Here is a 57,671-nt window from a genome sequence, read left to right on the forward strand (position 1 = left end):
TGCACCGCTCGTCGCCGACTTCCGAGTAGAAGACATGCGCCTGACCGAAGCTCAACGCGAACGTCTGACAACGGTCCGGATGCTTGTGCAGCAGGTAGCCGAGGTCGGTCGCCGGGCGGTGGGTCGTGGCGATCGTGAGCAGCATATGACAAAAGTCTATCAGATGCGCCTTGATCGAGCGACGCATGGTCGACTTTTCGCGCAATGCAGTGCTTCACTGCTTGCCGCCTTGCCAATCCGAGTTCGCGCCCAAGAGAGTCTGCGTAAGCTTACCCCCCGAGACGACAAGCTCCGACAGCGCCTCGCCGACGTGCCGATTCTCGATGACGAGGGGGTCGGCATCGCTTTCCTCTGCCGCCAACAGCGCGCTCTTTCGAAGCAGCTCGCGAATGAACGCGGCAGTAGCGATCCCCCTGCTCCGACGGATTTAGATCGTCCCCGACGACGTCCGACCGCTTGTGCGCTCGATTAGCTCGCCGCTTTGGAACCGCGCCTCCGCGTCGACCCGACGCCAGTTTGTCACGCAGTCGCTGCAAGTCATCGCGAAGTGACAAAATCCGCCGCCTGCGGGCGATGGCTCGTTGACTGCTCCTTGGCAGTCCCGTATCGCTGCCGTGAAAACAAGCGGCGGGGGCCGGACAGCCTCCCGACGCGAGCGGCCGCACGACGTTTCGGCGGCCGCGTCACTCGCCATTCATGAACCTGCCCGGGGCGTCGACGCACCAATGTCGCCGCAGGCTTGCGCGAGTGCGACAGAGACAATCTGCCTTATCGCCGGCGCTTTCGCTTCGATTTCTTGGCGTTCTGCTTGCGTCTGCGGTCTCGAAGTCTCTCGGCCCGCTCTCGCTCCCACGCGAAGTACTCCTGGAACATCCACTCCAGAAAGCGATCGGTTTCCTCCCACGCCGGTCGGAGGTGCTGCAGGCAGATCGCCGCCTCCTCGGGACTGCCGAGGGCGTAGGCCTCGGGCATCATCGGCGGTTCGTCGGACAGCAACAGCTTCATTACGTGGTCGTTGCCCTTGAAGGCCGCGCGAATCGCCTTTTTGGCCTTGGGGGAGCTCCCGCCGCCGCGGAACTCGACGAGCGCCTTCATGTACAACCACAAGGCCGACCCTTCTGGGTACTGGTCGAGCACCTCGACGGCTTCGGCGTCGCGGTCCTGTTCGATCAGCAACGGAACAAGCTCGTACCGCACGCCCTGGTTGTCGTTGGGGTTGAGCGTGAGCATCTCTCGGTACTGTTCGATCGCGTCGCTGAGCTGACCGGCATCGGCCAATGCGACCGCCAGGCCCTCGCAAGCGCGCATGAAGGGCCGCGTCTCGTGGAATCCCCAGAATTGGCCCGCCAATTCCTCCATGTCTTTGCCCAGCGCCGTGGCCGCCGATTGCTTGGCGTTCCGGAACATTTCGATCCGGGCGTCGACCGCCCGCGTTGACTCGGCAACCAGAATGGCGGCTTCAATGTGGTTCGGGTCCTTGGTCAGCGCCTCCCGAGCCAACAGCACCCGTCGTCGGCCGAAGCATCCCAGTGCATCCTGGTAGAGAGCTTCCGCACGCTCGGCAGGCGTATTGCGGGGCAGTTCGAAGTCATCCAGCCTGCGGCCCGTGAACTGAGCGTTAATTGCCTCGTTCAACTCGTCGATATCCAGGTCGCCGCCGACGGAGTCGATGAATTCCTGCACGCGGCGGAAATGGATCTCATGGCTTCGGCGGTCGGGCATCTTGCCCCGCCGAATCCACTCGGCGCGATCAGGCGGATCGACCAGATTGGGGATGGAGAATGCGCACTTGCGACGTTTGCCTGACAACTGAATCCACTTGGTCCAGCATCTGGAGTCCAACTCCTCTTCGGACGTCTGGGCGAGGCCTCTGAGCACGATCGTCAGGAAGTCGATTTCGATGGGCGTCGGTCGGCGAGGTCCAGCCGGCAAAAAAAGATTGGCATCGGGAAACGCCTCTCCGGTTTCCAGCGGCAGGTCGAGTTCCTTCCATAGCTCGACGTCTTCCGACGCCGCATCGGCGGGGCTCTCGTAGACGAAGCTGAACAAGCTCATCTGCCGAGGATCGATCTCTTGGGCCATCAGGCCGTAGTGGTCCTCGTCGTCTTGGTAGAAGCCAAGTCCGTAGCTCTGCGCTCCTGCGCCGAGAACGACGGCGTGCTTCATAAGGCGGGGCGGCCTAGGCGTTTCAATTTTGATCAGGTCAGCGTCGTCCAGCACTTCCCACAGCTTGGCCCGGTAGAACTCGGCGGCCGCTGCGGCATATTCTCGCAACTGGTCGTCGCTGCATCCCGCTTCCCGGAGCGACGGCAACGACGGCAGCGATGGCGACGCGACCGATTGGACGTGCTCGGCCAGTTCCCTGACGACCGTAGTCCAGTCGCCCATCTTGGCTCGGTAGTGCACGACGGTTCCTGATTCAGCCAAGCGCCGATTCAAGGCGTCGGCAAACTGGCGATCGTTGCAGTCGATCTGCGCGGGCCGGTAGGGAAACTCGTGTCTTTCCGACAGCTCGAGCATGGCGTCGACGAACTGGTCGAAGGCGTCATCGGCGTCCGCCATGACGGGCTGGGCGTGGATCAACTCGCTCGGCACGCCCCGCCACAAGATGAGGCCGATCCGGCTGGGCGCCTCAGCGGCCGGAATCCCCGTCAAATCAGCCAACGTGGCGACGCCGCCCTGCCATATCTCGTCCGGATTGACCGGCAGCGACAGAAACTCCTTGAACGTTCGGCCGTCCATTCTCAGCCCTTTCTGCCTTTCGCGAGGATGCGGCGCCGAGCGATTGACCGCGATTCCGTCGGCCTTCGCGTGACAAGAAGCTTAACGTAGTACTGTTCGCCGGTTTGGTGAAGTCTTGCCTGCTGCGCAGCGGCGCATGGCTTGGCTCGTCCTTCATCCTGTCAGCAAGCTGATCGGCCCTGGCCTTTACCGGGGCACGACCGCCGCTCCGTCGGCCACGTTGTCGCCTGGGTGAACGACGACCATGTCGCCGGGTGCGAGGCCCGCGACGACCTCGGCTTCCAGTCCGTTGTGCAGGCCGATCTTCACGAGCTTCTCGCGGGCGATCCCTTCGACGACCTGGAACACGGCCCACTGGTCGCCGACGCGGAACAGGGCGCTGGTGGGCGCTTTGATCACGTCCTTCGCCTCGGCGGCGACGATCCGGGCCTCGACGCGGAAGCCGTCCCCCAACGCGGCCCGCTCCTCGGGCGGGTCGACTAGGTCGACAATCACGTTGACGCGCTGCTCCTCGACGCCCAGGGTCGAGATCTTCGTGAAGGCCGAGGGCTCGACGAGACGGACTTGACCATGCAGCGGCTTGGGGCCGCCCCAGTGTTCCAAGAGGACCTCGGCGCCCGGCTTGATCCGCACCGCGTCGCGCGACAGGACGTCGATCTCGACTTCCAGGTCGGTCGGGTCGCCGAGCTCGAGCAAGTTCGCCCCCGGAGCGACCACGGCGCTGCTCTCCTGCAGGATGCGCAGCACCCGCCCGTCGATCGGGGCGAGGATCCGCAGGTTCGTGTCGCCATTGGCCTCGGCGGCGAGCAACTCCTTGGCAGTCGCTCCGCCGGGACGCGATCGCAGCAGCGCGGCGCGGGCCTGATCGAGTTCAAACTGGGCGATGTCCTCCGCATATTGGGCGCTGCGCACCAGCGCCGAGCGGGCTTGATACGTCATCAGCTTGGCGTCGACTTCGCTCTCGCTGACGGCTTGCGGGGTTTGCCGACGGGCGTCGCGCGCCCGACGCAACTCGGTCTCGGCGAGCGTCTGATTGGCGATCGCCTCCTCCAGCAGGGGCGCCATCCGCTTGAGCTTCGACTCGGCGGCGCGGACCGCCGCCTCGGCCTGCAGCACGGTGCGGGCGTCGAGCAAGTCGGGGTCGCGGGGCTCGATGATCGCCAGCAGCGTCTCGCCCGATTCGATCTCGTCCCCCGGGTCGAGATCGATCCGCAGCAGCCGTCCCCCCAGCGGGGCCGAGACGACATATCGCTCGCGGATGCGCGTCTTGCCGTCTTGGTCGACCGTATCGCGGATGTCGCCGCGGGTGACGGCGGCCATGTCGACCTCGACCGGCGCCGGCATCAGACCGTAGACCAGCGCCGCCGCGACCGCCGCGACGAGCAGACCAAGCAGCAGTTTACGACCGAGACTTCGCATGGAGATCGGAGTTTGGAGAAACGGTCGCACGCGATCACTCGCGCGACTTCAGCACCGCCACGAGGTCGAGGTGGTCGAGGCTGCGGCGGACGATCAGGCCGCTTGCGGCGGCGGCCAGGATGACGACCGTCGCGGCCCAGGCGTAGGTTTTGTTGCTGACCACCAGCGGGAAGCGAAACAGCTCCTGATCGAACGCCGTGCACATGTACCACGCGAACCCGCGACCGACGACCAGTCCCAGCGGGATCGCCAGCGCGGTGACGATCGCCAGCTCTCCCAGCAGGATCGCCGAGATCTCGCCGCGGGTGAAGCCCATGACGCGCAGCGTCGCCAACTCACGGCCCCGCTCGGCCAGCGAAATGCGGGCGCTGTTGTACACGACCCCGACGGCGATCACCACGGCGAAAAACAGGTTGATCGACTTCATCACCCGCAGGTTCTCGGCGATCGTCGCGTTGAAGCTGCGGACGGCGTGCTCTTTGACGTTCACCGAGGCGACGCCGGGGGTCTCTTTCAGTTCACGGTAGAGCGATTCCTGGTACGACGAATCGACGAGCATTTGCACGCCGGTCACGACGGGGCCCTCGCGCATCAGCCGCCGCAGGGCGTCGATCTCCATGTAGGCCGACAGGCCCGCAAAGTCCTGCAGCGTCGCGGCGACCAGCACGCGGACGCGGGGGCGCTTCTCCTGGAGCACCTCGACCTCGACCCAGTCGCCGACGTTGATCCCCAGCACCTCGGCGAGCTTCTTGGAGAGCAGCAGCCCGTCGGGGGGGAGCGGCGTCTCGCGGCCGTCCATGTTCACGAGCCCCAAGAGGTCCGAGTCGCGACGAATCCCCTGGATGCCCACGCGGCGCGAGCGCGGCCCGGCTCGCAGTCGCGCCGAGACGGATCGAGTCGGTTCGGCGCGCAGCACCCCCGGCATGCGGCTCACCTCGAACAAGGCCCGCTCGGCGACAGGCTCGTTCGTGCCGATCGCCATGTCGTACTTCTGCACCCAGTGAAACTGAGCGGCCATCATGTAATCGACCGAGTCCTGAAAAAAGTTCCCCAGCACCAAGACCGCCGCCGCCAGCGAGATGGCGAACGTGGACAGCGCGGTCTTGAACGGATGTCGTTCGAGTTGGCGGACGATCATCAGCAGCACCGGCGGAATGAGATGCCCCAGGCCGAGCCGCTCCATGAGCGTGGCGCCGAACGACGCGGGGGGCTCGGGGCGCATCGCCTCGGCGGGGGGAAGTCGGATGGCGCGGATCACGGCGCCGAGGGTCCCCAGCACCCCGGCCAAGGCGCTCACCCCGGCCGCCGCCGCGAGAACCGAGAAGTAGATGCGGTACTGAAATTCGGGGAAGTGAAACAGCTTGGCGTACATCGACGTGGTGACGCGCCCGAACCACAATCCGCCGGGGATCCCCAGCGCCAAGGCGCCCCCGACGATCAGCAGCACCATCGTGACGTAGTGCCAGCCGACCTCGAGGTTCGAGTAGCCGAACGCCTTGAGGGCCGCGATCTGTTCCCGCTGGCTGTTGATGGTGCGCGACATGACGACGTTCAGCAGGAACGCCGCCACTCCCAGGAAGATCGACGGGGCGAACATCCCCATGTTGCGGTTTTGTTCGATCTCGTTGTCGACGAACTGGTGCGAAAGTTGATCGCGGCGTCCGTACGCGCCGAGCCCGCCGTAGCGCTCGGTCAGCTCGTCGAGCCGCTGGATGACGTCCGCCTCGTTCGCGCCCCGCAACAGCGACAGCGAGACGTCGTTGAACGCCTCGTCGAGATCGTACGCGATGGAGAGCGCCTCCTCGTTCATGAAGAAGACGCCGAAGTGGGCGTTGTCGGGCACGATGTCGCCCGGCTTAATCTCGTAGATGTACTCGGGCGACAACACGATCCCCACGATCCGCAACCGCTTCATCCGGCCGTTGATGATCGCGGCGATCGTGTCGTCGAGCTGGAGATTGTTGGCGATCGTGAACGCCTCGCTGGCGAGCGTTTCGTCGTCGGCCAGCGGAGTCAGCCATCGCCCGCGGCGGAGGTACAGGCGGTTGAGCGCCGGCTCGCGGCCGTCGGGGACGGAGATCAGCCGCCCGCTGGCGGGCTCCGCGAGGCCGGGAACGCTGAGGTTCACCGGAACGACGATCCGCGTCTGCACGCGGGCGACGCCGGGGATCTCGGCGATCCGGGCCGCGAGCGTGTTCGGGGCCCGTTTGACGCTGGCGAAGACCTGGGCGAAATCGAACCGCTCGTAGTAGGTCCGCTGCGTCAGGTCGAGCGAGTGGAGCATGCTCCGCGACAGAATGAACAGCGCCACCCCGCACGACATGACGATCGCCACCGCCGAGGCGAGCCCCTTGATCTGCCAGAGATCGCGAAGCGTCTTGCGGTGGAGGGCGGAGAGGAGCATGGGGCTCGGCCTGCGAGTGATGCGACTGGCCGCGAAGACTGTGCTCGACGTAGACCGCGACGGCGCGACTTTTGACTACCAATCGAGTTCGCACGCCGGGCGGCGAGTCTTGTTGACGTCGACGCTGGTGATCCGTCCCGCGGAGACGTGGATGACGCGGTCGGCCATCTCGGCGATGACGGCGTTGTGCGTGATCACCGCGGTGGTCGTCCCCAGGTCGGCGTTGATTCGCTCGATCGCCTCGAGCACGAGGATGCCGGTCTGCACGTCGAGCGCGCCGGTCGGTTCGTCGCACAACAGGACGTCGGGCTGCTTCGCCACGGCGCGGGCGATCGCCACGCGCTGCTGCTCGCCCCCCGAGAGCTGGGCCGGAAAGTGATTCATCCGCTCGCCCAGGTCGACCATCCGCAGCGCCTCGGCGGGATCCATCGGGTCGCGGGCGATCTCGGTGATGAGGCTGACGTTCTCCAGAGCCGTGAGGCTGGGGATGAGATTGTAAAACTGAAAGACGAACCCGACGTGATCGCGACGATAGCGGGTCAAGGCGCCGTCGTCGAACTCGGTCAGCTCGCGGTCGCGATAGTGGACCGAGCCTGCGGTGGGCGAGTCGAGCCCGCCGAGGATGTTGAGCAGCGTGCTCTTGCCGCTGCCCGAGGCGCCCAGCAGCACGACGAACTCCCCGGCGTAGAGATCGAGGTCGATGCCGCGCAGGGCCTGCACGTCGACCTCGCCCATATGATAGGTCTTCGTGACCCCGCGCGCGGCGAAGACGCTGGGACGCGCAGCAACAGTGGGGAGATTCGCGGCAGTCACGCGGCTCAAGCGACGGAATCGAAGCACGGGGGGACAAGCAAGTATCGCGCCGGGACCGCCGGGCGTCAAATCGCGAACGTGTCCCAGTCCTCGATTTGTCTCGCAGCGGCGTCAGGGGTACAACGACGATAGTCCGCTAGCGGGCTAGCCGCACTTCTTTGTGAGAACTGGACTCGTCTATGAACCGCCTGACGCCGTTGTTGTTCACGGCGACGCTCCTCGTGCTGCTGTTTGCGCAGCGGGCTGACGCGGGGGGCGGGCCGCAGAACGTGTTTCTGGTGGCCAATCCCGAAAGTCCCGAGTCGCTGCGGATCGCCAACGAATACGTCGCAATGCGCGGCATTCCCGGCGGCAACGTGTTCTACCTGCCGTGGAATCCGGCGCAATTCCGCACCCGGGGCGCCACGTTTCGGGACAAAATCCTGCTGCCGATCCTCAAGGAGTTGGACGCCCGGAATCTGGGCGGGCAGATCGATCAGGTCGTCTACAGCTCTCACTATCCTTGGTTCGTCGATTTTCGCGATCTTCACCCCGTCGCCGAGCAGCGGTCGATCGACATGCCGGTGGCGTCGTTGACGGGCGCCACTTATCTGTACCAGTTCATCGTCGCCGATCGGCGGGAGTTCACGGCGCTCAACACGAATTTCTACTTTCAAGAGCCGACTGCGGGAGTCACCAAATCGCAGGCCTTCCACAGCCATGCCTCCTGGCAGCCAGATGCCAAAGCGGGCGCCGAGGGGCTGCGATACTTGATGGCGACCGCGCTGGCGGCGAACGTTCAGAGCATGCGCGACGCGGACGACGCGGTGCGGTACTTGCGACGAGCGGTCGACGCCGACGGCAAGAAGCCGCACGGGGTGTTCGTGTACATGGACAACAGCCCCAACCCCCGCACGCTGGCGCGACGCGCCGGATTTGAGGCGGCGATCGCGGAATTGGAGTCGCTGGGCCAGCAGGCGAGCATCGTCAAAGGAATCGTGCCCAGCGGGCAACGAGCCGTGTCGGGAATCACGACCGGGGCCCCGCAGGTGCGGCTGGCGGGTTCCAACAGCACGCTCGTTCCCGGGGCGATCGTCGACAATCTGACCAGTCATGGCGGTTACTTCGCCCCGCCCCGGACCGAAAAGTCGCAGACCTTGCTCACCGACTATCTGCATTACGGCGCCGCCGGGGCCTCGGGGACGGTGATCGAGCCGTTCGCCGTCCCGCAGAAGTTTCCGGCCCCGACGCTTCACGTTCACTATGCCCGCGGCTGTTCGCTGGCCGAAGCGTTTTATCAGTCGGTGCAAGGACCGTTTCAACTGCTGATCGTCGGCGATCCGCTGTGCCAACCCTGGGCGACGATCGGCAGGGTCGACCCCGCATTGCCGGGACTCCTGCCGTCGCTCGCAGGGACCGTCGAGTTGAAGCCGACCGTGACGTATTCCGACGACGCTCGCGCCGAACGGCTCGAGTTGTTCGTCGACGGTCGCCGGGCCGCGATCGCGGCTCAGGGCCAGCCGCTGTCGATCGACACCGCGAAGCTGGGCGACGGCTACCATCGGTTCGACGTCGTGGCGATCGGCGCGACGCCGATCGAGACGCAAAGCCGCTGGAGCGATTGGATCATGGTCAGAAACGGTCGTGATGCGTTGCAGTTGTCGGCCGTTCCCGGCGGGTCGTCGGGGCAGGAGATCGTCGTCCAGGCGACGTGCACCCGCGAGGCCGAGATCGTCCTGCTGCACAACGGGCGCGAGGCAGGAAAGATTTCCGGCCGCAGCGGGCAGGCTTCGATCCCCAAAAGCTTGCTCGGCCCCGGCCCCGTGCTGATCGAAGCGCGCACGACCGACACGCCCCCGCTGTCGTCACGACCGCTGAAACTGCAGGTCGACTGACCCCGCGCGGGGGTCGCAGGCGCAATCGGCACGATCGGCGCCAGACGGCGAAGAGTCCTGTCGCGGCCGAGCGGTCGTGCGGGCGGCGCCGGCTGTGCGGCCAGGGGGAGTCGCGGCATCGTTGACACTCCCCAAGCCGGGGATACGATGGACTTTACGTCACGGGAGCCAGGACCGTCCCCCGGCGGCGGGAGGCGACCGCAGCGTCGTCTCAGGCGGCCGCGACCCTCTCTTGTTCGACGGGGATGACGGCGACGTGAGATCGCACGAGGCGTTCTGCCTGCATCCCGCCGACGCGGGCGTTCGCCCGCCGGTCGGATGCTTTGATTCTTGAGACTCGACGAATTTGCCGCGTCGCCTCCGGGCGACTCGTCCTTACGCACCGCACTTCACGCACACTCTCGTTGCTCTGAGCATTCATGAAACGGTATCGCGTCAACTATCCGCTCTTGTTCGGCTTGGTCGCATTGGTCGTGGTTGCGGCGCCGAGCCTCTATTTTCTGTGGCGCTATCAGATCAGCCGTAACGCCGATCGGCTCCAGACCCGCGCCGAAGAGGCGATGAAGGAGGACGATCTGTTGGCCGCCCTGGAGAACATGGCGCGCTACGTGGCCTTACGCCCCGACGACATCGACGCCCAGCGAGCCGCCAGCAAGATCGCGCTCGATGCGATGAACACGCGCAACGCCACGAACGAGGCGCTGATCACGGCGTACAGCGTGCTGCAGGAGGGGGTGGCGAAGACCGGCGACAACGAAATCCGCCGGCGGCTGATCGACGTGCTGCCGAAGTTCGGTTACTTCTCTCGCGCGATCGTCGAGATCGACGAGCTGATTCGCTCCGGGTCCAAGGAGCAGAAGCTGTATACGCTCAAGGCGCAGTGCTTGGCGGCCGTGAGAGACTTGCCGGCCATGGAAGCCTTGATCGCCTCGGCGATCGGCTACGACGCGAAGACGGACGAGTTTGATCTCAAGAAGGCCGCGGCTCCCAACGAGCCGATGCTCTATTTCCTCATGGCCCAAGACATGAAGTTTCGCGGCGAGAAGCCCGAGCTGGCCGATCGGGTCATGGAGCAGTTGATCATCGCGAACCCCGACTCCGCCGAAGCCTACATTTACCGCCAGCAGTATCTGATGGCCCTGAGCGCCGAAGCGAATCTCGAGGCGCAGCGGATCACCGACAGCGCAAAATCGACGGGCAAGAGCGACGAAGAGGCCGCGGAAGCGGCGAAAGAGAAGACCGAACTGGCCGTCGAGCTTAAGCGAGAGGCTTACGCGGCCCTCGACCGAGCGAACGTGCTGGATCCGAAGTTGGACAACGTGCTGTTCGCCATGGGGGAACGAGCCACGGTGATGTACGCCGAGGCCCTGCAGGAGGGAACGTCGCGCGAGGAGGCGGCCCCGCTGCTTGACGAAGCCGCGCGCTACTTCGCGGCCGGCGCCAAGGAGTACCCTGATCAGTCGAGATTTATTCTCCGACAGGCGGCCGTCGAAGCGCAACGAGAGGAATATGACAAAGCGATCCAGGTCCTGGAGCGGGGCTTGACGATCTTCAAGCTGCCGGGCGCGAATGCGTTGCCGCTGTACAACCTCCGGATCGAACTGTTGCTGCAGAAGAACGACTTCAAGGGGGTCGAGGACGCGATCGCCGAGCTGCGCAAGTACAACGACGGCGACGTGAAGGCGCTCGCCAACTTCAACGAGGGGCGTTTGCAACTCGTGAACAAGCAGTGGGCGAAGGCCGCCAAGACGTTGCGACTGGCCAAGGCCCGTCTGCTGCGATTCGGCGAGATTCAGGCGAACGCCAGCTTCTTTCAAGGGGTCGCCCACGAGCAACTGGGGCAGTACGACCTGGCCCTGGAAGCCTACGAGTGGGCCCTCTCGAAGAACCCGAACATGGATCGGGCGTTGTCTGCCTGGACGAGCCTGAAGACTCGCTACCGTGGCGCCGGCGCCCCAGACGACTCCGTCGCCAACAGCCTCGAGCAACGGATCGAGCAGGAATTGGCCAAGCCGACTGACGAACAGGAATGGACGACCATCGGCAAGCAGATCGCGGCGATGGTCGAGGAACGCGGTCTCAGCGAGGCCGCCGGCGAGGCGATCAAGGCTCAGGTCTTGCTGCGGCGAGCCGAGGCCGCGACGTCGCTCGAGGCCAAGGAAGCGCTCTTCCAGCAGAGCCGAGACGTCATCAAGAAAGCCTTCACGCTCGACAAGACGAACATCCGCGTGCGGATCCTGGCGATCCGACTGCTGCAGATGGAGCCCGGCAAGGGGCCGACCGCGGCGCTGAAACTGCTCGACCAGATGCTGACCGATCCGAGCGTGAAGGATTCGCCGGAACTGCGCGCCTTGCGGGCCGAGTTGCTGGTCGCCCAGGGCGATCCGGACGTGCGCAGCCAACTGGCCGCCGTGCTCGAGGGAATCGAGGACTGGCCGAGCAACGAGCAAGGGGCGGTCTATTTCGCGGTCGGGGGACGGTTCGCCCAGATCGGCGCCTACGAGGAAGCGCAAGCGGCCCTCGCACAAGCCGCCGAGCGAACACCCACCAGTCTGCCGATCAGTAAGCTGATGTTCGACGTGGCGTTGCAGCGCCGCGACGCGGTCGGCATCAAGCAGGCCCAGGAGCAGATCAAGGAAATCCTCGGCAGCGAGGACGACCCGGACTATATCCTGTCGGAAGTTCGTCGCCGGATGACGCTCAGTTCCGGCGCCGAGGGGGGGGAGAAGGAATTGCAGGCCGCTGAGCAGATGCTCGACGAAGCTTTGAAGCGTCGGCCCCGGTGGTCGGAGTTGTGGGTCGTCAAGGGGCAGTTGGAATTGGGACTCCACCAGAACGTCGATGCCGCGCTCAAGGCGTTCGACATGGCCCTGGAAACGGGGCCGGCGAACACCAACGCCTTGCGCATTCAAATCGGGCTCCTGGCCGACCGCGGAGAGTTCGCCAAGGCCGCTGAGAAAGTCAAACTGATCCCCGCGGCGGCGATTCCCGAAGTCCTCGGCCGAGTCGGCGCGACCGTGCTGCGCGGAGTCGGAGACTTGAAAGGGGCGTACGATGCGGCTGCCAAGGTCGCTGAGAGTCAGCCTTCGAGCGCCGACACGCAGATCTGGTTCGCCGACCACGCCGTCGCGGCCGAGAAGTTCCCCGAGGCCGAGAAGGCGCTCCGCGCCGCCGCCGAAATCAACCCCGGCGAGCCGATGCTGTGGTCCAAACTCATCGGCCTGTTCGCCCAGACGAAGCAGTACGACAAGCTGGAAAGCGTACTGCGCGAGGCCCACTTGGCGCTCGACGAGGAGTACCTGCCGTTGCTCAACGCTCGGTACTACGAAATGCAGGGTCGGTGGAGCGCCGCAGAGGACATCTACCTGTCGGCCTATAAGATGCGGATGGATGAGACCGAAGTGTTGCAGCGCCTGGCCGAATTCTATCTCAACTGGCCTGTCGCCCAGCAGGGAGACCCGCGCCGCGCTGCCCCCTATCTCAATCGCCTGATGAGGATGGGAGACGAAGGAAAGCTTCAGCCCGGCGACCCCTACGTGGCCTGGGCGCGTCGTCGCGCCGCGGCGCTCTTGGCGGCCGACGGGTCGTTCGCCAGCGCCGTCAAGGCCGAGAAGCTGATTGATCCGCTCGTGAACGTCGACAATCCTGATCCCGAGGATCTCCGCAGCCTGGCGCTGGTGCTGACCAACCGCATGGACCCCGACTCGCGATTGCGGGCGATCGACGTTTGGGAGCGGCTCCGCAAGTCGGGGCAAATCCGGACCGGCGAGATCCTGCTGTTGGGCCAACTCCTCACGGGTTCGGGGCGATTGGAGAACGCCCAGCAACTGCTTGAAGACGCCATCTCGCGGAATCCGGACAATATCGAGATCATTCGCGGGTACGCCCGACTGCTGATCGATCAACGCGACTTCGTTCGCGCGCGTCGGCAGATCGCCGCGTTGGAGCGCAAGGGAGGCATGCCGGGGGTGGTCGCCGAATTGCAACTGCGTCTCGCCGCCCGCAGCGGCGACAAGGCCCGAACGCGCGAGCTTCTGACGTCGATGACGCCCCCGTTGAATCTGATGACGGAGCGAGATCTGGAGAGCGTGCGTAGCATCGGCCAGTTGGCGAACGAAATCGGGGACCACGAGTACGCCCTGTCGATGGCGACCGAGTACGCCAAACGCAAGCCGGAAGGGCAGCTTGAACTCGCTCGCATGATGGGCCGCTTCGGCGACGCCGAGGAGAGCATGACGCTGCTCAAGCGGCTGTTCGACGACAATCTCGACGACGTCTTGCGGGCGGCGCTGGAGATTTACCGCGCACGGCGCGCCGAATCGGGGGACAAGCTTGATGATGCCGTGAGCAGCTTCGTCCGCCGGGCGATCAACGACGATCCGGAAAACGCCCAGCGACTGGTGTTGCAGGCCGAAGCGTACGAAATTCGCGAGGAGTACGACGCGGCGATCGACGCCTACGGCGCGTTGGTTCAGCGAGACGACTTGCCCGGCATGGTGCGGGCCACCGCGCTCAACAACTTTGCATACCTGCTGGCGCTCAAAGGGGAGAAGACTCGGCTCGACGACGCGTTGAAGGCGGTCGACGAGTCGGCCGAACTGCTGGGCCCCATTTCCGACATTCTCGACACGCGCGCGGTCGTCCATATGGCCCGCGACGACTTCAAATCGGCGGCGGCCGATATGAAGAAGTCGATCCAGATCGGCCCCACGCCGAGCAAGTATTACCATCTGGCTCGCGCGCTGTACTACGCCGGCGACAAGGACGGAGCAATCGACGCCTGGCGCCGCGGGCTTGAGGAAGGTCTCGATCTCAAGGCGATTTCCGATTTGGAGCACCAGCAGTACGAGGAATTCGCTCGCACAATCGAATCCGAGTAAGCTCCCGCAACTCGACCGTGGATTCGGCGAGCGACGAGGTCGGCGTTCGCCGGGCCGTCGTTGTTGGCCCCGAATCGGCTGATTAAGATGCTAGTTGTCAACCCGCGCCGCATCGTCGGCGCCACCCCTGTTTGCCTCGTGTTCTGAGGACGGGAACGACGTCATGTTCAGTTCGCTCTATCGCCCCTGCCGCCGATCGGCCGGCTTGATTCCTTGCTTGTTCGCCCTCGCCTTCGGCGCGGTCGGGACGACCTCGCGACCCGCGGCGGCTCAGCTCGACGACGCCAACTCGGCGGTGTTCGGGCGCGGGCTGCATGCCTACTACGCAGGTCGGCTCGGTGAAGCCGATCAGTACTTCTCGCAGGCGATTGACGCCGGCGTCGTCGACCCGCGGGTCTACTACTTCCGCGGGGTGTCGCGTCTGCAGCAGGGACGACGGTACGAAGCCGAGCAGGACCTGCAAGTCGGGGCGAGCTTCGAGGCCCAACGGCCGGGCGTCGCTCACGTCGTCAATCAATCGCTGATGCGGGTGCAAGGCGCCCACCGACAGGTGCTCGAGCGCTATCGCCGCTCCGCGAAGATCGCTCAGGCGGGGACGGCGCAGGTCGCGAGCCAGGCTCGCTACCAACAGCGCGCGACCCGCGAGAGTTGGGTCCTGCGGAAGCCGGCGCTCGTGCCGCTCGAGCAGCTTGCCCAGCCGGGAGCAGTCGGGTTTGCGACCCCTGAGGCCGTGACCGAGCGCGTCGTCGCGGGGCCCGTCGAGGCGACCCCGGCGCCGATGCTGGAACCGGTTCCGCAGCCGCCGGTCGCTGAAAGTCAGCCCGCCCCCCTGGCCGATGCCCCGGCGCCCGATCTCGCAGATCCTGCGGAGGGGGACGTCCTCGGCATCGCTCCGCCTGCGGAGGAGCCCGTCGAAACCATGCCGGCCGACGACGCGGCCGACGACGTGTTTGCCGACGCGACCCCTGCGGAGTCAATGGAACCTGCTGTTCCCGACGCCGCGGCTGAGCCGGCCGAGGACGATCCCTTCGGCGAGAGCGTCGTCGAGGCGCCTGCTTCAGACGCTGCGGCGATGGAGGAGCCTGTCGCGTCCGCCCCGCCTGAGGACGCTTTCGGCGTCGACGCGGACGAGGCGCCGATGACGGACGACCCCTTTGCCGACGAAAGCCCCTTTGGGGATGAAACGGCTGAGGAGATGGTGGAACAGCCCGCCGAACCCGACGTTGCCGAAGCGCCGGCGGCAGAGCCGAGCGAGGACGCCGAAGCCGCGCCTGGCGAGGCGGGGGACGATCCCTTCGGCGAGGACCCCTTCGGCAGTGCGCGTGAGGATGCGGGCGATTTCTCGCAGCCGGCGATGGAGGACGAGGCGAGCTCGGCGGAAGAGGATGCCGCCGCGATGCCTGCCGAGTCCGACGCGGTCACGGAGGAGGACCCGTTCACGGTCGACGCGGCCGAGGGACCGATGATCGACGACGCGGATCCGTTCGGAAGCGACGACGCGGAGCCGATGGCCGACGAGCCGACCGAAGACGAACCCGCCGCGGTTGATCCGTTCGCTGACGAGCCCGAAGTTCCCGCGGAGGAGTCCGACGCCGAGGCGGCGATGGCCGACCCGTTCGGCGAGTTTTCTGGCGCCGATTCCGACGCCGAAGCGACTGCTGCGGCTGACGATGCCGAGGCTCCGGCTGCCGCCGAGGAAATGGCCGACGAAACCGAATCTGCCGCCGAAGAAGCGGTTGACGAAGCCGCCGACCGGCCTGCCGCCCCGGCAGAGACCGAAGCGGACCCGATGGACGATCCGTTCGGGGACTTTGGGGACGACGACGCGGCAGCCGCTGACAGGGATGTCGCCGACGTGGACGTCGCCGACGAGGATGCCGCCGCGGAGGATGCTGCGACCGGCGCTGAGAACGACGCGGCGGCTGAGGATGATGACGCGGCGATGGACGACCCCTTCGGGGATGCCGACTCCGACCCGACGGAGGCCGAAGAGGATGCGTCCGCTGATGCGGACGAGTCCGAGGAGGCCGTCGAAGATCAGAGCGAGGCCGCGATGACGGAGGACGACGACCCGTTCGGCGAGTCCGCGGAGGCGACCGATTCCGAAGACTCCGAAGGAGCAAGCGACGAAGAGGCGACCGAGGAAGCCGACGAGGAGGCCCCGGCCGCGGACGAATCTGCTGCTGACGAGGCTGCAGACGCCGAAGCGTCTGCAGAGGACGACTTCGATCCCTTCTTCGGAGAGTGATCGCGCATGAAATCGATCAACTCCTGGAACCGAAGACGGCATGCGGGCCGTCGGCGATTGGCGACGCTGTGCGCTATGTTGCTCGCAACGCTGGCGTCGTGCAGTCGCCCGCCGGCGCCGATCGTTGCGCCGGACGCCGAGCGCGACGACCTCGAAGTGGTCGTCGACCGCTTGCGCAACGTGCTGGGCGAGTCGACGCCCGCCACGTCCATTCCCAACGTCACGGTCGTTCCGACCACCCGGATCGTGAAGGAGTACGACATGCAACCGGCGGCGGACGGGCGTCCGGCTGCCGCGACGATCACGATTCGCACGATCCCCGGCCGGGCCGCGCTGGCCGAAAAGCGGGGCGACGTCGACAACCCGGCCGAGTCAGTCGAGGACTCTTCGACCGACGAGACGTATCAGCTTGCCTACGGCGAGAAAGGCTGGGAACTCGTCGAGCAACCGCAGACCGAAGTCGAGAAGTTGTGGTTCGTGTACGCCCTGCCGGATTGATCCGCAGAGCGACTCCTCGCGCGGTTGTCTGCAACGCGCAGCGCACCGGGCTCGACAACTGATTTCGGCGTGGCCGCCGACTCGCATCGCGCCAGGCGCATCGGCGCTATGGCCCGACCGCTCCTGCAGGGTTGGCGGCAACGTGATCAGCTGCGCGACTCGCCTGATATTCGTAGGCGGCTGACGGCACGTAGCGGGACGCAGCGGCGGACGAATTGGCTGCGAACGGATTGGCCGGTCGCGCCGGGCCCGCCGCTTGCGGCGGGACGGTCGCGTCGGCGTCCCCAGCGGGCGCGTCGCGGCGGAACGGGTTGAGTTGCGCCGCGGCCGCTTGTCCTCCTGGGGCGACGGGGACGGTCGCGGACTGTTGCCCGGGGGCGGGCATTGGCGTCGTGACCGGCGTCGGCTGGTAAGCCGCAGCCGGCGCCACGTTCCCCGACGACCCGTCCTCGATCACCGCCGGCAGCGGTTGGACCGTCGACAGGCCCGTTGCCGCGGGCGACGACAGGTTCATCGCCGAGGGATTGTTCATGGTTTGCGGCGCCGGGATCTCCTCGATCGGCGTCGCGTCGTCGGTTCGCTGTTCCAGCGCTCCCGGCGGGACGCTCTCGACCCCTGCCCCGCTCCGCTGGCCGTACGGCCAGCGGCTGATCACGCCGGGACGGGTGAAGCCGTAGTCGATGAAGGCGGCGGCGTCGCGGCTCCGTGCGCGGCGCAGCGCGTCGAAGTGCGCCTTGCCGGGCCAGGGACCCTCGGCCAGGTAGACGCCGTTGTACTCCAAGAGCGAGTCCTTGTTGAAATGGACTCGGGCGATCGCCCGGTTGTAATCCACCAGCGAGCGGTACGTGGCGCTTTCCGACTCGGCCCGGCGACGCTGGGCGTCGAGCAGGAAGTCGAGCGTCTGGCGACCGACGTCGTACAGGGCTTGCCGGGCCTGCACTTCGTCCTCCGAGGCGAGCCGGCGATTGAAATTCGTCTGGGCGACCTCGTAATTGAAATCGAGATCGCGAATCGCGTCCGACAGGTCGTGGGTGATTTCCAACTCCAGGTCCTGGAGGATCGCCCGTTCGCGCGACAACAGCATTTGGTGGTGACGCACGCCGGCCATGGCGGTGCGGAAGCCGATCGGCATGGTCATCTGCAGGCCGAGCTGCCACTCCTGAAATCGGCCGTCGGTCAGCACTTCCCAGGCGTTCGAGCCGTCGGCGAACGGCCCCAAACCGTTGCCGCTGGAGTTGATGAGCTTGTCGCCGGCGCCGAGCCAGCGGTACCGCCCGGCGAAGTCCAACCGCGGCATGACTTGGTTCTTGGCGGCGATGAGTTCGAGTTCGCGCCGCTTGACCAACCACTTCTGCTTGCGGATCTCTGCCTTGCGGACGAGCGCCTCGGCGTGGATGGCGGACCAGTCGAAGTGGACTCGCGCGGTCGTCAGTTCGTCGCTGGGACGAATGAGTCGGCTGTCGGTCGCCGCGAGCCCCATGGCGTACCGCAAGCGGTTCTCGACGCGCAACAACGACGTGAGCGCGGTCTGCACCTGCGATTGGAACAGGAAGTACTGCGAGCGAGCCTGCGATTCCTGGTCGGCCTCGCCGCCGGTCTGCCCGGCGCGTTGCAGGGCCTTGACCCGCTGCCAGGTGACCAGCGCGCTTTGCAGGCCGACCTTGCGGGCTTCCAGATCGCGGTAGGAGAAATAGAGTTCCCAGTAGGCGTCCTCGACCCCCAGCACGAAGTTCCGCACGCCGATCTCGAAATCGGTCAGCGCGACGTCGTGCCGGATGCGGGCGATCACCACGCCGTCGATCGGATTGAGCTGCCCAGCGGCGGCCTGTTGAAAGGACGACGGCCCGGCGATGCGGTTCACTTGCGTGCCGCCCCCCTGCAGCAACGGCCGGTTGAACGACGCCTCGATGTTCACGTTCCAGTCGCTCGGCTGGATCCGGCTGCCGTTGTTGTTTTGGTCGTACGCGTAATTGTTGGCGATGCCGAAGGTCGAACCGTCGGCGGTCGTCTTGGTGATGCCGAAGTTCCCCTGCCCGACGTCTTGCCGGAAGTTGGGGGCGAAGAAGTCGGGAATCGCCGCCAACCCGAAGTTCTGCGGCCGGTCGTTGTACTGCCACAGCAAGCTGCTGTTGAACTGGGCGTCGAACGCGGCAAGCGCGGCCTCGACGCCGGTGCCGGCGAACTGGCTCGAATTCGAAAAGCCCGTGCCGCTCTCGATGAGCGCGGGATCGAACACGGTCGTCACGTTCGATCCCTGCAAAGTGATCGTCGAGGGGGCGGTCGTCGAGATGTTCTGCCCGTTGTCGGTAATCCGGCCGCCGAGCTGCCGCAGGACCTGGCTGTTTTCAAGCGCAATGCGAGTTGCTTCCTCGAGCGTGAGATCCCAGAACTGATAGTCGCTGAAATTGGCGAGCGTCAGCGGCGGCTGGCTCGCGGCGGTCTCGACGAGCGGTTCGGTCGCGACGTCGGGGTACTCGATCGCCGTGGCGACGTCGAGATAATGCGAGAGATCGCCGTCCTCGCGAAAGAAGAACGGCTGCGTCGGCTGGCAGCCGCTGACGAACGTCAGCAGGCAGAGCCAGAGGCTGATGGTGGAGCGGAGTTCGCGGTTCATGACGCTCGACGTCTCGCTGGGAGGACCTGCCCGGCGCGAGCCTCGGCTCGGCCGGTCGATCTGGCTGCCGACGATCGCCGGACGCCGTTCGCCCGTCGACCGTTTGAGGGTCGCGCCCTCGTCCCCCCGGACGAGATCTCCGCCGCCGTCGCGCAACGTCTCGCGACGAGCGCACCGCAGGCGGAGCAATCCGCAATGGTGTTATCGTCCGCCCAATCGGCAAACTTTCGCACAAGAGACGTGTGCGAGAGAGAAATTCGCAGCAACGCTTGCTAGCTGCGGCGTAAGAACGCGCCAAAGAGCCGCAAGGCGCCTGCCCGCCCAAGCCGCAAGACGTCACCTTGTCCGAGCCGCGAGGCGTCAGCCCGCGGAGCAGCGAAGTGTGCCGCCGGCCGCTCCGCGGGCTGACGCCTCGCGGCTCGGGGGGAGGCAAACGTTGCGACCGGGGCGGTTTGCGCTTCGCGGGCCGACGGAAGGCTCTCTTACTGATCCGCGTACACGCGGGTGCTTTCTTCTTCGGTGAGCGGCTGTTGCAGGTCGTCCGAGCCGACCTGGACGCGCAAGCGTTGGTCGCCGGGGCTCACCGCTTGCACCGTGATGCGGAAAATCGATTCGCCCCGCGGCGGCAGTTGCGGCAAGGGCGAGAAGGCGATGCGGTCGTTCTCGACCGTGTGGCGCGTCTCCCCCTCGGCGGTCAACACCCGCATGCCGGGGGTGAGCTGAGCCGCAACTTGCACGTTGGTCGCCGCCTTGGAACCTTGGTTGCGGACCCGGATTTCGTAGGTCGTCTTTCCGCCGACTTCGATCAGGTCCTCGAGGTCCGACACGTTGATCGTCAGCGCCGCGAGCCCCTCGACCCGCACCCGCGCCTCGGCCTCCGCCTCCAGCCCGCGGGCCGCTTTGGACTCGGTCTTGATCATGTGATCGCCCGGTTCGATCGGCAGCGCGACCAGCTCGACCGCGCCGCGCTCGTTCGCCGGCAACTCGGCCAAGCTCCAGTAGATGCTGTGGGTCGCCGCGTCGTACTCGCCCAGGTTGTTCGCGCTGACGAACTTGAGTCCCTTCGACAGGTGCGAGACGAGCTGCACGTCGTGAGCCGCGGCCGTGCCGGGGTTCTCGACGCTGACGGTGTACTTGGCGGGTCGTTCGAGATAGCGCATTTGCGGACCTTCGATCGACAGCTTCAAGTCGGGGGCGAGGATCTCGAATTCGCAGCCGGCTTGGACTTCCAGGTTCGCGTCGGCTCGGGCGACCATCACGTTCTGCACGATGCCCGCTTGGGCCGCGGTGAGAACCAGCTCGATGGTGCGCGACTCGCCGGCCCGCAGCGTGCCGATTTCGTACTCCAGCGAGGGCCCCGCGTCGTGAATCACCGCCTCGGGGACGTTCTCCAACAGCATGACGCCGGTTGCGTCCCCTGTGCCGGGGTTCGAGACTTCGACCTGCACAAGGTGCCGCTCGCCGATCATCACCCGCGGCTGCGAGGCGAGCCGCAACGCAAGTTGCGGCCGCGTGCAACGGGCCCGCGCCGAGGCGTGGGCGGCAAACGTCACCGTGGCGACGCTCCCCAGTTCCCCTTCCTCGGCGGGGATGAGTTCCATTTCGACGAGCCGCTCCTCGCCCGCCGACAACGTCCCCAGGTCCCAGGCGACGTCGGCGCCCGCGACGCTCGCCCGCGGGGCGGTCCCGACGAGCTTCGTCCCCTGCGGAATTTGGTCATGGATCGTCACGCCATGGGCGGCCCGCTGGCCGACGTTCTTCACGCGCACCGCAAACGTGCACTTCTTGCCGACTTGGATCTCGTCGGGGCCGAGTTTCTGAATCGCCAAGGTCGGGGTCTGGGCCCCTTCGAGTCCGCGCTCGCCGGGGCGGCCGGTCCCCTCGGCCGTTTGGATGCCGGGGGTCGGGGTGAGCCCCGGATTGCCGGAGACCGCTCCGTACGGAGAATCCTGGCGACCGTCCCCTGGCGGCGACACGGGTGCGGCGCTCGCCAGATACGGGTTGGTCACTTCGCGCGGCGTGGGAGACAGCGACCGGGCGTCGTCGGAGCCATAGGCGCCGGCCGTCGGCGTCGGCGTTGCAAGCGGCGCCGCAGCAAAGGCGTTCATCGGCTCGGCGGTCGATTCAACGCCGTACGCCGCTGCGGGATCGTGCGGCGGCTCAGCGACCAGCGGCGCTTCGGTTGCAGGTTCCTCGACCGGCGTTGGCGTCGCGAAGGCGTTGGCGAATTGCTGATCGATGGGGGTGCTCGCGTACCGACCCGCGGCGACCGGGGCGGCGGCAGGAGGGGCCGTCGCTGCGGGGGCCGGCTCGCGGAAAGCGTTTCGGGCGTCGGGTTCGTCGCTCGGTTCGGCGAACGCCGAGTCGGGGATCGCGACGCGATTTCGCAGCGGATTGTCCTCCCCGGCGTTTTGGCCGCGGGCGACTTCGGGGGCCGTGTCCTCGGCCGTGCGAGATTGCGTCGAACCGACCGATGCGGACGCCGCGGCGTAGCGATCGCCGTAGCTGGCGGCGGCAAACGGATTGACGGGAGCAGCCGCAGCCGAGGTCGCTTCGACCGGCGCCCCGACGTAGCGGTTCTCGGCGGGCGCGAACCCGGCGTCGTAGCGCGGCGCGCTGCGGATCTCGTCGTCGCCGAACAGTTGGCGAACCCGCTCGCTGCTGACGCCGGATTGTTTCTCGGCGATCTGGGCGTCGGGCTGGCGTTGAGCGACGTAGCGGAACAGCCCCGCCCCGCCGCCGGTGAACAGCCCCAGCGACAAGGCCCACGGGGCGACGCGCCGCACCAACGAACGACGAACCGGCGTGATCGTGACTTCCATGACGACTGATCCCGATCAAGAACAAGCAGAACGACGCAATCGCCGCGGCTTCGTGCCGACGGCGCGTGGGCGCGGACGATCCGCGCGCACGGACTCACCAGGGGCGGTAAGTAGCAAACCCCTGCCGAGGCGAGAAGAGCAATCGCACGCGGCGAACAACCCGGCGGCAGGTAGTGATCCCATTTGCCAAACGGATGGGTGGCTGGGGTCGAACGAAGTGAGCCCCCAGCGGATTTCCTGGGGGCTCCGCTGAGCTGCGACCCCAGGCGCCCTTCCAAGGCCGCAAATGGTATCACGACCCGGCGGCAGGTCTCGCGGTGGACGTATTTCACCGCGGCGTGTGCAGAAATCGCAGTGGAGGACGTCGAGCGTCGTGAGGGTACGCTAGCGGGCAAGACTCCCAGGCCAAGCGACGTGAAAATGTCCGGGAGCCGCGTTTCGGCGTCTCCCGCTGAACCGCGTTGCTCGGCGCCCCCTGCGGTGCAATCCGAAACGCAAACTCAGCAGGCCGCCGAGGATCGTCGCGGCGCCGGCGCCCGGTTCCGGCACGGCCGTCGCCGCGACGCTGGCGCCGACCGTCGCGCCGTAATGACGCTGCCAGGCGAGAAAGTCGGCCCCGTCGGTGGCGCCGCTCGCGTCGGCGTCTCCCGCGGCGGACAGGCCGAAGGCGTTGCGCCATATGGTCAGGTCGGCGGCGTTGACGGCGTAGTTGCCGTCGAAATCGCCGACCGGGGGGGCGAGCTTCGCCAGCGGCAGTTCTTGGAAGAACTGGCCGATGTACCGCAGGTGCTCAAGGTGGGAATCGCCGTCGGCGCCCGTGGCGCCCCAGAGTCTGAAGTTGCCCGAGACCGCCTGCCGGTAGAAGTTGAGCGTCCCCAGCCCGTTGTAGTTGACCGACTGGGGCGAGATTCCCAGCGACTGCAACAGCTCGTCGCCGCACTCGGCGGTGCTCTCGTAGGTGTAGGTGGGGACTTGCGAGTGGCTGAACAGAAAGGTCTTCTGCCCGTTCTTGGCTTGGGCGGCGAAAGCCTTGTAGTCGACCATCTGCGAGTCGAGCGGCGTGCCGTCGCCCGCGGTCGTGGCGTACAACGAATCGGCCGCCAGCAGGGCGTCGATCGTGCTGCGGTAGCTGGCCGACTTGAGGATCTCGCGAACCGCCCCGTAACCGGCGCTGAACGACGAGACCCCCAACTGATCCCAGGTCAGCGTGCCGGCAAAGTCGGTTTGGGCGCGGACTTTGGTCAGCGCCTCGTCCAGCAGCGTCTGAAACAGCGACGCGTTGGAGAACGGCGTCGAGTACGCGCTCGACAGCCCGCTGTAGTTGACCGTGACGATGATCGAGTTGAGCCGGGCGTAACGCGCGTTGTTCCAGACGACCTGCTTGTCGCCGTGAAAGTGGACCAGCAGGTCGGCGACGTCTCCGGGCCGGTGCTGATAAGTGCTGGGGATGAACAACCGCCACGCCGAGTTCGACATGGCGATCTCGCGTCCCGAGGCGACGGGAACCTGCGCCGCGACAGGCCGGGTCGCAGCGGGCAGGACGAGAGTCGACAGTACGACGATGTCGCGAACGATCCGCATGACGGTCTCGCGGCCCGGAACAGGAACAAGGGGAGGCCCAAAACCGCCATTGTACTCGCTCCGGCGGCCAAAATCGCGGATTCGGCACGCCGTTTCAGCAGGACCGCAAAGTCGCTGGGCGGTTTGCCTTCATCCTTGCCAGGCGTTCCGCTATTGGCGGTCGACGTCGGCGTCGTCCACGATCAGCGGCTCGCCTTTGCCGGGCGAGACGCTGACGTTTCGCAGCGTGACGCCGCGGGCGTGACGGATCTCCAGCCCCGCGCGGGCCGACTCGATCCGCACGTTCTCGAGCAGGACGTTCTCAAGCGGACTCTCCGGCAGGCCGACCAGGAACCCTGCATCCTTGGTGCTCGTGGCCGTGAGATTGCGAATCGTGATGTTGCGATACTTGGGGGTCGTTCCGGTCACCGGCTGCGGCTTGTCGGTCGCGGGGATTTTGGGGTAGTAGCTGGTGATCGTGATCGCCCCGGCGACGTTCTTCATCGTGATGTTCTCGCAGAGGAGGTTCTCGACGGTCCCTCCACGTTTGCGATCGCTCTTGATGCGGATGCCGTTGTCGGTGTTCTCGAACGTGCAGTCGCGCACCACCACGTCCTTGACCCCGCCGACCGTCTCGCTGCCGATCGACATGCCGTGGCCATGCTTGAAGGTGCAGTCGGTCACGGTCAGCCCGTGGGCGGCGAATTCGCGTCCGTCGGCTCGTTTGCCTGACTTCACGGCGATGTTGTCGTCGCCGACGTCGATGAGGCACCGCCGGACGACGACGTCGACGCACATGCTGGGATCGATGGCGTCGGTGTTGGGCGCCCGTTCGGGGGCCAGGAACGTGGCGTCCTCGACGAGCACGCCGTCGCACTCGGTGGGGACGAAGTGGAACTTCGGCGCGTTCTGGATCGTCACCCCGCGCACGGTGAGGTTCTTCACCCGGGTGAGCACGATGAGATTGGGTCGCGGCAGGGTGTAGCCCGACTGCTTCTGCCGAGCTTCCTCGGCCGCTTGCCACCACGCCTGACCGCCGCCGTCGATCGTGCCTTCGCCCTCGATGACGACGTCCTCGAGGTCTTTGCCGCCGAGAAAGGGATGGAACGCGTCGGGTTTGTCGGTCCGCTCGAACGCCGCTCGCTCGCTGGTCGCCAGCAGCGTGGCGCCCTGTTCCAACCGCAGCGTCGTCTTGGTGCGAATCGTCAGCGGCTCGCTGAGGTAAGTCCCCGGGGGGAGCAGCACCACGCCTCCCCCCGCCTTGCCGCAAGCGTTCAGCGACTCTTGCAGCGCTTGCGTGTCGAGCGTCTTTCCGTCGCCCGTGGCGCCGGCGTCGCGGACGTTGAAGACGTGCTGCGCCGCACACGGCGCAGCGAGGACGAGACACGCCAGCAAGCCAAACCCAAGCGGGGCCAGCAACTTGTTCATCGTGGTCACCGGATCGCGAACAGCGAATTAAGGAGAGAGGACGACAAGCCGACGGCAGCGGCGTCAACGTCAGCCGCCGTCAGTCACGCCTTTCAGCAAAGCTGCCGGCACAGCGGACCGCAAGGGGGGCGCGAGCGAATCAGACGACTTGCGCGACGGTCGTGCGAAGAATCGTCTGAAGCGAGCCCCAGTTGCTGCGTTTTATGGGTCGTCCCCGTTCGCTCACCGCGGCAGCACGATGCGAAACCGCGCTCCCGGACGGCCGTCGTCAAGGACCGACAGCCGACCGCCGTGGGCTTCGACGACGCGCATGGCGATGGCCATTCCCAGGCCCGTGCCGCGCGCTTTGGTCGTGAAGAACGGCTCGAAGACGCGCCGCCGTTGCTCGATGGTCAGCCCCGGACCGTTGTCGGCAATCTCGATCTCGATCGCCTCTTTCTCCCCCAGCGTGGTCGGGCGCACCGCGATCGTCGCCTCGACCGGGTCGCGGCAGGCCGCCAGCGAGTTCTCGAAGAAGTTGCGAAACGCCTGCACCAAGCGGAATCGATCGATCCGGACGGCTGGGTAGGAATCGCCGATCTCCTCGACGAGTCGGCACTGCCGCCCGGCACGCTGCGGGGCGAGCATCCCCCACGCCTCGCGCCACACGCCGGCCAGCTCCGCCTCGCGCAGCTCGACATGGATCGGCGCCGCGTAGCTGCGCACCTCGTCCAAGAGCGAGTTGAGTCCGTCGGTCGCCCGGGCGACGTCCCCCAAGAGCTCAGCCAAAGCGCCGTCCTCGCCGACGCGAAGTTGCGCCGAATCGAGCGCGATGTGAATCCGCTGCAGATAGTTGCGGCTCTCGTGGGCGAGCGTTGAGACCGTCTGCCCGATCATCGCCAGTCGCTCGGCCTGTTTGACCTGGCGTTCGGCTTCCTTGCGCTCCGTGAGATCGCGGACGATTCCGGTGAAGAGGCGTTCCTCGCCGAGGTCGATTTCACTGATCGCCAAATCGATGGGGAACCGCTGGCCGCTCTTGCGCAGCCCCTCCGACTCGCGGCCGATGCCGATGATCCTCTTCTCGCCGGTCGACAGATAGCGCTGCAGGTAAGCGTCGTGCTCCGAGGCGTACGGCTCGGGCATGAGCAGCTTGACGTTATGGCCCACGACCTCGGCGGCCGCGTAGCCGAACATTTGCTCGCCGGCCGGGTTGATCGAGTGGACGATCCCGCGCTCGTCGATCGTGACGATCGCGTCGACCGCCGAGTCGAGGATCGCCCGGGTGTGGGCGGCGAGCGCAGGGCTGCTCGCCGCGGCGTCGACGTGGACGCAGACCCAACTCGACGGGGGCCCGGAGCCGTCCCCCAGCGGGGCGGCCCGCAGGTTGTAGGCGCGCCACGCCCCGTCGTGGCGACGATAGCGGAGCTCGGCGGTGAAGGGTTCGCCCGCGGCGATTCGCCGCTGCCACTCGTCGCACACCGACCCGCCGTCGGCGGCGGCGAAGGTCGCGTCGAGCCAGCCCCAACCGAGGGCGGCCTGGTCGCTGGCGCCGGTGAAACGTCGCCACTGCGGATTGAACCACTGGGCCGCGCCGTCGGGGCCGTGGGTCGACAGGAACAGGGGCAAGGGCCCGACGCCGGCAAGGGCCTCGACGACCTCGCCGACGGTGGCGGCAGATGAGGGGTGCGGCGGTTCAGGAGTCATGGCCCGTATTGTAGCAGCCCGCCGCGCCCGATCGATCGGGGGGCTGCGAGACGGGAGGACGCGCAAGAGGAAGACGGAGGTTCGATCAGCTTGCCCCAGAGTCCAATCGTCCCATGGTCCCCCTGGCCCGGCCCCGCCCCCTCAATCCGACTCCAGGACGAGGTCCGGCAACTGGGCGCCGCACAGGTCGAGCATTTGCAGCCGGGTCGCCATGAGACGCTCCTCGAGCACCTTGGCGGTCCGGCGCATGATTTCGAACCCGAACTGCGAATCCTGGGCGCAGAGTTCCAACAGGGCGTGTCCGTCGAATGCCAGCACGGTCGTCGGCTGCAGCGTGTGGGCGGTCGCCGAGAAGCGGTCGCTCTCCACGAGCGGCGACCAGCCCATCAGTTCGCCGTCGTCGACGGTCATCATCATGCGGTGACCGGTGGCCGGGGTGCAGTTGGCGAGGGCCACTTTGCCGTGGACGATCAGGTAGACGTCCTTGGCGTCGTCGTACTCCTCGAAGATGGTCGTCTGGGCCGGGAACTTGGCGACCCGGGCGATGGCAGCCAGGCGGTCGAGCTGCGCTTCGCTCAGCCCGTGCAGGAAGTCGGCCTTGATAAGGGCCGCTTTGACGTCAATCGTGCTCATGAGAGAAGGCCTCCAATCTCGGCCGGCCCGCGCCGGCTCCCACGCAGAGCCAAGCGGGCAAACCTACTGTTCTTTCGTCCGCAAATCTAGTTCCGCTTCGGCGTCCGACTTGGGATCCGTCTCGACCGCCTGGAGTTTGACGTCCCACTCGGCGCCGTCAGCTTACGTTCTCGTTATGCTCGTCGGCCCAATTCGACTTATACTGGCAACTGACAAGAGCGGGGCCCCGACTTGTCTTTGGTCGCCGCTTGTTCGTTCCGAGCCGTCGATGAGTTCCGCCGTCATTCATATCAACCGCTATCCGAACCGGCGATTCTACTGCCGCTCCACGAGCGAGTACGTTTCGCTCGAGCGGATCGAGCAGTTTGTTCGCGACGGCGCGACGGTCGAGATTCGCGACAGCCACACTCAGCAGGATATCACGCGGATCGTGCTGGCCCAGTTGCTTATCGAGCGGCAGCCGGAAAAGATCGCGCTGTTTCCGACGCCGATGCTCCACTTGCTGCTGCGGGCGAACGACCTGATGACGGACTTTCTGCGGAGCTACTTCCGCGATTCGCTGACTTATCTCGAGTATTTGCAGAAGCACGGGGCGACGGCCCGACTGTCGCAGCCGATTCACTGGCTGCAGTCGTGGTTGGAAGGAGCGGCCCGCCGAGCCGGGGTCGGCCCGGCCCCCGCCGGCGACGACGAACCTCCGCCCTCCGGCTCGCCCGCGGAACTGGCTGAGCGAATCGCCGAGTTGGAATCGCGCTTGCGGCGATTGGAGCATGGCGAACAAGAGGAGGACGGGGGAGACCATGGGACGAGGGGATTATAGAACCGGCGGGCGAGGCGAATTCTTGTCGGGGCGCGTCCTGCGTCGGGTCAGCCCTTCGCGCCGGCCCTCCCCCCTCACACCACGTGCCGCGAGGTGAACTCCGCGAGGGTTTGGACGTAATTGGCGCGCTCCAGGCCGCTGGGGTCAGGGGCGTTTTCACGACTCATGCTGCCGCGAAGCTGACCGACGGACTTGTATTCTTGCTCCTCCATCCAGGTTCTCAAGGCCTCGAGGGTCGTCGCCGCGAAACCTGGGCCGTTGGCCAGCAGGGCGCAGGTCATCATCACCGCGTCGGCGCCAACCAGCAGCAGCTTGGCGACGCAGGCCGCGCTGTGCACCCCGCTGGTCGCGGCCAGCGACACCGTCGGCAGTTGATCGCGCAGAATGGCGATCCACCGCAGCGGCACGCGGGCCTCATGCGGTTGGCTGAACACCAGCTCCGGCTTGATCCGCAGCCGGTCGAGATCGAGGTCGGGCTCCAAGTACCGATTGAACAGCACCAACCCGTCGGCCCCGGCGAGCGCGAGCTGCGCCGCGAAATTCGGCAACGCCGAAAATTGGGCCCCGATCTTCACGGCCAGCGGGATCTCAATCGCGTCGCGGACCTTGGCCACGAGGTTGACGTACCGCGCCTCGACGTCGGCAGCCGTCATCTCGGGGTCGGTCGGGACGAAGTAGATGTTGAGTTCCAACGCGTCGGCGCCTGCCGACTCGATCCGCCGGGCGTAGTCGACCCAACCCCCGGGGGACGAAGCGTTGAGACTGCCGATGATCGGGATCGACAGCCGCCGCTTGGCGTCCTCGATCCGCTCCAGGTAGGCGCTGGGGGTCGAAAAGGCGTCCTTCAACTCGGGAAAGTAATCGAGCGACTCGGCGTTGGCGTCGGTCTGGTAGTCGTAGAGCCGCTGCACTTCCATCTGATCGTGCAGGATTTGCTCCTCGAACAGCGAAGGCATGACCGCCGCGCCGATGCCCGCGTCCTCGAGCCGGCACAGCGACGACAGGTTTCCCGTGAGCGGCCCCGCGGAGGCCACCAGCGGGCTCCGCAACGACAGCGACAAGTACTTGGTGGTGAGATCGACGCTCATATCGTCGGTTCCTGTTGTTGCTCGACGTCGCGACTGACGCCGGCCATCTGTTGGTAGTAATTCCACTGGTCGTTGATGTCGTCCTGGGCGAGCTTGAACAGCCGCTCGGCCTCGGCCGGGTTCGAGCGGGCCAGCATCGCGAACCGCGCCTCCTGCATGGCGACCTGCTTGAACGGCACGGTCGGCGGACGGCTGTCGAGTTGGAACGGAGTCCCCCCGTCGTGAGCCAACCGCGGGTCATGCCGATACAACGGCCAGAAGCCCGACTGGACGAGGTCCTTCTGGTGCGTCATCGCCGTGGTCATGTTGATGCCGTGGGCGATGCAGTGGCTGTACGCCAAGATGAGCGACGGTCCCGGCCAGGACTCGGCTTCGTGGAACACGCGCACCGTTTGGGCCGGGTTGGCGCCGACGGCGATTTGGGCGACGTAGGCGTTGCCGTACTGCACGGCGAGCATTCCCAGGTCCTTCTTGCGGGCCTGCTTGCCGCCGGCGGCGAACTTGGCGATCGCCGACCGCGGGGTCGCCTTCGACGCCTGCCCCCCCGTATTGCTGTAGACCCCCGTGTCGAGCACCAGGATGTTCACGTCCCGCCCGGTCGTCAGGACGTGGTCGAGCCCTCCGAAGCCGATGTCGTACGCCCAACCGTCGCCGCCGATGATCCAGACGCTCCGCTTGATCAGAGCGTCGGCGATCGGCAACAGCCGTCGGGCCGCGTCGGCGTCGAGCTTGGCGAGCCGGTCTTTGAGCAGCGCCACCCGCTCTCGCTGTTTGGCGAAGTCCTCTTGCGTGGCCTGCGGGGCGTCGAGCAGCGCCTGCACGAAGGCGTCCCCTAATTGCCCGGCCAGCCCCTTGAGCAGTTCCTCGGCGTAGTGCCGCTGGTGGTCGGCCGCCAGTCGCAGCCCGAGGCCGAACTCGGCGTTGTCCTCGAACAGCGAGTTGTTCCACGAGGGGCCGCGACCCTGAGCGTTCTGGCTCCAGGGGGTCGTCGGCAGGTTGCCGCCGTAGATCGACGAGCAGCCGGTCGCGTTGCCGATGATCGTCCGGTCGCCGAACAGTTGGCTCAGCAGCTTCAGATACGGCGTCTCGCCGCACCCCGCGCAGGCGCCGGAGAACTCGAACAGCGGCTCGAGCATCTGCGAGCCTTTGACCGTGTCGATTTTGACCGCCGTGCGATCGAACTCGGGGAGGTCGAGGAAGTAGTCGAAGTTGGTCCGCTCGCGATCGAGATGGGGGAGCTTGGGCTCCATGTTGATCGCCTTGCGTTTGGCGATCTCCTTGTTCTTGGCCGGGCACACGTCGACGCACACTCCGCAGCCGGTGCAGTCGTCGGGCGCCACCTGGATCGTCAGCGCCAACTCGGCCCCGTCGGCGGGCGCGGGAAGGTCTTTGCCCTTGTACTTGCGCGACTCGAACCCCGCGGGCGCCCCGGCGAGCGCCGCGGCCGAGAACGGCTTCATGCGAATCGCCGCGTGCGGGCAGACGAGCGCACAGAGTCCGCACTGGATGCAGATGTCGCCGTCCCAGATCGGAATCTCCTGGGCGATGCTCCGCTTCTCGACCTTGGCGGTCGAGGTGGGAAACGCCCCGTCGACCGGCATCGCGCTGACCGGCAGCAGGTCCCCCAACCCGGCGAGCAACTGCGACGTGACCCGCTCGACGAAATCGTCGCCGTTGGAGACGGCCAGCGCCGCCATCCGCAGCGAGCTGGTCGCCTCGACGGGGATCTCGACCTCGTGCAGCCCGTCGAGCGCCGCGTCGACCGCGGCGAAGTTCTGCTCAAGGATCGCCTCGCCCCGTTTGCCGTAGGTCTTCTTGATCGCGTCCTTGATCCGGAGAATCGCTTCGTCGCGGGGCAGGACCCCGGCCAGGGCAAAGAAGCAGACCTGCATCACCGTGTTGATTCGCCCCCCCATCCCCGCGGCGTGGGCCACCTGAAGGGCGTCGATCACGTAGAACTTGAGCCGCTTGGCGATGATCTGCTGCTGCACCTCGCGGGGGAGCCGATCCCAGGTCTCCGTCGGTCCGTAGGGACTGTTCAGCAGGAACGTCGCCCCCGGCTCGGCGACGTTGAGCATGTCGATCCGGTCGAGAAACTGAAACTGATGGCACGCCACAAACCCGGCCCGGTCGATGACGTACGACGAGTTGATCGGCCGGGGGCTGAACCGGACGTGGCTCACGGTGACCGAGCCGGCCTTCTTGCTGTCGTAGACGAAGTATCCCTGGGCGTACAGCGGGGTGTTCTCGCCGATGATCTTCACCGAGTTCTTGTTGGCCCCCACCGTGCCGTCGCTCCCCAGGCCGTAGAACACGGCCCGGGTCACGTCGTCGGCCTCGGTCGAGAGTTCGGGATCCCACTTCAACGACAGATGCGTCACATCGTCGGTGATGCCGATGGTGAAGTGTCGCTTGGGCGACTCGGCCGCGAGTTCGGCGAACACGCTGGTCGCCATCGCGGGGGTGAACTCCTTGCTCGACAACCCGTAGCGGCCCCCGATGACATGCGGCAGCGGGGCCCCGGCGGGCCACGTCTCGGCAAGCGCCGCCAACACGTCGAGATAGAGCGGTTCGCCCAGCGCCCCGGGCTCCTTGCATCGATCGAGCACGGCGATCCGCTCGACCGACGGCGGCAAGGCGGCGACGAACTCCGCGGCGTCATAGGGCCGGTAGAGCCGCACCTTGAGCAAGCCGACGCGCTCCCCTCGTTCGACGAGCAGTTCGAGCGCCTCCTCGGCGGCGCCGACCCCCGAGCCCATCATCACGACCACGCGCTCCGCCTCCGGGTGGCCGACGTAGTCGAACAGGCGGTACGTTCGCCCGGTGGCCGCGGCCAGCCGGTCGAACTCCTGTTGCACGAGTCCCGGCGTCGCCAGATAGAACGGGTTGGCCGCTTCGCGGGCTTGGAAGAACACGTCGGGGTTCTGGGCCGTGCCGCGCAGCGTCGGTCGCTCGGGATTCATCCCCCGCAGGCGGTGTGCGCGGACGAGGTCCTCGTCGATGAACTCGCGGATCGTCGCCGGGTCGAGCAGCGCGATCTTGTTCACCTCGTGCGAGGTGCGGAAGCCGTCGAAGAAATGGACGAACGGCACGCGGGCCCGCAGCGTCGCCGCGTGGGCCACGAGGGCGAAATCGTGGGCCTCTTGCACGGTTCCCGAGCAGAGCAAAGCCCAGCCGGTGCTGCGGGCCGACATCACGTCGCTCTGGTCGCCGAAAATCGACAGGGCGTGCGTAGCCAGCGATCGGGCCGCCACGTGAAACACCGTCGGGGTCAGCTCGCCGGCGATCTTGTACATATTGGGCAGCATCAGCAGCAGCCCCTGCGACGCCGTGAAGGTCGTCGTCAGCGACCCCGCCTGCAAGGCCCCGTGGACGGTCCCCGCAGCGCCCGCCTCGCTCTGCATTTCGATCACCTCGGGGACGACGCCGAAGATATTCGGCTTGTCTTGGGCCGACCACGCGTCGGCGAGTTCCCCCATGGGCGAGGCGGGGGTGATCGGATAGATGGCGATGACTTCGCTCGCTTGGTGAGCGACGAGCGCCGCGGCTTCATTGCCGTCGAGCGTGACGAATTGCGGCTCTTGCACGTGAAGAAACTCCTGGCGGCGAGAACGAGACGGCGAGACCGGCGCGGCATTGCGGCGATGCGCACTTTCGCTCGCCGCACTCTCTCACTGCCCTGGGCAACAACCGTACCGAAGGTCCCGCCGGCGCCGGGCGCTGCGAAATGCGTCTTCAGGCGCCCTGTCGCCGCGTGTTCGCGCGTCGATTTGCTGGAAACTGCTCACGTGGGCGATCGGAAGTGTGCGACTTGGCACAACGGCCGCGGCCAGTGTGCGGCGCGGGCCTGGGGTCTCGACCTGAGAACCCGGAATCGAAGATCAACCGGCGCCCCCCGCCGAGTCAGCGGGCCAATTGCGACCAGAGCACGCCCGCGGCGACGGCCGAGCCGATGACTCCCGCCACGTTGGGGGCCATCGCGTGCATGAGCAGGAAGTTTTGCGGGTCTTCTTTCTGCCCAATGACGTGCACCACCCGGGCCGAGTCGGGGACGGCCGACACCCCCGCGGCGCCCAACAGCGGGTTGATCTTCTCGCGAAGGAACAAGTTCATGAACTTCGCGAACAGAATTCCTCCCGCGGTCGCGGTGGCGAACGACGCGGCGCCGAGGGCGAAGATGCCGATCGACTGGGGCGTGAGGAAGTGGTCGGCGCTGGTGCTGGCGCCCACGCAGAATCCCAGCACGATCGTCACGACGTCGATCATCGCCGTGCGGGCCGTGTTGGCGAGTCGCTCGGTCACCGTGCACTCCTTCAGCAGATTGCCGAAGAACAGCATGCCGATCAGCACGATGGCGCCAGGGGCTAACAGCCCGCAGATCAGAAACGCGGCGATCGGGAAGATGATTCGCTCGCGGCGCGACACGTGCCGCGGGGCCTTCATGCGGATCAGCCGCTCGTTCTTGGTCGTCAGCAGGTACATGATCGGCGGCTGAATGACCGGCACCAGGGCCATGTACGAGTAAGCGGCGATGGCGATGGCGCCCAGCAGCTTGGGGGCCAGCTTCGACGACAGAAAGATCGCCGTGGGGCCGTCCGCTCCGCCGATGATGCCGATGGCGCCCGACTCCTGGGGCGAGAACCCCAGCACGAGCGCTCCCAGGAACGTGCCGAACACCCCCACCTGAGCCGCGGCGCCCAACAGCACCAGCTTGGGGTTCGACAGCATGGTCGAAAAATCGGTCATCGCGCCGATTCCCAGGAAGATCAGGGGCGGAAAAATCCCCTGCGAGACCCCCTGGTACAGGTACCACAGGACGCTCCCTTCCTGGTACACGCCGACGTTCATGCCCGCGGCCGGGGGGATGTTGCCCACGACCACGCCGAACCCGATCGGCACCAACAGCAGCGGCTCGTAGTGCTTGGCGATTGCCAGGTAGACGAAGCACAACCCGATGACGATCATCATCGCGTTGCCCCACGTCATCTCGACGAAGGCCGTCGTTTGGACGAGCTGCGAGGCTTTCGCGCCGAGGTATTCCAATGCGCCCATGGATGTTTAGCGGGGCTTGTGAGACGTTTGGTGTTGCCAACGGCCTTGCTGCGCCCACGCCAATTCACGGGGGGTGAGCTCGTGCGTCCGGATGACGCGGTGCCCGGGGCCAAGCACGGTTTCCACGGCGGCCGTGAGGACCGCCACGAGCTCCTCCGACAACTCGTCGACCGGTTTCGTCACGGCGGGCTCGGGCTTCGCCCGGGGCGACAGCCGCTCGATCCACGACATCAGCCGCGGCAAGTTGGAGATGAACGACGTGATTGCCACCAGTGCGAGAAACACGACGGTGATTCCCATGAGCGCCAGCGGAAGACCCAGGTCGTCCCACAGGGGCTCCCACGTCAGCTCGAACGACTTCGCGGCGACGTCGGCGGCGGCAATAAGGGGTGTGAGCGTCATCGAGTCAGGCAACGGGCAAAGGGCGATCAAGCGGGTTCAATCTCGCGGCGGGCGTCGTTACTCCAGCGTCACCAGTTCCTGGCCGTCTTGCACCGACTCGCCCTCGGCGACCTTGACCGCGGCGACGGTTCCGGCGTGCGGCGCCGTGATGTTGTTCTCCATCTTCATCGCCTCGAGCACGGCCAGGACCATCCCCGCCGCGACTTCGTCGCCCGGTTTCACCAGGACGCTCTTCACGACCCCGGCCATCGGGCTGACCACGGCGCCGGGACCGGCTGCGGCGCGCGGGGCCGAGGCCGCAGGACCGGTCGCCGGGGCCGCCGCAGCAGGCGGGGCGCCGAGCGGGGTCGCCGCCGCCGGAGCCGAGGCCGCGGGGGGATCCTCGCCGAGCACTTCGACCGTGACGTCGTAGGTCTTTTTCCCGACGGTGATGCGCAACTTTTTCATAGGAGATTCGCCTTCGCCCAAATGTGCGGTGGAGGGAACTACAGCGGGATCAACCCGTGCTTTTTCGGGGGCCGAGTCGCCCGCTTCGTCAGGGTGTTTCGCAACGCCAGTGAGACGATCGCTCGTGTCTCGGCCGGCTCGATGACGTCGGTGATCATTCCTCGCGACGCGGCCATGTACGGCGACGCAAATCGATCGCGGTACTCCTCGACCAACTGCTGGCGTATCGCCTGCTTGTCGGCCGCCTCGGCGAGTTCCTTGCGATACAGCACGTTGACCGCGCCGTCGGCCCCCATCACGGCGATCTCGGCCGTCGGCCAAGCCAATACGACGTCGGCCCCCAGGTCGCGGCTGCACATCGCCAAGTAGGATCCGCCGTACGCCTTGCGCGTGATGACCGTGATCTTGGGGACGGTCGCCGAGGCGTAGGCGAACAGCATCTTGGCCCCGTGGCGTATGATCCCTCCGCGCTCTTGGCTCACCCCGGGCAGGAACCCGGGGACGTCCACCAGGGTCAAGATCGGAATGTTGAATGCGTTGCAGAACCGGATGAATCGGGCGCCTTTGTCCGAAGCGTCGATGTCAAGAGTCCCCGCCTTCACCTGCGGCTGATTCGCGATCAGCCCGACGACGATCCCGTCGACCCGGGCGAAGCCGACGATGATGTTCGCGGCGAACGAGCGGTGGACCTCCAGGAACCGTCCCTGGTCGACCAACCGGCCGATCACTGCGTGCATGTCGAGCGCCTGCTTGAAGTCTTCGGGCACCAGCGCGTTCATCGCCTCGTCCTTGTCCATCACCAGATCCGGACTAGGACGGTGCGGCGGATCCTCGACGTTGTTCGAGGGAAGATACGAGAGCAGGTCGCGGGTGATGGCGAGCGCGTGCTTGTCGTCGTCGGCGATGAAGTGGACGTTGCCGCTCACCGCGGCGTTGGCCTCGGCGCCGCCGATCTCGGCCATCGTCACGTCGACCCCCGTCGCCGCTTTGATCACCTGCGGGCCGCAGATGAACATGTTGGCGTTGTCGCGGGTCATGATCAGAAAGTCCATCAGGGCGGGCGAGTACGCCGCCCCGCCGGCGCAGTTGCCGGCGATGACCGCGATCTGCGGGACGCAGCCCGAGAGCATCACGTTGCGGTAGAAGACCTGCCCGTAGCCGGAAAGCGAGTCGACCCCCTCCTGAATTCGGGCGCCTCCCGAGTCGTTGATCGCGACGAAGGGCATGCCGCACTCGCCGGCGTAGTCCATCACGTCGCAGATCTTCTTGGCGTGCCGGGCGCCGAGGGCCCCGCCGCCGACGGTGGCGTCCTGGCTGAACGCGGCGACGGCCCGACCCTCGACCAGCCCGACGCCGGTGATCACGCCGTCGCACGGCATCGGCTTGCCGTCGAGCCCGAAGTCGCGGCACGAATGCTCGACGTGCTGTCCCCATTCCTGGAGGGTCTCCGCGTCGAACAGGACGTCGAGCCGCTCGCGCGCCCCCAGCATGCCCTTCTCGCGGACCTTGTCCAAGCGGTCCTGGCCCCCGCCCAGGCTGATCGTTTCGCGCCGGCGGCGCAGGTCGTCGAGCAATTCTTGCGGAATGGCCATAAGGGTTCACAGTCTGCGATGAAACGATCGGGCGAGGAAGCGGATGCGGTGCAGGCGCGGTGCGGCCTACAGTCCCCCCTCGACGTACTTGAACGACACGTTGAGCCGGGTGCGGTAAATGATCTTGCCTTGGTCGATCTTGATGTCGCAGCGAGTCACCTCGGCGACGCGCAAATCGGCCAGTCGCTGGCCGGCGACCTCCAGGGCGTTCTTCGCCGCGTCGTCCCAGGACACTTCGCTGGTGCCGATCACTTCGATCAGCTTGTAGTAACTGCTCATGATCTCGACCTCGTGCGAACAGGGCGGCTGACGGAGGGGCGCCGGCGGACTCTGGTCCCGTGCACGCAAATCCGTTGCCAATCATTCGACCGGGTTTCGCGGCCAAAGTGCGCGGGCCGGCACGCTTTGACCCCTGTTCGGCTCATCAAGTGTGCCGGAAACGACACACTCGCACAATGTGCGGCGGCAGTGCCGATCGGGGAAGATGCGCCAGCTAGCGGCCGTTTCCCGCGAGGGGCGTCCGCAATTCGGCCGAACTTGGTACGCAGGGGCAGGGATTCCCCTCGCACTCTCGCTGCGCGCGACTTGCCGTCCTCGCAGATCGATCCCGGTTGATCGACTGGAGCTTACGGCGGCGCCCGGCCGGGCCGACTCGCATAGGCTTCGTTCATGTCCGGCCGCCAGGGATGGTTTGCTGCGTCGCTGTTGTCAGGCTGGCTGGCCGCCGCGGCGGCCCGACCGGCGTCCCCGGGGATCGATCCCCCGAACCCCGCTGACGCCCCGCTGCGACTGCTCGCGACCGAGACGCAACCGCCGGTCGGGGACGAGTTGGCGTTCAGTCGCTTGGCGGAACTTGAACAGCGGATCGCCGCGCTCGAGTCGTCGACGACGGTCCCCCCGCCCCCTGCGGCGTCCGTCTCCTCGGCGAAGCTCGACCCGCTGTCGATGAGGACAGGCTGGGGCAAGAACGGTTTCCAAGCGGTCTCGGCCAACGGCGAATTTTCAATTCACGTCGGCGGCCGAGTGCAACTGGACGCGGTGGCGCTGCAAGACTCAGCGCTCGTCCTGGGCGGGGTCGGCACGAACGACGCGCTCGACTTCCGCCGCGCTCGGCTCCGGGTCGACGGCACGATGTACCAGACCATGGACTGGTGCGTCGAGGTTGACTTCGTCAACGGCGCCGACTTCGATCCGACGAACGCCGCCTTGCCCGTGACGGCCCAAGGAGGCGACGTCGATCACGTTGTCGCTCCGACCGATTTGTGGTGGGCCTTCAACGACTTGCCGGTGATCGGCCACATGCGTCTCGGCAATCAGAAGGAGCCGATCGGCCTGGAGCATCTCTGCAGCAGTCGGTATCTCGATTTCATGGAGCGGTCGTTTCTGCAAGACGCTTACTTCGGACCGTTCAACAACGGCTTTTCTCCGGGCGTGTCGATTTACGACTGGAACGAAGACGAAACGATCACCTACACGCTTGGCGCGTTCAAGAACGTGCAGAACGTGTTCGCCTACGACACGGGCGACAACGAGTACGCTCTCACCGGCCGCGTGGCGGGAGTCCCGTGGGCGGCCGACGACGACGCCAAGTTGCTTCACTTGGGGCTCGCCGCCAGTTATCGCGGACTCGATCAGGACGCCGCAGTCGCGGCCGGCAACGTGCGGATGAGAAGCCGCGCTTCGCTGCGCAACGGCCCAGGGCCGCTCAATCCGAATCTTGCCGACACGAACTTCAGCGGCCGCATCTTCGCCGACGACGCGATGCTGCTCGCTCCCGAGATCGCGCTGGCGTACGGGCCCTGGTTATGGCAGGCCGAGTACGTGGCCGGGTTCTTGAACGGCGTGATCGTCACCCCGTCGGGGGGCGTCGCGACCCCGACCGACCAGGTTTTCACCCAGGGGCAGTACGTGCAGGTCCTCTACTTCCTCACGGGCGAGCACCGCGCGTACGAACGTCACGAGGGCCGATTCGGTCGGGTGGTCCCGCACGACGACTTGCGATGGAATTCGTGCGGGTTCCGCAGTTGGGGCGCCTGGCAGATCGGCGCCCGCTACGGTTTCTTGGATCTCAACGACGGGCTCGTGCAAGGCGGATCCATCCAAGACCTCACGATCGGGCTCAACTGGTTTCTGAATCCCTTCGCCAAGTTGCAGTTCAACTACGTCCACCAGCGGGTCGACAACACGATCCTCGACAACGCTGGCGCCGTCGTGGCGAACAACGACGGCACGCTCGACGGCTTCGGCGTGCGGTTTGCGCAGGACTTTTAATTCGACGGCGCTGCGCTGACCCCTCGGAAACCGCCGCTGTCACGGCTTGCTGCAATGGCCGCCGCAAGGAACCGGCATGCAACGGCGCTCCGGTCTCTTGTGCTCCTTGGCAAGTGGACCGCGATTTGCACGTCTCTTCGACGCCCCCGTCCCGCGCCCTGCCCCGAGGCGGAGATCGAACCGCTCGGGGCGTGTGCGGGATTCTGCTCGGAACGCCGTGGCGCCATTCATGGAACGATCCTCCCCCCGGCCGGCCGTCTCGCTGGCCACGCTCGTTATCGCTGCGTTCTTGGCCCCGCTCGTCGGCCTGTTCGCCCTGCGCGCCGTCAAAAGCAACCGCAACGACATGTCCGAGTGGCTCCCCGCGAGTTACGAGGAGACGGCCCAACTCGAATGGTTCCGCAGCAAGTTCGCGACTGACCAATTCGTGGTCATCAGTTGGGACGGCTGTACGCTTGGCGAACCGACGAACGGGTTGGCCGACGACCCGCGAATCGAACGACTCGCCCGAGCGCTGCGCGAGGCGCGACTTCCCGAGCGGGACGGAACCCCCGGCGCCCGCTGCTTTCAACAAGTGACCACGGGGCGCGAGGCGCTCGACGATCTGACGGCTCCTCCCGCGAATCTCCCGCGCAAGCTGGCGATCGAGCGACTGCAAGGCACGCTCTTGGGTCCCGACGGTCGGCAGACCTGCATTCTCGCGACGCTCGCCCGGTCGACCGAGCACAAACTTCGCGATGTCGTCGGCCGGCCGCTCGCCGGGCCTTGGGGATTGCGCAAGGCGAAGCAGACGCCGCTGTTCAAGGCGATTGTCCAGGCGGGGCTCAGGCCAGACGAGGTGCGACTCGGAGGCCCGCCGATCGACAACGTGTCCATCGACGAAGAGGGCGAACGGACGCTCGCCCGGCTGGCCGTCTTGTCGGGGGCCTTCGGCGCTGCGCTCGCGTGGTGGTCGTTGCGCAGTTTCCGCATGATGATGGTCGTCTTCGGTTGCGGGGCGGCCTGCGCCGCGATTTCGCTGGCGCTGGTGTCGCTGACCGGCGGGGCGGTCGACGCGATCCTCATGTCGATGCCGGCCTTGGTCTACGTGTTGGCCGTGTCGGGGGCGATCCACTTCATCAACTACTATCGGCTCGCTGCGAACGAGCACGGCGTCGATGCGGCGGTGAACCACGCCGTCGAGCACGCCTGGAAGCCCGCCTTGTTGTGCTCGGTGACGACCGCCATCGGATTGGCGTCCCTCTCGACGAGCGACATCTTGCCGATTTGTCGGTTCGGGCTCTATTCGGCCGCCGGGGTCCTGGCCACGCTGGGGGTCTTGTTCACGATGTTGCCGGCGGTGCTCAGGTACTGGCCTTGGCGCCCTGCGGGCGTCGTCGTGTTAGGCGAGGAAGAAGCCGAGGCGACGCCCGACAATGTCTGGTCGCGTTATACGCACGGCATTTTCAAACGCCGCCGGCTCGTGCTTGCCGGCAGCGCGGCGACGATCTTCGGTTTGTGCCTGGGGTTGCCGCGGGTCGAGACGACCATCGACCTGTTGAAGCTCTTCAGCCCCGACGCCCGGCTCGTGCAGGATTACCAATGGTACGAGGAGCATCTCGGCCGCTTGGTGCCGATGGAACTTGTGATTCGTTTCCCCGCCGAGACTCTGCAGGAGGATCTGCCCGTCGACGCTCCGCTGGCGCAACTCATTCACAGCCACTCCTTCTTGGAACGGCTCGATCTGGTCGAGCTGGTCGAACGAAACATCCGCACCCGACTAGGCGCCGAGGGAGACGACCTCGTGGGCGCTACGATGTCGGCCGCCACGTTCACTCGCCCGGTGAGCGACCCCGGGCTGGGCTACGGCCGCACGGGCGAGCGGTACGTCGCCGCCGAGGAACTGCTCGACCATCGTCGGCAGATTGCCGACACCGGCTACTTGACCGTCGATCCCGATACGGGCGAAGAGTTGTGGCGCGTGAGCGTGCGGGTTGCGGCGTTTCACACGGTCGACCACGGCGAACTGGTCGCCCGACTGCGCGCGGCGATCGAGCCGATTTTCGCCGCCGAGCGCAGCAACGCCCGCGCCCTCCGCGCGCTGGCCGCTGAACGGGGCGAGCCGCCGCGCGGCAGCCGGCTCGTGCTCTTCTCGCCCGAGGGAATCCAAACCTGGGCTCGCACCAGCGCATCGCTGCTGGCCGGCAAGCGAGTGCTCGCCGCAGGGGTCGCCAAGAAGTTCGCCGGTCTGCAGCCGGCCGAAATCGACGCCCTCAAGAATTACGACGGCGTGATCCTCAGTCCCGGCGCCTCGAAAGAAGATCGGGCCGAACTTGTCGCGGCCGGGGCGCGGGTCGTCGCCGCGGCCGACCTCGATCTCGCCCCGAGCGACGGCAGCGACGTGGGCGTCGTCTACACCGGAGCCGTGCCGATCGTCTACAAGGCCCAGCGCGAACTGCTCAGCAGCCTCATTCAAAGCACCTGGTGGTCGTTCGCCACGATCACGCCGCTCATGATGTTCGTCTGCCGCAGCGTGGCCGCCGGCGCGATCGTGATGATTCCCAACACGCTCCCCGTGTTGGTCGTATTCGGCGGCATGGGGTGGCTGGGCGTGCCGGTCGATATCGGCTCGATGATGGCCGCCAGCATTGCGCTGGGGGTGGCGGTCGACGACACGATCCACTTCCTCGCGTGGTTCCGGCAAGACTTGGCCCGGTTGCGCGACCGCATGCTGGCGGTCGAGGCGGCGTACGGCCGGTCGGCCGCGCCGACCCTGCAGGCGGCGCTCATCAACGGGCTGGGACTGTCGGTGTTCGCCACCAGCTCGTTCACGCCGACGCAACGCTTCGGCTGGCTCATGCTGGCGATCCTCGTCGCCGGGGTCGTCGCCGAACTGGTCATGCTCCCCGCGCTGCTGTTCAGCCCCCTGGGCAACGCCTTCCGACCGCAAGGCTTAGGCGTCGTGCGAACCGACGGCAGCCGCGCTGCAGGTTGCGGGGACGACGCTCCCGCGGCGTAACGAGCCTCTTCAGTGCGCCAGCAGCTTGAGCGCCGCGAACCCCGCGATCACCGCGGCCCCCAGGGCGAGCGTGATCCATTCCAGGTGCTTTTCCAGGATCCGCCGCACTCCGGGACCGAACCACCACATGCACGTTCCGACCAAGAAGAACCGTCCGCCGCGCCCGATCGCCGCGGCGACCACGAGCGTCGCGAGCGGGACGTAACCGTGAAACACTCCCGCGGCAATCGTGATCACCTTGAACGGAATCGGCGTGAAGGCCGCGGTGAAGATCGTCCAGAAGGCGTTGTCGCGATACAGCTCGCCCACATGGGCGACGATCTCGGGAGTCACCCCCGGCACGTAGCGATAAAAAAAGTCGTCGAGCGCCTCCCACGCGCCGTACCCGATCAGCCACCCCAGCACGGCCCCGGCGACCGAGGCGACGGCGCTGACCGCCGCATAGAAGAACGAGCGCCGCGGTCGCGACGCCGACAGTGCGATCTGCAGCACGTCGGGCGGGATCGGAAAGAACGAGCTCTCGGCGAACGAAATGGCCGCCAGCGCCGGCGTCCCGTACGGGGTTTCGGCCCAGTGGAGGACCCAATTGTACAGCCGGCGGATCACGCCCGGCCGCGGCGCGACCGGTTCTCCGGGAGACGGATCGAGTTCGGTCTCGGCGGCGGGGGCGTTCATCGGCATGCGGGGCGGCGGGGGCGACGGGCGGGGGAGCGATTGCGCGGTTCGACCCCGAAGTCTAGCACGCCCGAGCCATGCGCTCACCCCGCACTGACCCGAGGTCGTGATCCCATTTGCCCAATTGATGGGTGGCTGGGGTCGAACGAAGTGAGCCCCCAGCGGATTCCCTGGGGGCTCCGCTGCGCTGCGACCCCAGCCACCCTTCCAAGGGCGCAAACGGTCTCACGATCCGGCCCTGGCCCCGAGGATCGGCGATTTGCGCCGATTGGAGGGGCGCTTGGGATCGCAGCGCAGGGAAGGCGCCGGGCTACGGCGTGCCGAACTCGCCCGGCTCGAAGTCGATCGCGACTCGCCGTTCGTGCGGGGCGACGCGGTTGACCTTCCAGTCGAGCCACGCCAGCCACGGCAGCGACTTCTCCCAGCGACGCACCGCGGCCCGCAGCAACGGAACGTGTGGCGTCGTTTCGCCTTCGAGATCGCCCAGCATCTCGAGGGCCCCGCTCGTGTGGCCCTCGAGCATCAGCGCCGTCGCGAAGTTCACTTTGAGGTGAACCGGCCGGTCTTTGCGCATCCAGGTCGAGCCGGGTTGCATGACCAACCCGCGGAGGATGCGGACCGCCTCCTCGACATGGCCGGTCCGCATCAGGCAGACCGCCAAGGCGTTTTGCACTTCCAGTTCTTGGCCCCCTTTGCCGTGGGCCAGCTTGACGGCGTTGTCGTAGCGGCTCGCGTGCGCCTCGACCAGCACCCGGGCCAGCAGCGCGGCGTTGCCGGGGGGCGTGTCGCCGCTCGGCGGCGCGGGGCGGCGCTCGCGCGAGTCGGAGTCGGATGGAATTGTCGTGGACACGGGCGCTCTTCTCTGCTTCTCTGTCGGAAACGCTGCGCAGCGGACAGTCGAGGAACCGTCGCCCGGGCGTCGAACGACCAAGAAGCAATTGACATGCCGGGACGTGCGCCAGGCCTCGTCACGTCGCAGCGGGCGACGACGCAATCTGTCAGCGACCTTCGGGGGCCGCGAGCGTGTCCAGATTGTGCTCAGGCTGTTCAGTCTCCAACCCCGGCATCCCGGCGATCAGGCGGCGCAGAATCGGGGTGGTGATCACGGTCGTCACCAGGGCCATGAGCACGAGCATCGTGAACACCGCGTCGGGGACGACTCCCAACTCCCGCCCCACGTTGATCGCCACCAACCCCATCAGCGCGCGGGTGTTCATCATCACGGCGACGCAGGAACTCTCGCGGATCGTGCAGCCGCCGGTCCAGGCGGCCAGTCCGCAGCCCAACATCTTCCCCGCCGTGGCGGCGGCGATCACCAGCAGGCAAACCCCCCACAGCCACGGGGAGTCGAGCCGCCCGACGTCGGTGCGCAGCCCGGTCGAGGTGAAGAACACCGGCAACAGCAAGGCGTAGACCAGCGTGCGCCATTGCCGCGTCACGGCCTCGGCAAGCGGGCGCTCGCGCGAGAGCGCGGCGCCCAGCACGAACGGCCCGAAGATGGCGAACACGCCGATCGCGCTGGTGGCCGCGGCGCTCAGCAGGACGAACACCAGCAGGATCGCGGTGGCGGCCAGATCAAGCTGCCGCGCGCGGGGCGCCCCGGCGCCCGACGTCTCCGGGGCGCCGGCGGCGAAATGCACCAGCCGCAGGCACAGCGGCCTCGCCGCGAAGAACGTCGCCGCGCAGAACACGATCAACAGCCCCAGCGATTCCACGAGCGGCCACGCCTGGAATCCGTCGCGCACCAGTGCGCTGACTCCGGCCAGCAGGATCCACCCCAGCACGTCGTCGACCGCCGCGGCTGTGATCGTCAGGGCTCCCAGACGCGAGCGGTGGATCTTCAGTTCGATCATGATCCGTCCCAGGATCGGGATCGCCGTGATCGACAGCGCCGTCGCCACGAACATCGTGAACCCCAGCCGCGGAGTTTCTGCGGCGACCGAACCGTGTATCGCCAGGGCGGTTGCGGCGCCCAGGGCGAACGGCGTGACGATCCCGGCCACGGCGACGCGCGAAGCCGTTCGCCCCACGTGCCGCAGGTGGGTGAAGTCGAACTCCAGCCCGATCAGGAACATGAACAGCACGAGCCCCAGTTCGCTGAGGGCCCGGAAGCAGAACTCCGTCTCGGGAGCGGGGACGAGCTGCATCCACGAGGGGGCGATCTTGCCCAACAGCGACGGGCCCAAGAGCACCCCCACGAGGATTTCGCCGACGACCTCGGGCTGCCCTGCGCGGCGAAACGCCCACGCCCCCAGCCGCGCCGCGGCGACGATCGCCGCCAACTGCAAGAGCACGGTCAGGAACAGTTCGTGAAATCCGGGCATCGTTGGCGGCTGGGGGGACGGGAAGAACGTGCGCCAGGTCGGTCGGCGTGCGGCCGACAAGTCGGGCCCATGATAGGCCAATCACGACCGGTCGACACCTCCGGCAACGGGTAGTGATGCCATTTGCGCCCTTGCAAGGGTCCCCTGGGGGCTCACTTCGTTCGACCCCAGCCACTCTTCAATTTCGCAAATGGAATCACTACCCGGCAATGCGGACGCCGCTGTATCCAAATCCCAATCGCGGAGAGATAATAGCTGGACGGCTTCACGGCCTGTTCAACTTCTGGACGCCAAGGCGATCTCCACGTGCGTCTCTCCCTGCTCTGGCGAATGATCCTGCCGACCGTCGCGGTCAGCATGCTGCTGATGGCCCTTGGGTTGGGCTCGGCGATCTACGTCTATCGGACCAACGCCCAGGTCTCCGAACGACTCGACCACCGGGTTGCCGAGGTGCTCAAAGCCGAGGAGTTGGTCATCGCGATCCGCGACGTCCGTCAAGCGCTCGATCGTTACCATGCGTTGAAGCTGCCGGCGTACATGGACGAGGCGACGCGCTCGGCCGTCGCCGCCGGGAAACTCCTGCAACAGCTTCGGGCGTCGGGCACGCTCTCCGCCGACGCCCCGTTGGCGAGCCAGGTGGCCGAGCTGCCGAGGCTGATCGAAGCGGCGCACGACGCAGCCCCTGACGAGTACGCCGCGATTCGGCAGGCGATCACCCGCGAGACGTTGGCTGCGGCGATGGAACTGCTCAACGCGAACCGGCTCGAGCTCACCGAGCAAAGCCGGCAGAATCGCCTGCTCGCCGGCCGTGTTGGCACGAGCCTTGCTTTGCTTGGCGTCAGCGGGGCGGCCGCCGGGCTGCTCGCGGGATTCGGCGTCGCGCGCGGGGTGGCCAGTTCGATCGCCGAACTCGGGGGTTCGCTCCAGTCGCTCACCGCGTCGCTCGCCGCCGGCGAGCCCGCTTTGAGCCCCGCGGCCGGCTTGCCGGAACTGGTCGCCGCGATGAGCCAGGTGCGCGCCAAGACCGAAGGGATCGTCACCGAACTGGAACGCACCCGCGAGACGGCCGCCCGCGCCGACCAGTTGGCCGCCGTCGGACAGTTGGCCGCGGGCATCGCTCACGAACTTCGCAACCCGCTGACCGCCGTCAAACTGCTGACCGACGCCGCGATCGAACAGCACGAACCGCTCGCCCTCAACGAATTGATCGTCGTCCGCGACGAGGCCGATCGAATGCAACAGATGCTGCAAACGTTCCTCGACTTCGCCCGACCGCCGCGGCTTGTTCGCAGGTCGGTCGATCTGAGCGACGTGGCCCGCCAGACGATCGAGCTCGCCAAGAGCCGAGCCGACAGGCTGGGCGTGATGCTCGTGCTCGACGCGACCGACGTCGTCGAGCTCGAGGCCGATCCGCAGCAGTTGCGGCAAGTGCTGGTGAACCTGATCTTCAACGCCATCGAGGCCCAGCCCGGCGGCGGGCGAATCGACGTCGCCGTCCGAACCGCCGGCGAGCGGGCGATCGTCGAGGTCGCCGACCGCGGGCCCGGCATCTCGCCCCAGATCGTCGCTCGTCTGTTCGAGCCGTTCGTCAGCACCAAGGAGACAGGCGTCGGCCTGGGGCTGGCGGTGTCGCAGCGGATCATCGCTTCGCACGGCGGTCGGGTCGAGGGGTTCAATCCGCCGAGCGGCGGAGCCCTGTTTCGCGTCGAACTGCCGCGCGTCCCCCAACCACTCACGGTTTCCCAAACTCCGAACCATGACTAAGACCCGCATTGTCATCATCGACGATGAATCCAGCGTCCGCTTTTCGCTTGTGCGGGCCCTCGGCTCCGACGACGTCGTCGTCGACGGCTACGAAACGGCCCGGGCCGGGATCGAAGCGATCGAGCGCGACGTTCCCGATCTCGTGTTGCTCGACGTCCGGCTCCCCGACATGTCGGGACTCGACGCCCTGCTCGCGCTGCGCGCCATCGACCCCAAGCTGATGGTCGTCGTCATCACGGCCCACGGCACGACCGACACGGCGATCGAAGCCACCAAACGGGGCGCGTTCGACTACCTGCTCAAACCGTTCGAGCTGACGACGCTCCGCGCGGTGGTCGCCAAGGCGACCGAGGCGAGCCGACTGGCGCGGCGACCGACGCTGAACGCCGAACCAGGCTCGCCCCCCGCCGCTCCCACCGACTGGATCGTCGGTCGCAGCGCCGCCATGCAGGAGGTCTTCAAGGCGATCGGCCGGGTGGCCAACTCGGACGTCAACGTCCTGCTGCTCGGCGAGAGCGGGGTGGGCAAGGAACTTGTCGCCCGCGCGATCTACCAGCACAGCAGCCGCGCGGACAAAATGTTTCACGCCATCAACTGCGCCGCGATTCCCGAGACGCTGCTTGAGAGCGAATTGTTCGGCCACGAGAAGGGGGCCTTCACCGGGGCCGAACGGCAGCGCATCGGCCGATTCGAACAGGCCACCGGCGGCACCGTGTTTCTCGACGAAATCGGCGACATGAGCCCCGCGATTCAGGCCAAGGTGCTGCGGCTCCTTCAGGATCAACGGTTCGAGCGCGTCGGCGGCGGCGAGACGATCCAGACCGACGTGCGGATCATCGCCGCGACCAACCAGAACCTGACCGAACTGGTCGCCGCCGGGCGGTTTCGACAGGACTTGTTCTATCGGCTGAACACCTACACGATCGCGCTGCCGCCGCTGCGCGGGCGGCGCGACGACTTGCCGCTGTTGGTCGATCATTTCATCAAGCTCCACTCCGGCGAGATCAACAAGCACGTCGAGGCGGCCGCCCCCGAGACGCTGCTGGCGCTCGAGTCCTACTCCTGGCCGGGGAACGTCCGCGAACTGCAGGGGGTCGTCAAAACCGCGCTGGTGAACGCTACGTCCGACGTGCTCACCCCCGATTGCCTTCCCGAGTCGATCCTCAGCGGCGAGGCGGCCCTGGCGAGTCTTCCCGGCGGCGGCGGCGGGCGGTTCGACCTGACGAGCTTCGTCCACCGCCTGCTCCAATCGCGCGAGGAGGACGTCTACCGCAAGGTCATGCTCGCGGTCGATCGCATCGTGCTTGACGAAGCGCTCCATGCCGCCAACGGCAACCAGGTCGAAGCAAGCCGCTCGCTGGGCATCTCGCGGACCACCCTGCGGGCGAAGCTGCAACTGCTGTCGCAGCGCCCGGTCGAAACGCCGACCGCCAGCTCGTAGCCGCTCCGGATCTTCTGCGACCACGCGCCGCCGGCGGGGCCGCGGCTCCTGGTCGGGCGATCGAAGACCGCTAGCATCCCTCCGCGCCCCCCCCTGCGGCGAATCCTGCCTTCAGGAGCGTCACTGCCTCACGGCAAAAAAACCGAGATTTCGCCCAGGTTCCCCGGTGACAGGAATCCGCAAAATCTGCCTATCATGTCGTAGGGTTCGCTTCCTTGCCAAGTCTGCAGCACGCCCATGGCCAGCGCCGCCAATAACGCCGAAGTCTTTTTGTCGCAAGCACTTGCCGGCTCGCAAGAAGGCTTCGGAAGGCTGTTGTCGCTGTACCGCAACTACCTCAAGCTCCTGGTGGTCGCCCAGCTCGAACAACCGCTCCGTCGCCGGGTGAGCCCCTCGGACGTCGTCCAGGAGACCTTTCTTGAGGCCAATCGCGACTTCGACCAGTTCCGCGGCCGATCGGCTGGGGAGTTCTGCGCCTGGCTGCGGCGGATACTCGTCAACAACATCCACCGCGCGATCGAACAGCACGCCCTGGCGGCCAAGCGGTCGGTCCACCGCGAGGTCTCGCTCGACGCCCTGGCGACCTCCCTCGAACAGTCGACGGTCCGGCTGGAGGCGATCCTCGCCGGCTCGCTCGATTCTCCCAGCGAATCGCTGCAACGCCAGGAGCAGCAGCTCGACCTGGCGAACCGCCTGGCGGCGCTGCCGCGCGATTATCGCGACGTCATCCTGTTGCGGCACATGCACGGCTTGCCGTTCGAGGAGATCGGCCGCCGCATGGACCGCTCCGCGGGGGCGGCGCGGATGGTGTGGCTCCGCGCGATCCGCCACCTGCGCGAGACGATGAACCCGGCCAGCGAAGCCGTGGGAGAGACGCCGTGATTCGCGCCGCCGATCCGACTCTGCCCGACGCCGAACCGGCCGAGCAACTGCTGGCCGCGCTGATGGACGAGTACCTGATCTCGCTCGAGCACGGCGCGCCGCTCGATCTCGACGAGATGATCGCGGCCCATCCGGCGCTTGAGGCCGACATCCGAGAGTTCGCCGCCAGCGTCGAGCAGCTCCATCGTGCGGCGCAGGAATCGCCGCTCCCCGGCGAAGCGACCGAGCCGGCCCTCGAATCGATCTCCCCCGCGACCCAGCGGCTGGGAGACTATCGGATCGTCCGCGAACTGGGGCGCGGCGGCATGGGGATCGTCTACGAAGCGGAGCAGCTCTCGCTGGCCCGCCGCGTCGCGCTCAAGGTGCTCCCCTTCGCCGCAATGTGGGATCGCAAGCAATTGGCCCGGTTTCAAAACGAAGCCCGCGCGGCCGCTCAGCTCCATCATCCCCACATTGTGCCGGTGTTCGGCGTCGGGCAGGATCGCGGGGTCCACTATTACGCGATGCAGATGGTGTCCGGGCAGTCGCTCGACAAGCTGCTGGCCGATCTCCGTCGCGGCGCCGAGTTGCGCAGCGCCGAAACCGCCGGCCCCGGGGGAACGACCGCCTCGCCCGGCGCCGCCACGATGCGCTCGCTCGTCGAGACGGCCGACCTTTCCCCCGCGCGGCGCGGGGCGGGCTTTCGCGCCTACTGCCGCGCGGTGGCCGAACTGGGCGTCCAAGCCGCCGAGGCCCTGCAGTACGCCCACGACTGCGGCGTCATCCACCGCGACGTGAAGCCCTCGAACCTCCTCCTGGACGATCGCAACGCCGCCTGGATCACCGACTTCGGCCTCGCGCGCATTCAGGGAGACGTTGGCGTCACGGCCACGGGCGACGTCGTCGGCACGTTGCGCTACATGAGTCCCGAGCAAGCCGCGGGACAGCAAGCGCTGATCGACCCGCGGACCGACGTCTATTCCCTGGGGGCGACGCTGTACGAACTGTTGACGCTCGCCCCCGCGTTTCCGGGCGAGGATCGCCGCGAGGTGCTGCGGGCCGTCATCGAACGCGACCCGTTGCCGCTGCGCGAGCTCGCCCCGGAAATTCCCGTCGACTTGGAAACGATCGTGCTCTGCGCGCTCTCGAAGTCGCGCGAGGACCGCTACGCGACGGCGGCCGAAATGGCCGACGACCTCCGCCGGTTCCTCGAAGACAAGCCGACCCGGGCCCGGCGGCCGACGGTGATCGATCGCGCGACGAATCTCGTCCGCCGACATCGCAGGGCGACGGCCGCCCTGGCGGGATTCCTGCTCGTCGTGGCGGTGTTGTCGACGACCGGGGCGGCCTTGTTGTCGCGCGAGCAGGCCCGCACCGCCGCGGCGCTCGAAGACGCCCAGACCAGCCTCGAGAAGGCCCGCCGGGTGGTCGATCGATTCGGCGGCCAATTCGTCCACGAGCTCGAGCGCCTGCCGGGAAGCGAGCCGCTCCGCCGCGCCGTGCTGGCCGACACGCTCGATTACTACCGCGACTTCATCGCCCAGGCGAGCGACGACCCGCACCTCAACGCCGATCTGGCGGCCACGCAGTACCAAGCCGGCGTCATCGCCGGTCGGCTCGGCGACTTCGCCGCCGCCAACGACTTCTTGCACGCCGCGGCCGAAGAGTTCGGCCAACTCGCCGTGCGCGCCCCCCGCGGCGAGCGGCGTGACGAGTATCTCGCCCGCCAAGCCGCCTCGTGGAACAGCCTCGCCTTGGTCGAGGTCGATCACGGCGACCTGAGCGAGGCGCAGCGACTCTATCGGCTGGCCGTCGACGTGCAGCGCCCGTTGGCCGCCGGCCGCGAGGCCTCGGCCGAGAGCCGCCGCCAGTACGCCCAAATCCGGGCCAATCGCGGTCTGCTGGCGCGCCGCCAGGGCGACGCGACCGCGGCCGCGACCGATTTCGCGGCGGCGATCGCGGTGCTCGAACGGCTCGTCGCCGAAGCGCCCGCCTCGCGCGGCGCCAAGTACGATCTCGCCCTGGCGCTCAACAACCGCAGCTTCGTCGAGCAAGCAAGCGATCTGGCCGCGGCCCGGGCGTCGTGCGAATCGGCGGTTGCGCTGCTCCGCGAACTGATCGACCAATCCGAAGCGACCTCGGCCGACCTCGTGCGGCATCAGGCCGACGTCGCGTTGTGCCTCAACAACCTCGGCGCCATCCGCGGCCACATGCAGGACGACGCGGCCGCCGCGACGGTGCTGCGCGAGGCGGCGACGATCCAGGAATCGCTGCTGCGCCGCGCCCCCGCGGTCGTTCAGCATCGCAGCGACTTGGCGATCACGCTGAACAACCTGGGTCAAGCTGAGACGCGCGCCGGCCGGCCCGCCGCGGCGCGGCAGGCGTTCCAGCGCGCCGCCGCGCTGTTCGAGCAGTTGACGCACGACTACCCCGGCGAACCCCGCTTCGCCAGCGCGTCGGCTGGCGTCCTGAACAACCAGGCGATGGCCGACGAACTGGCCGGCGACTGGTCCGCGGCCCTGGCCAAGTACGAATCGGCGATCGAGCGCCAACGCGCCGCCTGGGGCCAAGGGCCCGAGCGGTCGGCGTTCCGCGATTCGCTTAACAAGCACTACGTCAACTACGCCCGCTGCCTGCGCGCCGCGGGCCGGGTCGAGGATGCGGCCGCGGCGTGCGTCGCCCGGCGCGAACTGTGGCCCGACGACGGCCGGCAGTTGTATCGCATCGCATTGGAATTGGTCGCCACGGCCGAGGCCGCTCCATCCGGCGCCGACGCGATGCTCGCCGAGGCCGCGGCCGCGCTGGTCGCCGCCGCGGACGTCTGGAACGACGCCGACGGACCCCTGGCGGCCGAGCCGCTGCCGTCGGCGCTGCGAGATCGGGTCGCCGCCGATCTCGTCGCGCGCTTGGAAGGAGCGAAGCGATGAACGCCTGGCTGAACGCCCTCCGACATGTCCTGCGCCGCCCTGCCGCCGCCGCGCCGCGCGCGGCTGGGCGCCGCCTCGCCTTCGAACAGGCCGAGTCGCGGCTCGCCCTGTCGACCGCCGTCGCCGTCGACTTGCCCGGGCGGTTCGACGTCGCCCCGGACAGCGGCGGCTTCGTCCTGTTGAACGAGTTCGCCGTGACTCGCTTCAACATGACCGGAGCGACCGACGCGCTGTTCTCCACGGGCGAGTGGCACGACGTCGATCCCGACGGTTTGCCGCGCGACCCCGCGGGATTCCAAGCTGCCGGCAACGACCCGTACTCGCTCAGCGAAGTTGGGGGGAATCAGCCGCCGCAACCGCGACTCAACGTGATCCTCCCCCCGGGGGTCATGCCGGGCGCCGCGGGCGAGATCCAACTCGCCGAGGTCATGAACGGTCGCGGAACCCTGCGGCACGAACGCCCCGAGCGCGGGCTCGCCGAGCGGCCGGCCCCGACCGATCGCGTCGGCGCCGTCGTCGGCGAATCGGCCGAGCGCCCGCTGGCGACCTCGCAAGGGCGCGAGGCGGCGTTCGAGGTCGCCGGGCTCGAACAACGTCGCATCCGCCGCACGGACCAACGCGCGGCCGACCGCAACGCCGACGCCCCGGACGCGCGCCTCGCGGCGTCGTTCTCGCCGTGGGCCGCCGATCTGGCTCACGCCGCGGCGAGCATGGTCCCCGCGCTCCCCGCCGCGGCCGAACCCGCGCCCCCCGCGCAACCTGCCGCCGACGAGCCGCAGCAGCCCTCGCCCGGCGATCAGGCCGCCGCCCGCAATGCGTCGCGCGAGACCCCTTGGCCCGCGCTGCCGATCGACGAGCTCGAACTCGTCGCCGGCGAACCGGTCGCGACGACCGCTCCGCGCGATCCCGCGGGCGACTCCCCGACGGGCGACCTTCCCGCGGATCGCGACGCCGCGTTCGCCGCGTGGGGCGACTCGGCCTTGCCGATCGGCGCCGCGGCCGATCGCCAACGCACCTCGGCCGCGTGGCCCCTGTTGGCGGCGCTCGCAGCCAGCGCCTGGGCCGTCCGCGCCGTCGTGACCACGGGCGACCCGAATCCCGCCGCGCCACAACCCGCCCGCCGCCGCCCGCCATCGCCCCGCTCCCCCCTGACCGGCCGGCGCTAACCGCCGATGCCGCCCGCAGCGTCCGCGAACAGGACGAACTCGACGAGGCCCAATTCGCCGAATGGGCGAAACAGGCCAGCCGCCTGCCGGGGGAGCAGATGGAGGCGAGCGCCGAACCCACGCCCGCGCCTCTCCTCAGGCGCCGGGCATGCGCGTCTTCGGTTCGCCATGGCGCGCGGCGGAGGATCGCCGTGGGCATGCCGCCTTGCTTCCCGCGCGGCAATCTCGACGCCGGCTTCTTCCAGGCCCGGCAGGGCCGGCAGGTTGTCGCCAGGGCCGCGAGGCCCTGGTTGGCGGTTGGAGACAATTCGCAGCCCCAACCGGGGCGACAGAAGCGCGGCCGTTCTCAGGTCGACGCGCGCGGCGGGTGCGCACAACTCGTTGCCTCGCCAAGAACTGCACGATACGTTGAGGGCACGGCAGACCTCCGTCGCGACCCGCAGCCAACTGGTCTCAGCCACGTTGCCGCCAGGGCTCTGCCAAGGGGCTTACCCACAGGTTTTGTGGATAAGCAGGCCATGCCGGGGCTTATCTGCGTTTTTGTGTCGAATAACAAGTTCGGCGGCAGCGAACGATTACTGATTTGCCAACACCACACAAAACTATGAAGCCCATCGCTCACTGGATACCCGCAGTATTTTGCGCGTTCCTATCACTACTCGCGCTCTCGATGCAGATCCGCTCTGACTCGGGAGATTGGAAGCCGGCATTCTATTGTTTCCTGCCCATGTGCTTCTTTTTTGTCGGCTCAACGACATCACAGATGCAGCGGGAGATTCGGGAGTTGCGGAAGCAGCTTGCCGAGTTGCAGCAGAAGCGAGTTGATTGACATGTTGCCGCCTAACCATACGCTGCAGCGAACCTAGCGGGAGCGTCGCAGTTGCAATCGTCACGTCCCGTGCGCCGGGTCGCTGAACTTGGGTCGTTAGGAGACTTTGGTGCTTCGCCTGCTCATCATCGCAATAGTCTTGATCCTCACCGGCTGCGACGATTCGCTTGATCGGCCAATCAGCTTTGCTCTTCCTGACGGATTCAGCGGACCGTTTGTGGTCATTGAGCATCCTGGGGTGGAAAAGGGGGTGGAAAAGGGGACAGGTCCATTTCATCCACTCCATCTTCCACTTCCTCAGCCCGTGCGGGACGGGGGAATGTTCGAAAAGCCACCGACGCCTGTCCGCTGTGCTAATCTGGACCTGTCCCCTTTTCCATCCCCAGGTTTTGTGGATAAGCAGGCCATGCCGGGACTTATCGGCATTGTTTGTGTCGAATAACAAGTTCTGCCACTAACCATAGAGAGCAATGATGATGCGACGCGGGTGGACATTGGTTGAACTGTTGGTCTCGCTGGGCGTCATAGCGATTATCATGGCCATTGCGCTCCCAGCAATACAATCTGCCCGTGAATCAGCGCGACGTCAACAGTGCCAGAATAACCTCCGGCAGATCTTGATCGCAACTCAATCGCATCATGCTGCCACCAACGCGTTGCCATCGCTTTACAATGGCGCCTCCCTAACCTACCCCCTCGCGGAATGGGATCTGTTTCATATGCATTCTTGGCGAGTCTCTCTCCTTCCCTATATGGAGCAATCCGCGTTGAAGGTACGGTTGAATTGGGATGCCCTTGCAACCGACGACGAGAACTTGCCAGTTGCTCAAACCGTCGTCTCAACGTACATTTGCCCAAGCGGTGGAAATCCAATGGACATGGGGTGGGGACTAAAGCACGGTTCAATTGGTATTCCACCCAGCACTATCACTGAACAAGATCGCTATCGCGTTGTCCGTAGCGATTACGACGCGATGGCTGGGATTCAGGTGCTGCCCAATCCTCTGCCACCGAATACAAACGTTCTTTCCGTCGATCACGTTCGCTGGGGAATCTGGGGCTGGCCTGTGTTCGAAACGAAGACGACGTCGGGCTCACGTTTAGCTCGGTATCGGCAGGGAATGTTCCGTGACGTTACCGATGGGCTATCACACACTCTAGCGGTCGTTGAACGGGCGGGAAAACCGAAAGACTATCTCAATGGTAAGCTCAATGTTACTAGCGAAAACCCCAATGCGGACTATCCGGGCCAGGTGGGATGGTCGGCCAGCAACACCTTTGTCTGGTCAATCAATAACGACACCGTAGGTGTGAATGAATCAAATTCAAAAGGCATCTATTCCTTTCACCGTGGTGGCGCAAATGTTGGAATTGCCGATGGTTCAGTCCGTTTTCTATCAGACGCAACGAACTTCGAGACGTTGGTAAAGCTTTACGGCAGGTCTGACGGTGGGTTGCCGGAATGAAGACATGGCAGTACCAAGCGATGCAACGGAGCCAAAAATGGCGTTCCGCTTCTTTACTGAAAGCAAGATCACTCGCGCCATTTTCGCCCGCTGATCGCGGCCGTTAGGGAATCTGCGATCGCCCACGACTTTCGGACAGCGGCAGGACGTGAGGCGAGCGCCGGGCCGAACCCCACGCCCGCGCCTCACCTCAGGCGCCGAGCATGCGCATCTGCGGGTCGCCATGGCGCACGGCGAATGTCCGTCGTCGGCATTCCGCCTTGCGTCCCGGCGCGGCAATCTCGACGCCGACTTCTTCCAGGCCCGGCAGGGCCGGCAGGTTGTTGCCAGGGCCGCGAGGCCCTGGTGGGCGGTTGAAGACAATTCGCAGCCCCGGCCGGGGCGACAGAAGCGCGGCCGTTCTCACGTCGACGCGCTCGCCGAGGCTGCCTGCGCCGGGCGTCGCTGGCACGTCGCATGTGCGACGTGTCAAGCGGCCCGATCCGAGGTTCCCGCCCGCGTTCGCTCCCCCCCGATTCTTATAGAAAATGGGCCACCCCTTCGAGTAGAACGGAGTCAGGCGGCCGCGCTGCACATTCGCCGCAGCGGAAAAGTAGGGGGGCTCTATGAATCAATCAGGACGGCCGCGATTGTTGGCCGACGAGGAACAACGTCGCGCGGTCTGCGCGCTGGTGTCGGTGGGGGCGGGGATCGGCGCGGCCGCCCGGCATGTCGGGTGCTCGACCTGGACCATCCGCCGCGAGGCGCAGCGCGACGAGGCGTTCGCTCGGCAACTGCAGGAAGCCGAGACGGCCGCCGAGTTGATGCCGCTGCGGATGATCCGCCGGGCGGCCGAGAACCACTGGCGGGCCGCCGCTTGGCTGCTCGAGCGGCTGTGCCCCGAGCGGTTCGCCCCGCGACGCCCCGACGCGGTCGCCCCCGGCGAGCTCAAGGCGCTGCTCGACAAAACGGCCGCCATCCTGGCCGACGAATGCTACGACGAAGCGCAGCGGACGCGCGTCGTCGAGCGGCTGCGGCAGCTGCAGGAGGACCACTTCGGCGAGCGCCGCGCCCGGCAACAAGGGCCGCCCGAGCCGCCGTCGGAGATCCAGCAGTTGCTGGATCGGCTTCCCCTGGCGGGGATCGGCGCGGGGTTTTGCTCGTCGGAGCCGAGTTTTGCAAGCAAAATCGACCCCCTCGAGCTGTCGAGCGCGGCGCCCAACTGCTTGGCGGGAAAGGAGTAAGAGCAATATCACCCCCCGTGCCGAATGCGGGTTTTGCACGACGGAGCGTGTTAGTTTTGCTTCGACGCCGTCGCCGAGACGGGGAGCGCGGCTGTGCGCTTGCGGCGCTCGGCCCCGCTGCGCGCCTGCGCTCACGGCGCCTTCGGAGCCGGCAACACGAGATTTCCCGTCGCCAGCGCCCACTCGTTGTACCCCTGGGCCAGTTCGCCGACGCGGGTCGGTTGGTCGGCCGCCAGGTCGCGCGTTTCGGTGGGGTCGGACTCGACGTCGAACAGTTCCCACTGCTTGGTGAGCGAATCCCAAACGAGTTTCCACTTGCCGCGACGGATGGCGGCGTTGCCGGCGAATTCCCAGCACAGCTCCGCGGGGGGCTCGCGCCGCTCGCCGCGGAAGATCGGCGCGAGGCTTGCCCCTTCCAGCGGCACGAGATCGCGCCCGGCGAGTCGCCGGGGATGCTCGCCGCCGGCCAGATCGAGACAGGTCGGCAGCAGGTCGATGACGTGGCCGAGTTGGTCGGTCATCCCCCCCGGCGCGACGACCCCCGGCCAGCGGACCACCAGCGGCGTGCGGACGCCTCCTTCGTGCATCCACGATTTGTAGCGACGAAACGGCGCGTTCTGAGCCCAGCCCCACGCCGGTCCGACCGCCACGTAGTCGTCGACCGGTCCCGGGCGCCGGACCGCCGGGTTGCGCCCGCCGGGCTCCTC

General features: G+C 66.9%; 38 protein-coding genes (1 of these 38 running past the window's edge). 15 read left to right on the plus strand and 23 right to left on the minus strand.

Features of this window, described 5'->3' with window-relative positions; all coding sequences use genetic code 11:
• From KF688_19125 to KF688_19145, 5 genes are all read right to left on the minus strand, one after another.
• The coding region (locus KF688_19125; GenBank protein MBX3427800.1) for a hypothetical protein at positions 1-187 on the minus strand (187 nt) is incomplete at its 3' end.
• A gap of 581 nt (positions 188-768) precedes the next feature.
• A complete protein-coding gene (locus KF688_19130; protein MBX3427801.1) occupies positions 769-2,742 on the minus strand; it encodes a tetratricopeptide repeat protein in 1,974 nt (657 codons plus the stop codon).
• A gap of 186 nt (positions 2,743-2,928) precedes the next feature.
• The gene (locus KF688_19135; GenBank protein ID MBX3427802.1) at positions 2,929-4,161 is read right to left on the minus strand and encodes an HlyD family efflux transporter periplasmic adaptor subunit; all 1,233 of its coding nucleotides are present in this window, start codon (positions 4,159-4,161) and stop codon (positions 2,929-2,931) included.
• Positions 4,162-4,195: 34 nt separating this feature from the next.
• Entirely contained in the window at positions 4,196-6,565 is a 2,370-nt protein-coding gene (locus KF688_19140) for an FtsX-like permease family protein (protein ID MBX3427803.1), read from the minus strand.
• A 75-nt stretch (positions 6,566-6,640) separates the two neighbouring features.
• The gene (locus tag KF688_19145) at positions 6,641-7,300 is read right to left on the minus strand and encodes an ABC transporter ATP-binding protein (protein MBX3427804.1); all 660 of its coding nucleotides are present in this window, start codon (positions 7,298-7,300) and stop codon (positions 6,641-6,643) included.
• Positions 7,301-7,557: 257 nt separating this feature from the next.
• Here KF688_19145 and KF688_19150 point away from each other — a divergent pair, with 257 nt between their 5' ends.
• From KF688_19150 to KF688_19165, 4 genes are all read left to right on the plus strand, one after another.
• The gene (locus tag KF688_19150) at positions 7,558-9,252 is read left to right on the plus strand and encodes a TIGR03790 family protein (GenBank protein ID MBX3427805.1); all 1,695 of its coding nucleotides are present in this window, start codon (positions 7,558-7,560) and stop codon (positions 9,250-9,252) included.
• A gap of 419 nt (positions 9,253-9,671) precedes the next feature.
• Positions 9,672-14,132 carry a tetratricopeptide repeat protein gene (locus KF688_19155; GenBank protein ID MBX3427806.1) on the plus strand — a complete coding sequence of 1,487 codons (4,461 nt, stop codon included), beginning with the start codon at positions 9,672-9,674 and terminating at the stop codon, positions 14,130-14,132.
• Between the two features lie 163 nt (positions 14,133-14,295).
• Entirely contained in the window at positions 14,296-16,380 is a 2,085-nt protein-coding gene (locus KF688_19160) for a hypothetical protein (protein ID MBX3427807.1), read from the plus strand.
• Between the two features lie 75 nt (positions 16,381-16,455).
• Complete coding sequence (locus KF688_19165; GenBank protein MBX3427808.1) at positions 16,456-16,878, plus strand: hypothetical protein; 423 nt, start codon at positions 16,456-16,458, stop codon at positions 16,876-16,878.
• 106 nt (positions 16,879-16,984) lie between these two features.
• Here the strand turns inward: KF688_19165 and KF688_19170 are convergent, their stop codons facing one another.
• The 6 genes from KF688_19170 to KF688_19195 form a co-directional block, all read right to left on the minus strand.
• Positions 16,985-19,492: a TolC family protein gene (locus KF688_19170; GenBank protein MBX3427809.1), complete on the minus strand. Its 2,508-nt coding sequence runs from the start codon at positions 19,490-19,492 to the stop codon at positions 16,985-16,987.
• A gap of 482 nt (positions 19,493-19,974) precedes the next feature.
• A complete protein-coding gene (locus tag KF688_19175; GenBank protein ID MBX3427810.1) occupies positions 19,975-22,314 on the minus strand; it encodes a DUF11 domain-containing protein in 2,340 nt (779 codons plus the stop codon).
• A gap of 384 nt (positions 22,315-22,698) precedes the next feature.
• Positions 22,699-23,895 carry a hypothetical protein gene (locus KF688_19180; protein ID MBX3427811.1) on the minus strand — a complete coding sequence of 399 codons (1,197 nt, stop codon included), beginning with the start codon at positions 23,893-23,895 and terminating at the stop codon, positions 22,699-22,701.
• A 150-nt stretch (positions 23,896-24,045) separates the two neighbouring features.
• Positions 24,046-25,302 (minus strand): glycoside hydrolase family 28 protein, encoded by a 1,257-nt coding sequence (locus KF688_19185; GenBank protein ID MBX3427812.1) that lies wholly within the window; start codon positions 25,300-25,302, stop codon positions 24,046-24,048.
• A gap of 222 nt (positions 25,303-25,524) precedes the next feature.
• Positions 25,525-26,985, minus strand: a complete 1,461-nt coding sequence (locus tag KF688_19190; protein MBX3427813.1) for a PAS domain S-box protein — start codon at positions 26,983-26,985, stop codon at positions 25,525-25,527.
• Between the two features lie 141 nt (positions 26,986-27,126).
• The gene (locus tag KF688_19195; GenBank protein MBX3427814.1) at positions 27,127-27,618 is read right to left on the minus strand and encodes a cyclic nucleotide-binding domain-containing protein; all 492 of its coding nucleotides are present in this window, start codon (positions 27,616-27,618) and stop codon (positions 27,127-27,129) included.
• Positions 27,619-27,886: 268 nt separating this feature from the next.
• Between KF688_19195 and KF688_19200 the strand changes: the two genes are divergently transcribed.
• Positions 27,887-28,438 (plus strand): hypothetical protein, encoded by a 552-nt coding sequence (locus KF688_19200; GenBank protein ID MBX3427815.1) that lies wholly within the window; start codon positions 27,887-27,889, stop codon positions 28,436-28,438.
• A gap of 74 nt (positions 28,439-28,512) precedes the next feature.
• Here the strand turns inward: KF688_19200 and KF688_19205 are convergent, their stop codons facing one another.
• The 7 genes from KF688_19205 to KF688_19235 form a co-directional block, all read right to left on the minus strand.
• Positions 28,513-29,526, minus strand: a complete 1,014-nt coding sequence (locus KF688_19205) for a dihydroorotate dehydrogenase-like protein (GenBank protein MBX3427816.1) — start codon at positions 29,524-29,526, stop codon at positions 28,513-28,515.
• Positions 29,523-33,113: a pyruvate:ferredoxin (flavodoxin) oxidoreductase gene (nifJ, locus tag KF688_19210; GenBank protein ID MBX3427817.1), complete on the minus strand. Its 3,591-nt coding sequence runs from the start codon at positions 33,111-33,113 to the stop codon at positions 29,523-29,525. The genes KF688_19205 and nifJ overlap by 4 nt, the downstream gene beginning before the upstream one ends.
• Positions 33,114-33,429: 316 nt before the next feature.
• Positions 33,430-34,578, minus strand: a complete 1,149-nt coding sequence (locus KF688_19215; protein MBX3427818.1) for a sodium ion-translocating decarboxylase subunit beta — start codon at positions 34,576-34,578, stop codon at positions 33,430-33,432.
• A 6-nt stretch (positions 34,579-34,584) separates the two neighbouring features.
• Positions 34,585-34,980 (minus strand): OadG family protein, encoded by a 396-nt coding sequence (locus KF688_19220; GenBank protein ID MBX3427819.1) that lies wholly within the window; start codon positions 34,978-34,980, stop codon positions 34,585-34,587.
• Between the two features lie 57 nt (positions 34,981-35,037).
• A complete protein-coding gene (locus tag KF688_19225) occupies positions 35,038-35,427 on the minus strand; it encodes a biotin/lipoyl-binding protein (protein ID MBX3427820.1) in 390 nt (129 codons plus the stop codon).
• Between the two features lie 38 nt (positions 35,428-35,465).
• Positions 35,466-37,019, minus strand: coding sequence for an acyl-CoA carboxylase subunit beta (locus KF688_19230; GenBank protein ID MBX3427821.1), 1,554 nt, complete (start codon positions 37,017-37,019; stop codon positions 35,466-35,468).
• Between the two features lie 66 nt (positions 37,020-37,085).
• Positions 37,086-37,298, minus strand: a complete 213-nt coding sequence (locus KF688_19235; GenBank protein ID MBX3427822.1) for a dodecin domain-containing protein — start codon at positions 37,296-37,298, stop codon at positions 37,086-37,088.
• A 390-nt stretch (positions 37,299-37,688) separates the two neighbouring features.
• Between KF688_19235 and KF688_19240 the strand changes: the two genes are divergently transcribed.
• Both KF688_19240 and KF688_19245 read left to right on the plus strand, forming a co-directional pair.
• On the plus strand, positions 37,689-39,290 hold the full coding sequence (locus KF688_19240; protein MBX3427823.1) for a hypothetical protein: 1,602 nt from the start codon (positions 37,689-37,691) through the stop codon (positions 39,288-39,290).
• Positions 39,291-39,519: 229 nt separating this feature from the next.
• Positions 39,520-42,288, plus strand: a complete 2,769-nt coding sequence (locus tag KF688_19245; GenBank protein MBX3427824.1) for an MMPL family transporter — start codon at positions 39,520-39,522, stop codon at positions 42,286-42,288.
• Between the two features lie 9 nt (positions 42,289-42,297).
• Here the strand turns inward: KF688_19245 and KF688_19250 are convergent, their stop codons facing one another.
• The 3 genes from KF688_19250 to KF688_19260 all read right to left on the minus strand — a co-directional run bounded on the left by KF688_19250 (position 42,298) and on the right by KF688_19260 (position 45,287).
• A complete protein-coding gene (locus KF688_19250; protein MBX3427825.1) occupies positions 42,298-42,963 on the minus strand; it encodes a DedA family protein in 666 nt (221 codons plus the stop codon).
• Between the two features lie 310 nt (positions 42,964-43,273).
• Complete coding sequence (locus KF688_19255; GenBank protein MBX3427826.1) at positions 43,274-43,813, minus strand: tetratricopeptide repeat protein; 540 nt, start codon at positions 43,811-43,813, stop codon at positions 43,274-43,276.
• Positions 43,814-43,961: 148 nt separating this feature from the next.
• Complete coding sequence (locus tag KF688_19260) at positions 43,962-45,287, minus strand: cation:proton antiporter (protein MBX3427827.1); 1,326 nt, start codon at positions 45,285-45,287, stop codon at positions 43,962-43,964.
• Between the two features lie 306 nt (positions 45,288-45,593).
• Here KF688_19260 and KF688_19265 point away from each other — a divergent pair, with 306 nt between their 5' ends.
• The 7 genes from KF688_19265 to KF688_19295 all read left to right on the plus strand — a co-directional run bounded on the left by KF688_19265 (position 45,594) and on the right by KF688_19295 (position 55,741).
• Entirely contained in the window at positions 45,594-47,051 is a 1,458-nt protein-coding gene (locus KF688_19265; protein MBX3427828.1) for a hypothetical protein, read from the plus strand.
• Positions 47,044-48,492 (plus strand): sigma-54-dependent Fis family transcriptional regulator, encoded by a 1,449-nt coding sequence (locus KF688_19270; GenBank protein MBX3427829.1) that lies wholly within the window; start codon positions 47,044-47,046, stop codon positions 48,490-48,492. The genes KF688_19265 and KF688_19270 overlap by 8 nt, the downstream gene beginning before the upstream one ends.
• A gap of 237 nt (positions 48,493-48,729) precedes the next feature.
• The gene (locus tag KF688_19275; GenBank protein MBX3427830.1) at positions 48,730-49,374 is read left to right on the plus strand and encodes a sigma-70 family RNA polymerase sigma factor; all 645 of its coding nucleotides are present in this window, start codon (positions 48,730-48,732) and stop codon (positions 49,372-49,374) included.
• Positions 49,371-52,280: a serine/threonine protein kinase gene (locus tag KF688_19280; protein MBX3427831.1), complete on the plus strand. Its 2,910-nt coding sequence runs from the start codon at positions 49,371-49,373 to the stop codon at positions 52,278-52,280. Before KF688_19275 ends, KF688_19280 begins: the two co-directional genes overlap by 4 nt.
• A complete protein-coding gene (locus KF688_19285; GenBank protein MBX3427832.1) occupies positions 52,277-53,446 on the plus strand; it encodes a hypothetical protein in 1,170 nt (389 codons plus the stop codon). Before KF688_19280 ends, KF688_19285 begins: the two co-directional genes overlap by 4 nt.
• A gap of 938 nt (positions 53,447-54,384) precedes the next feature.
• Positions 54,385-54,717, plus strand: coding sequence for a hypothetical protein (locus KF688_19290; GenBank protein ID MBX3427833.1), 333 nt, complete (start codon positions 54,385-54,387; stop codon positions 54,715-54,717).
• Between the two features lie 52 nt (positions 54,718-54,769).
• Positions 54,770-55,741 (plus strand): DUF1559 domain-containing protein, encoded by a 972-nt coding sequence (locus KF688_19295; GenBank protein MBX3427834.1) that lies wholly within the window; start codon positions 54,770-54,772, stop codon positions 55,739-55,741.
• Positions 55,742-55,931: 190 nt separating this feature from the next.
• On the opposite strand, the gene KF688_19300 is transcribed toward KF688_19295, so the two are convergent.
• Positions 55,932-56,192 carry a hypothetical protein gene (locus KF688_19300; protein ID MBX3427835.1) on the minus strand — a complete coding sequence of 87 codons (261 nt, stop codon included), beginning with the start codon at positions 56,190-56,192 and terminating at the stop codon, positions 55,932-55,934.
• A 154-nt stretch (positions 56,193-56,346) separates the two neighbouring features.
• On the opposite strand from KF688_19300, the gene KF688_19305 reads away from it, so the two are divergent.
• On the plus strand, positions 56,347-56,964 hold the full coding sequence (locus KF688_19305) for a hypothetical protein (GenBank protein MBX3427836.1): 618 nt from the start codon (positions 56,347-56,349) through the stop codon (positions 56,962-56,964).
• A gap of 131 nt (positions 56,965-57,095) precedes the next feature.
• Here the strand turns inward: KF688_19305 and KF688_19310 are convergent, their stop codons facing one another.
• A protein-coding gene (locus tag KF688_19310) for an arylsulfatase (GenBank protein ID MBX3427837.1) crosses the window boundary here: on the minus strand, positions 57,096-57,671 show its 3' end. The gene runs 975 nt beyond the window's last position; 576 of the gene's 1,551 nt are visible here — the last part of the coding sequence; its start codon lies beyond the right edge, outside the window — the gene reads right to left on this strand; its stop codon occupies positions 57,096-57,098.

It is taken from the genome of Pirellulales bacterium, from assembly GCA_019636345.1.
Taxonomy (GTDB): Bacteria; Planctomycetota; Planctomycetia; order Pirellulales; family Lacipirellulaceae.

Bases quoted from the DNA above. Each gene is read 5' to 3' on its own strand.
- KF688_19260 (MBX3427827.1), bottom strand. From the start codon at position 45,287: ATGCCCGGATTTCACGAACTGTTCCTGACCGTGCTCTTGCAGTTGGCG.
- KF688_19305 (MBX3427836.1), top strand. From the start codon at position 56,347: ATGAATCAATCAGGACGGCCGCGATTGTTGGCCGACGAGGAACAACGT.
- KF688_19200 (MBX3427815.1), top strand. From the start codon at position 27,887: ATGAGTTCCGCCGTCATTCATATCAACCGCTATCCGAACCGGCGATTC.
- KF688_19140 (MBX3427803.1), bottom strand. From the start codon at position 6,565: ATGCTCCTCTCCGCCCTCCACCGCAAGACGCTTCGCGATCTCTGGCAG.
- KF688_19240 (MBX3427823.1), top strand. From the start codon at position 37,689: ATGTCCGGCCGCCAGGGATGGTTTGCTGCGTCGCTGTTGTCAGGCTGG.
- KF688_19130 (MBX3427801.1), bottom strand. From the start codon at position 2,742: ATGGACGGCCGAACGTTCAAGGAGTTTCTGTCGCTGCCGGTCAATCCG.
- KF688_19175 (MBX3427810.1), bottom strand. From the start codon at position 22,314: ATGGAAGTCACGATCACGCCGGTTCGTCGTTCGTTGGTGCGGCGCGTC.
- KF688_19145 (MBX3427804.1), bottom strand. From the start codon at position 7,300: ATGGGCGAGGTCGACGTGCAGGCCCTGCGCGGCATCGACCTCGATCTC.
- KF688_19285 (MBX3427832.1), top strand. From the start codon at position 52,277: ATGAACGCCTGGCTGAACGCCCTCCGACATGTCCTGCGCCGCCCTGCC.
- KF688_19235 (MBX3427822.1), bottom strand. From the start codon at position 37,298: ATGAGCAGTTACTACAAGCTGATCGAAGTGATCGGCACCAGCGAAGTG.
- KF688_19170 (MBX3427809.1), bottom strand. From the start codon at position 19,492: ATGAACCGCGAACTCCGCTCCACCATCAGCCTCTGGCTCTGCCTGCTG.
- KF688_19275 (MBX3427830.1), top strand. From the start codon at position 48,730: ATGGCCAGCGCCGCCAATAACGCCGAAGTCTTTTTGTCGCAAGCACTT.
- KF688_19195 (MBX3427814.1), bottom strand. From the start codon at position 27,618: ATGAGCACGATTGACGTCAAAGCGGCCCTTATCAAGGCCGACTTCCTG.
- KF688_19220 (MBX3427819.1), bottom strand. From the start codon at position 34,980: ATGACGCTCACACCCCTTATTGCCGCCGCCGACGTCGCCGCGAAGTCG.
- KF688_19245 (MBX3427824.1), top strand. From the start codon at position 39,520: ATGGAACGATCCTCCCCCCGGCCGGCCGTCTCGCTGGCCACGCTCGTT.
- KF688_19135 (MBX3427802.1), bottom strand. From the start codon at position 4,161: ATGCGAAGTCTCGGTCGTAAACTGCTGCTTGGTCTGCTCGTCGCGGCG.
- KF688_19180 (MBX3427811.1), bottom strand. From the start codon at position 23,895: ATGCGGATCGTTCGCGACATCGTCGTACTGTCGACTCTCGTCCTGCCC.
- KF688_19150 (MBX3427805.1), top strand. From the start codon at position 7,558: ATGAACCGCCTGACGCCGTTGTTGTTCACGGCGACGCTCCTCGTGCTG.
- KF688_19160 (MBX3427807.1), top strand. From the start codon at position 14,296: ATGTTCAGTTCGCTCTATCGCCCCTGCCGCCGATCGGCCGGCTTGATT.
- KF688_19185 (MBX3427812.1), bottom strand. From the start codon at position 25,302: ATGAACAAGTTGCTGGCCCCGCTTGGGTTTGGCTTGCTGGCGTGTCTC.
- KF688_19215 (MBX3427818.1), bottom strand. From the start codon at position 34,578: ATGGGCGCATTGGAATACCTCGGCGCGAAAGCCTCGCAGCTCGTCCAA.
- KF688_19190 (MBX3427813.1), bottom strand. From the start codon at position 26,985: ATGACTCCTGAACCGCCGCACCCCTCATCTGCCGCCACCGTCGGCGAG.
- KF688_19250 (MBX3427825.1), bottom strand. From the start codon at position 42,963: ATGAACGCCCCCGCCGCCGAGACCGAACTCGATCCGTCTCCCGGAGAA.
- KF688_19225 (MBX3427820.1), bottom strand. From the start codon at position 35,427: ATGAAAAAGTTGCGCATCACCGTCGGGAAAAAGACCTACGACGTCACG.
- KF688_19230 (MBX3427821.1), bottom strand. From the start codon at position 37,019: ATGGCCATTCCGCAAGAATTGCTCGACGACCTGCGCCGCCGGCGCGAA.
- KF688_19165 (MBX3427808.1), top strand. From the start codon at position 16,456: ATGTTGCTCGCAACGCTGGCGTCGTGCAGTCGCCCGCCGGCGCCGATC.
- KF688_19270 (MBX3427829.1), top strand. From the start codon at position 47,044: ATGACTAAGACCCGCATTGTCATCATCGACGATGAATCCAGCGTCCGC.
- KF688_19155 (MBX3427806.1), top strand. From the start codon at position 9,672: ATGAAACGGTATCGCGTCAACTATCCGCTCTTGTTCGGCTTGGTCGCA.
- KF688_19205 (MBX3427816.1), bottom strand. From the start codon at position 29,526: ATGAGCGTCGATCTCACCACCAAGTACTTGTCGCTGTCGTTGCGGAGC.